This is a genomic window from Micromonospora sp. CPCC 205554 (assembly GCF_036902745.1).
GTDB lineage: Bacteria > Actinomycetota > Actinomycetes > Mycobacteriales > Micromonosporaceae > Micromonospora > Micromonospora tulbaghiae.
Genome location: NZ_JBAKHP010000003.1, coordinates 392,037 through 449,116, shown reverse-complemented (window position 1 = coordinate 449,116; position 57,080 = coordinate 392,037). Strand labels below are relative to the sequence as shown.

Genomic DNA, 57,080 nt, shown 5'->3' with positions numbered 1-57,080 from the left:
AGCGCCGCCTCGCCCCAGGTGATGCTCACCATGCCCGAGGCGCTGCGGAAGCGCAGCCGGGCGAGCTGGGCCACCGCGAACGCGGCGGCGGCGATGCCGAAGCGCGCCGGACCGGGCAGTGCCTCGTCGGCCGGCAGGTGTGACGGGACGGTGAGGCCGAGCGCGGCGGCGAGCAGACCGGTCAGCGCGACCGCGACGGTGAGCAGGACGACGCCCACCGGTGTCCCGCGCAGGCCGATCCGGTCGGGGGAACGGTCGGCCGGCTCGGTGGTCACGGGGCCGCCCCGCCGACGGGTCGGGCGGGGGCATGGTCGGGGGCCGGTGCTGTCTTCGACATCGGCGTCCCCCTTCCGCGCAGGGTCCGGGGCCTGACGGTCCCCCCGGCGGAAGGCTAAGCCAAAGCCGGTGGTCGCAACAGGGGGCGACGACCGGCTTCGACGTGATTCACGCGGTGTTCAGCTGTTCCGGTGCTGCTGGGAGCCGTTGGGCGCGTTCGTCGGTGAATCCTGCTCGACGCGCCCGTCTGTCGGATCGGCGACTGCGGAATCGGCCCGGCCCGGGGCGCCCTGCTGCGGGAAGCGGTCGGGCAGCCGGCGCAGCCGGGCGTTCATGTTGCGGATCAGCAGGACGGTGACGGTGGCCAGCGCGACGATGAGGAAGAGGCCCATCGGACCGGCCAGACCACCCGTACGGGTGTCACCGAAGTTGTTCTGCGCGAGCACCTCGACGGTGGTCAGCATGGTGTTCCTCCGATGTGCGACTGGGCACCAGGGTAGACCCCGGCCGGGTCAGTGGGCACGGCACGCCTCTCGCACGCCGGCGAACAGGTCGGACTCGGGCAGCGGGCTGTCGACCAGCGAGCGGGCGAGTTGGAAGTCCTCCGTCGGCCAGGCGCGCTTCTGCAGCTCCATCGGCACCTGGAACCAGAAGCCGTCCGGGTCGATCTGGGTGGCGTGCGCGCGCAGCGCGTCGTCGCGGACCGAGAAGTAGTCGGCGCACTCGACCCGGGTGGTGATCCGGGCGCCCTTGTCGGGGCGCTCGTCCCAGCGCTTCATCCACTCGCCGTACGGCGACTCGAGCCCGGCTTCGAGCACCGCCTCGTGCAGGCTCATGATCTTGGCGCGGGAGAAGCCCACGTCGTAGTAGAGCTTCAGCGGCTGCCACGGCTCGCCCAGCTCGGGGTGGCGCTCCGGGTCACCGGCCGCGTCGAACGCCGCAACGGTGATCTTGTGGGTCATGATGTGGTCGGGGTGCGGGTAGCCGCCCTCCTCGTCGTACGTGGTGACGACGTGCGGGCGGAACTGCCGCATCAGGCGCACCAGCGGCGCGGCGGCGACGTCCACGTCCTGGAGGGCGAAGCAGCCCTCCGGCAGCGGCGGCAGCGGGTCGCCCTCGGGCAGCCCGGAGTCGACGAAGCCGAGCCACGCCTGCTCGACGCCGAGGATCGCCCGGGCGGCGTCCATCTCGGCCCGCCGGATGTCACCGATGTTCGCCCAGACGTCGGGGCGGTCCATCTTGGGGTTGAGCACACTGCCCCGTTCGCCACCGGTGGCGGTGACGACCAGGACGTCCACCCCCTCGGCGACGTATTTCGCCATCATGGCGGCGCCCTTGCTCGACTCGTCGTCGGGATGGGCGTGCACGGCCATGAGACGCAGCTGTTCTGCCACCTTCGGCGCTCCTCGTCTGTGCCCGCCGACCGACCCCCGGGCCGGCCGGCTGACCTGCCGGAATCTCCCCCCGCGCCCGCGAAAGCCCCCGTGACGGCCGGCCGGGCCCACCACCGGAGTGGCCAGGGCCACGCCCGCCGGTCCAGGCCGACCTGCCATCCTTGACTCAGCGCCGGGCTGGGAAGATGGACCTAGCCATTCTTGCCGATGCCGCCGACAACAACGCCAGGAGATACCCGCCGGTGAGCGAGACGCACGCCACAGTCGCCGCGGAGGCGCCGGTCTTCCCGGCGGGCCGCTACGGCCGCCGCCGGGAGCCGGGACGCCGCCGGCCCCTCCTGCTCGCCCTCACCGTGACGATCCTGCTCGCCGTCCTCGGGCTGGGCGCGGCGAAGCTCTACTACCAGTACGGCGACCCGGAGTACCAGGGCGAGATGATCAGCTACACCGACATCACCGACTCCCGGGTGGTGGTCGATTTCCGGGTCACCGTGCCGCCGGGCGGCTCCGCCACCTGCCTGCTGCGGGCCCGCTCCCACGACGGGGCCCAGGTGGGCAGCGCCGAGGCCACCGTGACCGCGGAGCCCGGCCAGCGCCACATCCGCGCCCGCCAGGAGGTGCCCACGAGCGCCCGCCCGTTCATCGGCGAGGTCCTGCGCTGCCGGCCCGCCGGCTGAGCCGGACCGCCGGCGAGTCGCCGGCCACCGCACCCCGGTCCCGTCACCGGCACCCGGGGTGATTGATCGCACCTCGACGCGACCCGCACTGGTAACCTTGCAAGTTCACCTGTCAGCCAGTCCGCACCAATCGAGGAGACCGCCTGTGTCCACAAATGGAAACGAGGCGCCCGCCACCTGGCTGTCCCAGGACGCCTACGACCGTCTGCAGGCCGAGCTCGACGAGCTGATCGCCAACCGGCCGGTCATCGCCGCCGAGATCAACGCCCGGCGCGAGGAGGGCGACCTGCGGGAGAACGGTGGCTACCACGCCGCCCGTGAGGAGCAGGGCAAGGCCGAGGGCCGCATCCTCTACCTCAAGGAGCTGCTGCGCACCGCCAAGGTCGGTGAGGCGCCGGACGCCGACGCGGTGTCGCCGGGCATGGTCGTGAAGATCTACTTCGACGACGACGCCGACGACAGCGAGACCTTCCTGCTCGGCTCCCGGGAGATCGCCTCCACCACCGACCTCACGGTCTACAGCCCCGAGTCCGCGCTCGGCAAGGCGATCCTCGGTGGCAAGGCGGGTCAGACCTGCACCTACACCGCGCCCAGCGGCGCCGATATCAAGGTGACCATCGTCTCCTTCGAGCCGTACAGCGGCTGACCCCTTCCGGACCCGCGCCGGATGGCTCGGGTCCCGGACCCGACCGAGGCTGACAGGCCCTCCTCGGACCCGAGCCGCACACCCGAACGCCCCGACCGGATCACCCGGCCGGGGCGTTCGCGTTCCGCGGTGTTCCCGTTCCGCTCGGGCGTTCGCGATTCCGCCGAGGGCTCAGCCCTCGCCGGTGAAGACCACCTGGTAGCCGCTGGCCCGCAACGCGCTGATCAGTGTGTCCGAGTGCTCCACCCCGCGGGTCTCCACGGACAGCGCCACCTCCACCTCGCCGAGGCGCAGGTGCGGGTTGGCGCGTTGGTGCACCACGTCCACCACGTTGGCCCGGTGCTCGGCGATCTCGCCGAGCAGGGAGGCGAGCTGGCCGGGCCGGTCCGTGCAGCGCACGGTGATCCGCAGGAACCGGCCGGCCGCCGCCAGGCCGTGCTCGATCACCCGGAGCATGAGCAGCGGGTCGATGTTGCCGCCGGACAGCACCGCGACGACCGGCGCGGTCACCTCCACCGCGCCGGCCAGCAGCGCCGCCACGCCGACCGCGCCGGCCGGCTCGACGACCTGCTTGCCGCGTTCCAGCAGCATCAGCAGCGCCCGGGAGATGTCCTCCTCGGAGACCGTGACGACCTCGTCGACGAGCTTGCGGACATGGGTGAAGGTCAGCTCGCCCGGACGGCCGACGGCGATTCCGTCGGCGATCGTCGCGAACGAGGGCAGCCGCAACGGCTCGCCGGCCCGCAGGGAGGGCGGGAACGCGGCGGCGCTCGCCGCCTGGACCCCGATCACGCGTACGTCGGGACGCAGCGCCTTGGCCGCCACCGCCATGCCGGAGACCAGCCCGCCGCCGCCCACCCCGGTCACGATGGTGCGCACGTCCGGGCACTGTTCGAGGATCTCCAGCGCCACGGTGCCCTGCCCGGCGATGACGTCCGCGTGGTCGAACGGGTGGATGAACACCGCTCCGGTCCGCTCGGCGAAGGTCTGCGCCGCGACGAGCGACTCGTCCACCGTGTTGCCGACCAGCTCGATCTGCGCGCCGTACCCCTTCGTGGCGGCGACCTTCGGCAGCGGCGCGTTGACCGGCATGAAGACGGTGGCGTGCGCGCCGACCAGCCCGGCGGCGAGCGCCACCCCCTGGGCGTGGTTGCCGGCGCTCGCCGCGACCACGCCGCGGGCCCGCTCCTCGGCCGAGAGCCGGGAGATGCGCACGTACGCGCCGCGCACCTTGTACGACCCGGCGCGCTGGAGGTTCTCGCACTTGAGCCAGACCGGCCCGCCGAGCGCGGCGCTGAGCGGCCGGGACGGCTCCAGCGGGGTGGTACGGGTGACACCGGCGAGCAGTTCCCGCGCGGCCTGTACGTCGGCGAGACCGACCAGTTCCGTCATGCCCCGATCGTGCCACCCGGGGCGGGCGGAACCTGCGGCGACGTCGCCGAGGCACCGTCCGCGCCGTCCCGGGGAGCAGCCGCGCCGAAGGCGGGCGCGGCAGGCGCGAAGCCGGCAGGCGCGGCAGGCGTCGGCGCAACCGGCGGCGGCGCGGCGGGCGCGGGCCGGCCCGGGTGTCCGGGCCGGACCGGCTGATCGGGCTGGACCGGATGTCCGGGCCAGACCGGCTGTCCCGGCCAGGCGGGGACGGCCCGGGAGAGCCGGTCCTGCTGGGCGGCGGAGATCCGGCGGATCAGCACGACGAACGCGATCCCGGCGACCAGGCAGGCCGCCGCCGGCACCAGCCGGGGCCCGAGCGCGTCCTCGTAGTGGCGCACGTACGTGCCGAACTCCGCGTCGTTGCGGGGCAGCTCGGTCAGCCGGTCGTAGCGCTGCTGCTCGGCCCGGGCGACGCACCGGTCACCGATCAGGAACACCAGCCAGCTCGCCCACCACACCCCGACGAGCCACGACTGGCGGCGCCGCCAGACGCTGTTGCGGAGCAGGTCGGCGAGCACCCGGGCCGGTACGACGAGGTTGGCCAGCGGCACCAGCCAGCCGGCGATCGCCCACGCCGGGCCGAGGTTGGGCACGGCACCCGGGAACGCGTCCAGGTTCTTGCGGGCCCGCCAGGTCCAGATCACCACGAGCGTCGCCGCGGTCAGCAGGGCGAGCAGGTAGGGCACCGAGAACAGCACCTCGGCCAGCACCGCGCCGAGCAGCACGTCCCGGTCGAGCTGCTCGGCGGCCGAGCGGGCCATCCGCACACCCACCAGCGGGAACAGGGCGGTGAGCAGATAGCACAGGGTGGCGGCGCCGACCGCTGCCGCACCGGCCACGGCCAGCCCACGCACCCCGTACGTGGGCACGCCGGGGCTCACGGCGGGCTGACCGACTCGGGTGCCGCAGCGCCGGCACTCCTCAAAGGCGGGGGACGTGGGGTCCCCGCAGGTCTGGCAGTGCATCGGGGACCGTCCGAGGTGGTGTGCGACAGGGGTGCGCACACGCTAGACGATCACGCGGTGGCCGGCGACCCCGTTCCGACGCGGGGATAGCCGGGTGCGTGCCGGGCCCACGGCGCCTGCATCTCGAACTGGCCGGCCACCCCGAGCAGCAGCAGTTCCGAGCCGGGCGGGCCGACGAACTGCACGCCCACCGGCAGGCCGTCCGGGCGGCGCCCGACCGGCACCACGATCGACGGCAGCCCGGCGATGTTCCACGGCGCCGCGTACGGGGCGTACCGGATGTTGGTCGACATGTTCGCGAGCCAGGAGCGGCCCGACCAGCCGGCGGCCTCCGGCGGCGGCCCGGCCAGCGCCGGGGTGAGCAGCAGGTCGATCGAGTTGTCCGCGAAGAAGTGCACGGACCGTTCGCGCCAGGCGGCCCGGTCGGCCTCCCGCACGTACCCCCGGCGCTGCGCCCACTCGCCGAGCGTGACGTGCCGGCGGCTGCGTCGCTGGAGTTGACGCGGCGCCACCCCGGCGGCGCGCACGTCGGCGGCGGCGGCCGCGAACCAGGTGGCGATGCCCTGGAGGCCGAGCCGGGTCGGGTAGACCGGATCGGCGGGCACGGTGTCGTGGCCGGCGGCGGCGAGCAGCCGTCCGGCGGCGGCGACCGCGTCCCGGTTCGGCGCGTCCGGCGAGACGCCGCGTACCGGCGAGCGCAGCGAGACGCCCACCCGCAGCCGCTCCGGCGGGACCAGCTTGTCCGGCCGGCGGCCGGCCAGCACCGAGAAGCCGACCACCGCGTCGGCCACGGTGCTGGTCAGCATGCCGTGCTCGGTGAGGCCGAACCAGTCGTCCGCGCCGAGCTGGCAGGGCACCACGCCCCGACCGGGCTTGAGCCCGACCAGGCCGCAGCAGGCTGCCGGAATGCGGATCGACCCCAGACCGTCGTTGCCGTGGGCCATCGGCACCAGCCCGGCGGCCACCGCGGCGGCCGCGCCGCCGGACGAGCCGCCGGGGGTACGCGCCGGATCCCACGGGTTGCGGGTCACGGCGGTGTCGTCGTCGGTGAGGGCCCACAGGCCCAGTTCCGGCATCCGGGTAACGCCGAGGATGACAGCGCCCGCGCCGCGCAGCCGCCGGACCACCTCGTGGTCGGCCTCCGCCACCTCGGTACGCATGGCGGCCGACCCGTTCCAGGTGGGCAGGCCGGCCACCGGCGTGTTCTCCTTGACCGCCACCGGCACCCCGGCCAGCGGCAGGTTCGCCAGTTCCTCCTGCTCGTCGACCTTCTCCGCCTCGGTGATCGCCTCGCCGCCGCGTACCGTGCGGAACGCGCCCAGCTCGGCGTCGACCCGGGCGACGTGGTCCAGGTGGTCGGCGACGACCTGGGTGGCGGAGACGTCGCCACGGCGTACCGCCCGGGCGATCTGTTTCGCGGTCGTCCCGACCCAGGTCGTCGGCAAGATGTCCGGCACTGCCACCCTCCCCAGCCAGCGGTCAGCCCAGGGCCTGCTCCAGATCGGCGAGCAGGTCGTCGACCGTCTCGATGCCGACAGACAGTCGCACGAGATCGCCGGGAACTTCAAGCGGCGAACCCGCAGCGCTCGCGTGTGTCATCCGGCCCGGGTGCTCGATCAGGGACTCCACGCCGCCCAGCGACTCGGCGAGCACGAACAGCCGGGCCCGGTTGCAGATCTGGACGGCGTGCTCCTCGCCGCCCGCCGCGCGGAACGAGATCATGCCGCCGAACCGGCGCATCTGCTTGGCGGCCACCTCGTGACCGGGGTGCGAGGGCAGGCCGGGATAGACGACCTGGGCGACCTTGGCGTGTCCGTCCAGGTAGGCCGCGATCCGCTCGGCGTTGTCGCAGTGCCGGTCCATCCGTACCCCGAGGGTCTTGATGCCGCGCAGGGTGAGCCAGGCGTCGAACGGGCCGTTGACCGCGCCCATCGCGTTCTGGTGGTAGCGCAGCTCCTCGCCGAGCGTGCGGTCCGCCGCGACGAGCGCGCCGCCGACCACGTCGGAGTGTCCGCCGACGTACTTGGTGGTGGAGTGCACCACCACGTCCGCGCCGAACGCGATCGGCTGCTGGAGGTACGGCGAGGCGAACGTGTTGTCGACCACCAGCAGCGCGCCCGCGTCGTGCGCCACCGCTGCGAGCGCGGCGATGTCGGCGATGCCGAGCAGCGGGTTGGTCGGCGTCTCCACCCACACGATCCGGGTGGCGCCGGGGCGGATCGCGGCGCGCACGGCGTCCGGGTCGGAGACCTTCGCCGGGGTGTACGCCAGGCCCCAGCGCTCGGCCACCTTGGCGAACAGCCGGTAGGTGCCGCCGTACGCGTCGTCCGGGATCACCACGTGGTCGCCCGGCTTGCAGACGGTCCGCAGCAGCGTGTCCTCGGCGGCGAGGCCGCTGGCGAAGGCGAGTGCCACCGGGCCGCCCTCCAGCGCGGCCAGGCACTCCTGGAGCGCGTCCCGGGTCGGGTTGCCGGAGCGGCTGTACTCGTAGCCCTCGCGGGGCGCTCCGACGGCGTCCTGGGCGTACGTGCTGGTCTGGTAGATCGGCGGGATCACCGCACCGGTGCGGGCCTCCGGGTCCTGACCGGCGTGGATGGCGAGTGTCTCGAAGCCGTGGCTCATGCCGCAGACGTTAGCCCCCCACCCGGTCCGGCTCCCGGCAACCCGGCGCGAGTCACAACCGCGAGGGTGTCGGAGCGGTCGGCCATACTGGTCCGGTGAGTACGACCGGGGCGCTCCCCTCTCGCCTGCACGGCGTCGCCGACCGGATCCCCACCTCGCTGGGTCTCCTGAGCGGCCCGCGGTCGGGGCGAGTCAGCTTGCCCGTGCGCCTCGCCTGGTCCGGCCCCGGCGACTACGACGTGGGTGACGCGGGTGAGCGGCTGACCCTCTACTGCCTCCTGCTGGACTGCGGCCAGCGGGACGACATCATCAGATACGTCAACGCCGCGCTGCTCCGCCAGGACTGGCCACGTATTCGGCGCTTGACCGCGCGCCGGGTGACCCGGCTCTGGGAGCGGCAACTGCCCGACCTCGTCGCCGGGTGATGGACGCGCTGCACCGTCGCCTGCTGGAGATCGGTTTCGCTGCTGGTGACGACCTGGGGTTGATGCTCGCCGGCGGCTATGCCATGTGCGCCCACGACCTGGTCGACCGGCCCTCCCAGGACATCGACTTCGCCACGGCCGCCGTGATGCCGCTCGACGCCGTGACGGATCGCCTTGCCGCCGCCTACGTCGCGGCCGGGTTCTCCGCTCGGATCATCGAGTCGACGCCGCGCATGGCTCGCCTGCTGATCTCGGACGACACCTCCTCGTGCGAGGTCGACCTGCTCAAAGAGGCGCTCGCGCCGCCCGCCCGCATGGCGTTGGGCCCGGTGCTGGCCTTCGAGGACGCGGTCGGGCTGAAGGTCCGCGCGCTGCACGACCGTGCCGCGCACCGGGACTACATCGACGTCCGCGCGGCCTCCGAGCGGCTCACATGGCCGGAGTTGGAGCACCTCGGCGCCCGTCACACCGCCGGTTTCTCGTTGGACGAACTGGCCGACCGGCTGGTGGTGTGACGGAGCGGGACGGTCGGACCTTTCGTTCGTACGGGCTCACCGAACAGCAGGTCGACGAGTTGCGCGGATGGGCGCTGCGGTGGGAGGCGGACATCCGGGCGCGCCTGGCCAACGGTGAGACAGGCCCGACCGGTATCCCCGAAGACGACTGGGACGCCTACCTCGACCGCTCGTGACCCCGCCCCTGACCCCGCCCGGTTTCGCGCTGATCATGAGGCTAGCGGTGCCTGCCGTCCGATTTGTCGCCGCCAACCTCATGATCGCGCTCGCTGGGAGGTGGGGTGGCCGGGCCGGGCCTAGGGTGGGCGGATGAGCGGGTGTGTGTTCTGCGGGATCGTGGCGGGCGAGGTGCCGGCGTTCCGGGTGACCGACGAGCCGGACGGGGTCGCGTTCCTCGACACCCGGCCGGTGTTCACGGGCCACGTGCTCGTGGTGCCCCGCACCCACCTGGTCACCCTGTCCGACCTGCCCGCCGACGCGCTGCCCGGCTACTTCCGGCTGGTGCAGCGCATCGCCGTGGCGGTGGAGACCGGTCTGGGCTCCGGTGGGACGTTCGTGGCGATGAACAACCGGGTGTCCCAGTCCGTACCGCACCTGCACACCCACGTGGTGCCCCGGACCAAGGGCGACGGACTGCGCGGCTTCTTCTGGCCGCGAACCCGGTACGCAGACGACGCCGAGGCGACGGACTTCGCCGGGCGGATCTCGGCGGCGCTGGCCTGACGGCGGCGTGGGCGGGTAAGGAACCGGGGGCCGACGCTGTTGCACACGCTGGGAAAGCCAAGAGAGGAGTCCCACCGTGTTCCTCCGCCGCATGAAGGCCGAGATGATCTCTCCTGACCAGGCCCTGCCGGGCCGCCCGATCGCGATGCCGATCGCCGACCGGCACGAGGTGCTGCCCTCCTCGCTGAAGGGCCCGTTCCCCGAGGGCGCGCAGGTCGCCGTCTTCGGCATGGGCTGCTTCTGGGGCGCCGAGCGGCTGTTCTGGACCCTCCCCGGCGTGATCACCACGTCCGCCGGCTACGCGGGCGGGTACACCACCAACCCGACGTACGAGGAGGTCTGCTCCGGCATGACCGGGCACGCCGAGGTGGTCCAGGTGGTCTACGACCCGTCGAAGATCGCCTACGAGGACCTGCTCAAGGTCTTCTGGGAGAACCACGACCCGACCCAGGGCATGCGCCAGGGCAACGACGTGGGCACCCAGTACCGCTCGGCCATCTACACCACGACCGACGAGCAGCTCGCCGCCGCCAAGGCGTCGCGGGACGCGTTCGCGCCGATCGTGGAGCGGGCCGGCAAGGGTGAGATCACCACCGAGATCGCCCCGCTCGGCGACTACTACTTCGCCGAGGACTACCACCAGCAGTACCTGGCTCCGACGAAGAACCCGAACGGCTACTGCAACCACGGACCGAACGGGCTGAGCTGCCCGGTCGGCGTGGCCCGCACCGCCGGCTAGCCCGAGATCCGAACCACGAGTCCGGCACGGTGAACGGCGAGGCCGATCACCGTGCCGGCAGCGTCTACGCACGCGCGATCTTGCAGTTTGGGCCCGCAGGTTATCCGGTTCGCGAGGATTGCGGGGCACCAAAGTGCAAGATCGGTGAAAGCCGACGACGCCGGGGCGGCGCCGGTTCGTGCGGTGTTCCTCACACCGAGGGCAGGCCGGGTTTCCGGCATCTGCGGCCTGGAGGGCAGGAACCGAAGGCATGACAGGCGACCACCCTGCGTGACGGCGCATCGTAGCAAGCTGTCACACGTTCGTCATCGTCTCAACAGGCGAACTGCAACAAGCTCTGGCAGCATTGGCTCGTATGTGCGGACTTGCGGGAGAGTTCCGCCGTGACGGTTCACGCGCCGACGTCTCGGCCGTGGAGCGGATGGCGGCCACGATGAGTGACCGAGGGCCCGACGACAGCGGCGTCTGGTCGCAGGGCCCGACCGCGCTGGGACACCGGCGCCTGAAGATCATCGACCTGTCCGCGGCGAGCGGCCAACCCATCGTTGACGCCGCCGCCGGGCTCACCGGTGTCTTCAACGGCTGCATCTACAACTATCGGGAACTGCGCGCCGAGCTCCAGGCCAAGGGCCACCGGTTCTTCTCGTCCGGCGACAGCGAGGTCGTGGTCAAGGCGTACGCCGAGTGGGGGCTCGACTTCGTCGACCACCTGATCGGCATGTTCGCCGTCGCGATCAGCGAGCGCGACACCGGCCGCCTGGTGCTGGCCCGGGACCGCCTCGGCATCAAGCCGCTCTACCTGGCCGAGAGCCCCGGCGTGGTGCGGTTCGCCTCCACCCTGCCGGCGCTGCTCGCCGGTGGCGGCGTCGACACCACCATCGACCGGGTCGCGCTCGCCCACTACCTGAGCTTCCACAGCATCGTGCCGCCGCCGCGCACCATCCTGGCCGGCGTCACCAAGCTCCCCCCGGCCACGGTCCGGGTGTACGAGGCGGACGGCTCCACCCGCGAGCGGGTGTACTGGGATCCGTCCTTCGGCCGCGCTGCCGAGCGGGCCGGCTGGTCCGAGCGGGACTGGCAGGACGCGCTGCTCGACTCGCTGACCACCGCCGTACGCCGCCGCATGGTGGCCGACGTGCCGGTGGGCGTGCTGCTCTCCGGCGGCCTCGACTCCAGCCTGGTCGTCGCGCTGCTCGCCGGCGAGGGGCAGGCGCGGTCCGGCCTGGCCACGTTCTCCATCGGCTTCGACGCGGTCGGCGGCCGGGAGGGCGACGAGTTCGTCTACTCCGACCTGGTGGCGAAGACGTTCGGCACGGACCACCACCAGATCCGGGTGCCCACCGGCGACCTGCTGCCGCCGCTGGAGGCCGCCGTCGCGTCCATGAGCGAACCCATGGTCAGCCACGACTGCGTGGCGTTCTGGCTGCTCAGCCAGGAGGTCGCGAAGCACGTCAAGGTGGTGCAGTCGGGCCAGGGCGCGGACGAGATCCTGGGCGGCTACCACTGGTACCCGCCGCTCGCCGGGGTGGACCGGGAGCAGGCGGTCGAGACGTACGCGAAGGCGTTCTTCGACCGCGACGCGGCCGGACTGGCCCGGGTGCTCAACCCGGCGTGGCTGGCCGACGGCGATCCGGCGCGGGAGTTCGTCGCCGCGCACCTGGGCCGCCCGGGTGCGCAGACCGCCGTCGACGCGGGCCTGCGGATCGACACCCAGGTCATGCTGACCGACGACCCGGTGAAGCGGGTCGACAACATGACCATGGCGCACGGGCTGGAGGCCCGGGTGCCGTTCCTCGACCACGAATTCGTCGAGCTGGCCGCGAGCTGCCCGCCGGAGCTGAAGCTGGCCCAGGGCGGCAAGGGCGTGCTCAAGGAGATCGGCCGCCGGGTCCTGCCGCACGAGGTCATCGATCGGCCCAAGGGCTACTTCCCGGTGCCCGGTCTCACCCACCTGGAGGGCAAGCTCCTCGACCGGGTACGCGACGCGCTCACCTCGCCGGAGGCCCGCCGTCGCGACCTGTTCCGCGCCGACTACGTCGACGCGCTGCTCGCCGACCCGAATGCCGAACTGACCCCGTTGAACGGAAACAAGCTGTGGCAACTGGGACTCCTGGAAATGTGGCTCCAGAGCCACGGAATCGACTGACCGTGACCGACACCCTCGCCACCGGAACGGCGCGTACCGACCGGGAACGGGTGCTGGGGCGCCGCCGGGAACGCATCGGCCCCGGCGGTGACCCGGTCGCACCCGGCACGCCGGAGCCGCGACAGCCGGAGACCGCGTCCACCGACGCCTCGGGCGTGGTGCTGGACTGCGGCTGGGGCCGGCTGGTGTTCGGGCAGACGTTCGACGACCAGGTGCACGTGGCCGACGTGCTGCGCTCCGAGGCGGTCGGCGCCCGGGACATTTGCATCTACCTGCGCGACCCGCACGTGCTGGTGTCCCGGCTGCCGGACGAACTGTTCATCGACCCGTCGCTGACCTACCGGCTGCCGCTGGGTGAGAAGCGGCCCGCCGCCACCGAGGGCGGCGAGGTGCCCGGGCTGACCGTCCGGCCGCTGCGCGACGCCGCCGACGCCGAGGCGGTGAACCGGATCTACGCGCGCAACGGCATGGTCACCGCCCCGGTCGAGGTGCTGGTGGACAACGCCGGCACGGACCGGTTCCTGCACCTGGTGGCCGAGGACGCCACCGGTGAGGTGGTCGGCACCATCACCGGCGTGGACCACGTGGCGGTCTTCGGCGACCCGGAGAACGGCGCCAGCCTGTGGTGCCTGACCGTGGACTTCAACACCGCCCCGCCCGGCACCGGGCAGGCGCTGCTCACCGCGCTCGCCGACCGGCTCGACGAGCGCGGCCGGGCGTTCGTGGACCTGTCCGTGCTGGCCGAGAACTCGGGTGCGATCCGGCTGTACGAGCGCCTCGGCTTCCACCGCACCGGCACGCTCTGCGTGAAGCGGAAGAACCCGATCAACGAGCGCCTGTTCCTGCCCGCCATGCCCGAGGGGTACGACGAGCTGAACCCGTACGCGAAGATCGTCGCGGACGAGGCGATGCGCCGCGGCATCCGGGTGGAGGTGACCGACCCGCACTGGGGTGAGCTGAAGCTGACCACCGGCGGCCGGACCATCCACACCCGCGAGTCGCTGTCGGAGCTGACCTCGGCGGTGGCCATGAGCCGCTGCGACGACAAGCGGGTGACCAGGCGCATCCTCACCGAGGCGGGGTTGTCGGTGCCGCGCGGGCGTACCGCCACCGGTGAGCCCGACGACGTGGCGTTCCTCAACGACGTGGGTCCGGTGGTGGTCAAACCGGCACGGGGTGAGCAGGGCAACGGCATCACCGTCGGCGTGCGTACGCCCGAGGCGCTGACCGCGGCCGTCGAGCTGGCCCGCCGGTTCTGCCCGGACGTGCTGATCGAGGAGCTGCGCGCGGGCGAGGACCTGCGGGTCGTGGTGATCGACCACGAGGTGGTCGCCGCCGCGGTACGCCGCCCGGCGCAGATCACCGGCGACGGGGTGCACGACATCACCGAGCTGATCGAGCGGCAGAGCCGTCGCCGGGCCGCCGCCACCGGGGGCGAGTCCCGCATCCCGATCGACGACATGACCCGCGAGGTGGTGGCCGAGGCCGGGTACCGGATGCACGACGTGCTCCCGGAGGGCGAGGTGCTCGCGGTACGCCGGACGGCCAACCTGCACACCGGCGGCACGATCCACGACGTGACCGCCGAGCTGCACCCGGCGATCGCCGAGGCGTGCGTCACCGCCAGCCGGGCGCTGGACATCCCGGTCACCGGGCTGGACCTGCTGGTCCCCGCCCCGGACCAGCCGGAACACGTGTTCATCGAGGCGAACGAGCGGCCCGGACTGGCCAACCACGAGCCGCAGCCGACCGCCGAGCGCTTCGTCGACCTGCTCTTCCCGGGTACCCGGGCACCGCAGCGACTCTGGTCGCCTGCCGGTGCGGCAAGCTCTGGGGCATGACCGCACGCAAGCCCCAACCGCTCAAGCTCGACCTCGACTACCTCCGCCAGGTGCTGGTGGAGCTGCTGGAGATCCCCAGCCCGTCGGGGCGCACCGACCACATCCAGCAGTACGTGGGCGAGCGGCTCTCCGCGATCGGGATCAGCTCCACGCTGACCCGTCGCGGGGCGCTGAGCGCCTGTCTGCCCGGCCCCCGGTCGACCGGCGCCGACCGGGCGATCGTGGTGCACACCGACACCATCGGCGGCATGGTGAAGCGGCTCAAGGAGAACGGCCGGCTGGAGGTAAACCCGATCGGTACGCACAGCGCCCGCTTCGCCGAGGGCGCCCACGTGCGGATCTTCACCGACGACCTGGAGCGGGTCGTCACCGGCCAGGTGCTGCCGCTGAAGGCGAGTGGCCACCGCTACAACGAGGCGGTCGACCTCCAGGGCGTCGGCTGGGAGCTGGTCGAGGTGCGGGTGGACGAGCCGGTGCACGACGAGGCCGGGTTGCGGGCGCTGGGCATCGACGCCGGGGACTTCGTCGCGTTCCTGCCCAACCCGACCATCACCCCGAACGGGTACGTCAAGTCCCGGCACCTGGACGACAAGGCGGGCGTGGCGGCGGTGCTGACCGCGTTCAAGGCGATGGTCGACGCCGGGGTCACCCCGGCGGTCACCGCGCACCTGCTGGTCACCGTCACCGAGGAGATCGGCCACGGCGCCAGCCACGGGCTGGACCCGGACGTCGCGGAGATCGTCTCGGTGGACGCGGCGGTGGTCGCGCCGGGCCAGCAGTCCCGGGAGACCGCTGCGACGCTCGCGATGGGCGACGGGGTCGGCCCGTTCGACTACCACCTGACCCGCAACCTCGCCTCGATCGCCAAGGAGCACGGCGTCGACCTGGTCCGGGACGTGTTCGACTACTACCGCTCGGACGTGGCCGCGGCGGTCGAGGCCGGGGCGCACGCCCGGGTGGCGCTGCTCGGGTTCGGCGTGGACGCCACGCACGGCCACGAGCGCACCCACCTCGACGGCCTGCACCAGCTCACCCAGTTGCTCTGCCTCTACCTCCAGAGCCCGCTGGTGTTCCCGGAGTGGGACGCCGAGCCGGAGGGCGACCTGGCCGACTTCCCGTCGCTGGCCGTGCAGCCGGCGAACGAGGAGGGCCCGCGCGAGGGCCCGATCGGCCTGGAGCGTCGCCTGTGATCGAAATCCGTTGCCGCGGCGGCCGGGAAGTGGATAGCGTGGCGGTACACGGGAAAGGAGGTGGTCCAGACTTGTATAGCAATCGGACTCGTGAGGTGGCTGTCCGCTAGCCGCTGTCCTCGACAGTGAAATCTCGTCCGCCGCGAGGCGGGCACCTGCATGATCGTCGAGACCGTGTGGCAGCGGTGCGGCGAAACCACGACAGCCACCCGACCCCCGGGGTGCCGGCCCAGTCCAGCCGGCCCGCGCGCGAGCGCGGAAGCCCCGGGGGTCGCTTCATGTGCTCGGGAGGGTGCCGTGTCCATGCGTGAGCTGGTGGTGCTCGGTACGGCCAGCCAGGCCCCGACCCGGCAGCGCAACCACAACGGCTACCTGCTGCGCTGGGACGACGAGGTGATCCTCTTCGACCCGGGCGAGGGCAGCCAGCGGCAGATGCTGCACACCGGGGTCACCGCCACCGACCTGACCCGGATCTGTGTCACCCACTTCCACGGCGATCACTGCCTCGGCCTGCCCGGCATGATCCAGCGGCTCTCGCTGGACCGCGTACCGCGCCCGGTGGCGGTGCACTTCCCGGCCGGCGGCGCCGAGTACTTCGCCCGGCTGCGCCACGCCTCCAGCTTCTACGAGACCGCCGAACTCGCCGTCGAGCCCATCGACACCGACGGGCAGCGGATCACCCTGGGCATCGGCACGCTGGAGGCCCGCCGGCTGCGGCACCCGATCGAGACGTACGGGTACCGCCTGGTCGAGCCGGACGGCTGCCGGATGCTGCCGGAGCGGCTGGCCGCGTACGGCATCGCCGGTCCGGAGGTGGGGCAGCTGCTGCGCGACGGCCACCTGGACCGCGACGGACGCCGCGTGACCCGCGACGAGGTGAGCGTGACCCGGCCGGGGCAGCGGTTCGCGTTCGTGATGGACACCGGGCTCTGCGACGGCGTGTACGCGCTGGCCGAGCACGCCGACCTGCTGGTGATCGAGTCGACGTTCCTGGAGTCGGAGGCGGCACTCGCCGCCGAGGTCGGGCACCTCACCGCCGGCCAGGCCGCGCGGGTGGCGGCCGAGTCGGGGGTACGCACGCTCGTGCTCACCCACTTCTCCCAGCGGTACGCCGACCCGCGCCGCTTCCACGACGAGGCCCGCGAACACTTCACCGGCGATCTGGTGATAGCCGAGGATCTTCAGACGGTTCCGGTGCCGCCCCGGCGGGTACCGTCGCCCGGGTGACGATCTCCCTACGTTCCGCGACCGAGGCCGACCTGATGGCGGTCGGCGCCCTGCACCAGCGCTCCCGGGTGGCGGCGTACTCGTCGTTCCTGCCGCCCGAGGCGCTCGCCAACCCGACACCGGAGGCGATGGGCCGCTACTGGGTGGAACGGCTGACCTGGGAGGGCGCCGACCACCGGATGACAGTGGCCGAACGGGACGGGCGGCTGGTCGGGTTCAGTTACCTCGGGCCGGACGACGAGGGCGACCCGGCGACCGGGCTGCTGAACGCGATCCACCTGGAGCCTTCCGAGCGCGGCCGGGGCACCGGGCGGGCGCTGATGGTGGACGCGCTGGACGCGATGCGGGCCCGGGGGTGGATCCGGGCGGCGCTGTGGGTGCTGCGGGACAACGCCCACGCGCGCCGGTTCTACGAGCGCGGCGGCTGGGTCCTGACCGGTCTGCAGCGGGACGAGCACATCGGCTCGGCGCTGGTACCGCAACTGCGGTACGGCCGCGAGCTGTGAACGGGCGGGGCCCCGGAAGTGCCGGGGCCCCGCCCGGCTCAGCGCGCGCCGAGGTGGGCGAGCAGATCCTGCCGGGTCAGCACGCCCTTGGGCTTGCCGTCGACCAGCACCAGCGCCGCGTCCGCCTTCTCCAGCAGGCCGACCGCCTCGCTCACCGGCTGCCCGCCGCCGATCATCGGCAGCGGCTCGCCCATGTGCCGCTCGATCGTGTCGTGCAGGTGGGCCTGGCCGGTGAACAGCGCGTCGAGCAGATCCTTCTCGGCGATCGAGCCGGCCACCTCGCCGGTCACCACGGGCGGCTCGGCCTTGAGCACCGGGAGCTGGGAGACGCCGTACTCGCGCATGTAGTCGATCGCGTCGCGGACCGTCTCGGTCGGGTGCACGTGCACCAGCTCGGGCAGGCCACCGGGCTTGCCGGCGAGCGCGTCGGCGACTGTCGGCTCGGTGCCCGAGTCGTCCAGGAAGCCGTACCGGGCCATCCACCTGTCGTTGAAGATCTTCGACAGGTAGCCGCGGCCGCCGTCCGGCAGCAGCACCACGATCACGTCGTCCGGGCCGGCCTTGCGGGCCACCTCCAGCGCGCCCACCACCGCCATGCCGCAGGAGCCACCGACCAGCAGCCCCTCCTCGCGGGCCAGCCGGCGGGTCATCTCGAACGACTCCTTGTCCGACACCTCGACGATCTCGTCGGCGACCGACCGGTCGTACGTCTCCGGCCAGAAGTCCTCACCGACGCCCTCGACCAGGTACGGCCGGCCGGTGCCGCCGGAGTAGACCGAGCCCTCCGGGTCCGCGCCGATCACCTTGACCCGGCCCTCGGACGCCTCCTTGAGGTAGCGGCCGATGCCGGAGATGGTGCCGCCGGTGCCGACGCCCGTGACGAAATGGGTGATCCTGCCCTCGGTCTGCCGCCACAGCTCCGGGCCGGTGGTCTCGTAGTGCGAGCGCGGGTTGGCCGGGTTGCTGTACTGGTTGGGCTTCCAGGCGCCGGGGATCTCCCGGGCCAGCCGGTCGGAGACGTTGTAGTAGGAGCGCGGGTCCTCCGGCGCGACGGCGGTCGGGCAGACCACCACCTCGGCGCCGTACGCGCGCAGCACGTCCTGCTTGTCCTGGCTGACCTTGTCCGGGCAGACGAAGACGCAGCGGTAGCCCTTGAGCTGGGCCACCAGGGCCAGCCCGACGCCCGTGTTGCCGCTGGTCGGCTCCACGATCGTGCCGCCCGGCCGGAGGATGCCCGCCTTCTCGGCGTCCTCCACCATGCGCAGCGCGATCCGGTCCTTGACCGAGCCGCCCGGGTTGACGTACTCCACCTTCGCCAGCACGGTGGCCTGGATGCCCTCGGTGACGTTGCGCAGGCGTACCAGCGGGGTGTTGCCGATCAGCTCGACGACGTTGTCGTAGTACTGCACCTCGTTGTGCCCTTCGTCGCGCCGCCGTCGTTCCGGCGGCCGGTCAGCCCTCAGTTCGCCGACCAGCGTACGTGCCGTCAGGGCACCACATGCCCGGGGATGACGGAGCTGCGACGTGCCTCCCACTCCAGGAACCGCTCGGTCTCGGCGAGCACGCTGCCCGCCAGCCAGGTGACCATGACCGCGTCGTCGGCCAGCCCGAAGATCGCCAGCGGGATCTCCGGCAGCAGGTCGATCGGCGAGACGATGTACGCCGTTGCCCCGGCCATCAGCGCCAGGCGCAGGCCGCCGTCGTACTCGCCCCTGGTGGTCGCGCGGATCATCCGCGGCAGCGCCGCCAGCCGGGCCCCGAGCGACGGCCCGCCCCGGGTGCCCGCCGCCAGCGCCCGGGCCAGCGCGGCGAACGCGGCGCTGCGCTTCAACGTCTTCCCCATGATGTCGCCCCTCTCCGCCCGACATGGTGCGGCCCGGTGGCAAGCCCGCGTCCGCTGCCCCCATCGGTACCCAATTCGGGCACCGCCCAGCCATCCGATCACGGACAGCAGTGGTCGTACCGGCGCGATACTGTCGGTTCATGGGGGACGCTGGTTCCGTCGCGCCGGTCCGCCGGCAGCGCGCCCGGCAGATCGCCCGCCTCGCGGCGATCGGCACGGGCGCCACGGTGGCGGCCACCGCCGCCACCGGCGGGGTGCTGCTCGGCCAGGCCCGGCAGGCCCGCCGCACCATCCCGATGGCCCAGGCCCCGCCGCCGCGCTGCGACGGCGTCTACGGCGCGAGACTGCCCGGTCCGCCGGTCACCATGGTCATCCTGGGCGACTCCTCAGCGGCCGGGTACGGCGTGCACAGGCGCCGGGAGACGCCGGGCTCGCTGCTGGCCACCGGGCTGTCCCGCCGCCTGCACCGCCCGGTCCGGCTGCACCGCTTCGCCGTGGTCGGCGCGCTGTCGTCCGGGCTGAAGCCGCAGGTCGAGTCCGCGCTGGAGGTCGAGCCGGACGTCGCAGTGATCCTGGTCGGCGGCAACGACGTCACCAACCGCACGCCGTTCCCGGTGGCGGTGCGCTACCTGGTCGACGCGGTCCGCACGCTGCGGGCGGCCGGCTGTGAGGTGGTCGTCGGCACCTGTCCCGACCTGGGCACCATCCGGCCGATCCAGCCGCCGCTGCGCTGGCTGGCCCGGCGCTGGAGCCGCCAGCTCGCCGCCTTGCAGACGGTCGCGGTGGTGGAGGCCGGCGGCCGTACCGTCTCGCTGGGCGACATGCTCGGGCCGCGCTTCGCCGCCGAGCCCGGCCGGATGTTCGCCTGGGACCGGTTCCACCCCTCCGCCGAGGGGTACGCGATAGCCGCGGCGGCCTTGCTGCCCACCGTGCTGTCCGCGCTGGGCGCCGCCCCGGAACGCAGGCCTGTCCTGCCCGGCGTGGAAGGCGTACGGTCGCTCCCGGAGGCCGCCCACCAGGCGGCCCGGCACGCCGGCACGGAGGTCAGCGGCGCCCAGCTCCGGGGTCGCGACCGCGGGCCGGGCGGGCGGTGGGCGCAGCTTCGCCGGCGGGCCTTCTTCGGCGTCGGCGCGGTGCCCCCGACCGGCAGCGCCGCCGACTCGGCAACGCTGGAGGGAACGGCATGAGCGAGCGAAGCGGAGTGCTGGCATGAGCGAGCGGAACGAGGTGGCCCGGTGGGGCCGGGCCGCGGCCCTGTCGCTGCTGGCCGGCACGGTGGGCGGCGCGGCGGTCCTCGCCGGCCAGGCCATCGCCGCCCGCACCCGCGTGTACGCCCAGCCCGAGCTGGGTCTGGTGCTGCGCGCGACGGTCGGCCGTGCGGACGCGCCGCCGCTGCGGCTGGTGCTGCTGGGTGACTCGTCGGCGCTCGGCGTGGGGGTCGACCGGTTCGAGGACACCATCGGCGGTCAGCTGGCCAACCTGCTCGCCGAGGGGCCGGCCGGCCGCCGGGTGCAGCTGTCCAGCGTCGGGGTCTCCGGCTCACGCGCCACCGACCTGGCCACCCAGGTGGCCCGGGCGCTGCTCGGCGAGCGGCCGGACGTGGCGGTGGTGCTGATCGGGGCGAACGACGCCACCGCGATGGCCCGGCCGGGTGACGCGGCGGCCTATCTCGGCTCGGCGGTACGCCGGCTGCGGGAGGCGCACGTCGAGGTGGTGGTGGGCACCTGTCCGGACCTCGGCGCGGTACGCGCGGTCGCCGCACCGCTGCGCCAGGTGCTCGGCTGGTCCGGGCGGCGGATGGCGCGGGCCCAGACGGCGGCCGTGCTGGACGCCGGCGGCACCGTTGTCGACCTGGGCACCGAGACCGGTCCGGTGTTCCGCGCGGACGCGGGGACGCTCTGCCACGACGGCTTCCACCCGTCGGCCGACGGCTACCGGGTCTGGGCGCACGCCCTGCTCCCGGCGGTCGAGGCCGCGGCGGCCGTCGCGTTCCGCCACCACCGGCAGCCGCCCACGGGGTGACATTTCCCGCCCGCCTCGCGGCTTCCCGGGCATGTTACTCGCGCGTTAACGTTGGTTCATGCCGATTGAGTCGCCCCGCGACGCCGTCATCGTCGCCACCGCCCGGTCCCCCATCGGCCGCGCGTTCAAGGGTTCCCTCCGCGAGGTCCGCCCGGACGACCTCGCCGCCACCATCGTCCAGGCCGCCCTAGACAAGGTTCCGGCGCTCGATCCCACCACCATCGACGACCTCTACCTCGGGTGCGGTCTGCCCGGCGGTGAGCAGGGCTTCAACATGGCCCGGGTGGTCGCCACCCTGATGGGCCTCGACGGCCTGCCGGGCGCCACGCTGACCCGGTACTGCGCGTCCTCGCTCCAGACCACCCGGATGGCGATGCACGCGATCCGGGCCGGTGAGGGTGACGTGTTCATCTCCGCCGGTGTGGAGATGGTCTCCCGGTACGCCCGGGGCAACTCGGACACGCTGCCGCCGGAGGCGCAGGCCCTCGTCGGCGGCGGCTGGGAGAACCCCCGCTTCGCCGAGGCGCGGGAGCGTTCCGCGGCCCGCGCCCAGGGCGGCGCCGAGGTGTGGACCGACCCGCGCGAGGCCGGGCAGCTCCCCGACATCTACCTCGCCATGGGGCAGACCGCGGAGAACCTGGCCCAGGTGTACGACGTGACCCGCGAGGACATGGACGCGTTCGGCGTCCGCAGCCAGAACCTCGCCGAGAAGGCGATCGCGGACGGGTTCTGGGCCCGCGAGATCACCCCGGTCACCACGCCGGACGGCACCGTCGTCAGCACCGACGACGGCCCGCGTGCCGGGGTGACCCTGGAGGCGGTGGCCGGTCTGAAGCCGGTGTTCCGCCCGGACGGCCGGATCACCGCGGGCAACTGCTGCCCGCTCAACGACGGCGCCGCCGCCGTCGTGATCATGAGCGCCGAGCGCGCGTCCGAGCTGGGGCTCACCCCGCTGGCCCGGATCGTCTCCACCGGCGTCACCGCGCTCTCCCCCGAGATCATGGGCCTGGGTCCGGTCGAGGCGTCGAAGCAGGCGCTCAAGCGGGCCGGCATGACCATCGACGACGTCGACCTGGTCGAGATCAACGAGGCGTTCGCCGCCCAGGTGATCCCCTCGTACCGGCAGCTCGGCATCCCGGAGGAGAAGCTGAACGTCGCCGGTGGCGCGATCGCTGTCGGCCACCCGTTCGGCATGACCGGCGCCCGGATCACCGGCACGCTGCTCAACGCGCTGGAGTGGCACGACAAGACCATCGGCCTGGAGACCATGTGCGTCGGCGGCGGCCAGGGCATGGCTATGGTGCTCGAACGACTGAGCTGAGACCGGTTCGCCGGAGCGCGGGCCGGGTACGGGAGGCCGCATGGCGACCGTCGTGGAACGTGAGCGCAAGTACTCCGGCGACGAGGGTTTCCGGCTGCCCGACCTGAGCGGGTGCGGTGGCGTCGTGACCATGTCCGACGCCACCGTCTCGGATCTGGACGCCGTCTACTGGGACACCGACGACCTGCTCCTGCTGCGCAGCGGGCACGCGCTGCGCCGGCGTACCGGCGGGCACGACGCGGGCTGGCATCTCAAGGTCGGCGCGGTCGGTGGTGCCCGGGTCGAGCACCAGTTCCCGGCCGGGGCGTCCGACGACGACCCGCCGCCCGAGCTGGTCGCGCTGATCCGGGCCGCGTCGCGCGGTCGCCCGGTGGCCCCGGCGGCCCGGGTCGTCAACCGCCGCCGGGAACACCGGCTGCGGGACGCGGACGGCCGGGTGCTGGCCGAGGTGGCCGAGGACGACGTCCGGTCCGAGGATCTGGTGGACGGCACCGCGCGGACCTGGCACGAGATCGAGATCGAACTGGTCGAGGGCGACGAAGGGCTGCTCGACGCGCTCGGTGAGCGGCTGCGCGCGGCCGGCGCCCGCGAGGTGGCGGTCAGCAAGTCGCACCGGGCCGTCGCCGGCCGGATCGAACGCTCCGACGACCGGGAACCGGACGGCCCGGCGGGCCCGGTCCTCGCATACGTCAGGGCACAGCGGGACGCGATCGTCGGCAACCACGCGGCCGCGTACCAGGGCGACGAGGACGCGGTCCACGACATGCGCGTCGCGACCCGCCGGCTGCGGGCGACGTTGCGTACCTTCCGGGGCCTGTGGGACCGCCGGGCGGCCGAGGCGGTCCGGGGCGAGCTGCGCCGCCTCGGCGGGGAGCTGGGCCGGGTCCGCGACACGCAGGTGATGGCCGTCCGGCTCACCGAGGCGGTGCACGAGCTGCCGGACGAGCTGGTGCTCGGCCCGGTGGCCGCGCGGACCGGCGAACGCTTCGCCGCCGAGCTGGCCGAGGCGACCACCGCGCTGCGGTCCGCGCTGGACTCCGACCACTATCCCGAACTGCTGATCCGCCTGGACCGGCTGGCCGACGCCCCGCCCGCCGACGTCGGCCGGCGCTGGGTCGACCGCCGGATCCGCAAGGCGGTACGCCGCGCCGACACCCGGCTGGACCGGGCGCTCGCCGCCACCGGGCCGGACGGGGACACCGCGCTGCACGAGGCGCGCAAGAAGCTCAAGGCCGCCCGCTACGCGGTGGAGGTGCGCGAGCCGGCCGCCGGCAGGCGGGCCGCCCGCCTGGTGAAGCGGTTCAAGGCGCTCCAGGACCTGCTCGGCACCCACCAGGACTCGGTGGTCACCCGGGAGGTGCTGCGGCGGCAGGCGCTCCAGGCGTACGCCGACGGCGAGAACGCGTTCACCTACGGCCTGCTGCACGCGAGGCAGGCCGAGGCCGCCGGCCACGACCGACCGGCGGTCCTGCGGGCACGGGACCGCTCAAGACACCGCAAGGTACGCCGCTGGCTGAAGCCCTGACCCGCGCCCTCCCGCCCCTCACCCGCCCCTCACCCGCCCCTCACCCGGTCGATCATGAAGTTGACGGCGACAAAACGGACGCGGATTACCGCCAACCTCATGATCAACTCAAGGGGGGTTAGAGGGCGGTGCGGGTTCGGGTTACGGCTTCGGCAGCGCCGGCCAGGACCGGGTCCGGGGGCGCGGCGAGGGTCAGGTCGGCGGTCACCACGCGGAGCTGGTCGGGCAGGGCCAGGTCGCTGGGGAGGCGGGGCACCTCGCGGCGCGGCTCACCGGCCGCGTCGGCGGCCAGGTTGGCGATCTCCTGGACCAGCTTGTGCACCAGGTCGGCACGCGACACGTTGCCGCCGTCGGCCTTGGCCGACCAGCGCGGCTGCTGCCAGTGCCCGACCTGTCGGACCAGCAGGGTCACCGCCCGGTCCAGTTCCGCTGCGCTCATCGCCGCCGAGTCTACGGCGACGCCAGGGCGCGGCGCGGCGACCGGCGCGCCCGGCCGGAACCGTCAGCGGCGCACGTAGCTGAGCAGGCGGAGGATCTGCCAGTACAGGAAGATCAGCCCGACCAGCAGGCCGAAGGCGCAGTACCAGGCGTAGCGGCGGGGCAGCCGGTTCGCGGCCGACCGCTCGACCAGGTCGAAGTCGAGGATGAAGCTGAGCGCGCCCGCGATGATCGCCACCACCGAGAACAGGTACGGCAGCCAGCCCACCCGGTCGCTGAGGCTGTAGACGACCACCCCCTGCCGCCCGGTGAACAGGTACGCGAACAGGTTGACCAGGCCGAGCGCCACGATCCCGACGAGCGTGCCGACGACCAGCCGGGCCAGGCGCGGGGTGGCGCGTACCAGCCGGGTCCGGTAGAGCACCGCCATGCCGAGGAAGACGCCGAACGTGCCGACCACCGCCTGCGCCACGATGCCCGGATAGACCATCTCGAAGGCGCGGCTGGCCACCCCGAGCAGCAGCCCCTGGAGCACCGCGTACCCGATGATCACCGGCGGGCTGGTGATCTGCTTCAGCGAGATGACGAGCACCAGGGCCAGGCCGGCCAGCGCGCTCCCGGCGAGCGCGGCGGAGATCCACGCGGCCTGCGGCACCACCACCCACGACACCGCCGCCGTGACGCCGGTGACCAGCAGCAGGCCCACGGTCCGGCTGACCACGTCGGCCACCGTCATCGTGTCGGCGGTACCGACGCCGAGCACCTGCCGCTCGGCGCGGCCGACGTCGTCCAGCCGGTCCAGCACCGGGTTGGCACTGCGCACCGCGACCCCCTCCCGCCCACGTACCCGGATCCCACTCTGCCCCGGGCGGCCCGGCGGGGGCGGGGAAACGGCGACGCCCGCCGCCGCGGATGCGGCAGGCGGGCGTCGTCGGGGAGGGCGTGATGTCAGTCGTCGCCCTGGAAGTAGCTGAGCAGCCGCAGGATCTCGATGTAGAGCCAGACCAGACCGACCACGATGCCGAAGGCAGCCGTCCAGGAGTAGCGCTGCGGGAGGCCCATCCGGACCCCCTCCTCGATGTCGGCGAAGTTGAGCACGAAGCTCAGCGACGCCACCACGATGCAGACCAGGCTGAAGCCGATCGCCAGCGGGCTGCCGTCACGCAGGCCGGTGTTGATGCCGAACAGCGCCAGCACCAGGTTGACCAGCATCACGCCGAACAGGCCGGCCATGATCGCCACCATGATCCGGGCGAACTTCGGGGTGGCCCGGATGATCCGCGCCTTGTAGATCATCGCCATCAGGAAGAAGACGCCGAACGTGGCCACGACCGCCTGGAGCACGATGCCGTCGTAGAGCGACTCGAACGCCTTGCTGACCATGCCGACGAAGACGCCCTCGATGATCGAGTACGCCACGACGAGCGCCGGGTTGGCCATCCGCGAGACCGAGATGATCAGGCCGAGCACCAGGCCGACCACAGCGGCGCCGATCCACGCGACGCCGACGAGCGAGTCCGGCACGAGCACCCAGGCCGCAGCGGCCGAGGCGCCGAGGATGGCGAGCATGAGGACCGTCTTGACGACCACGTCGTCGAGGGTCATCGGGGTCACGGTGGGCGGGGCCACCGGCTGGCCGTAGCCGCCCGGGTAGGGCTGGGCGTAGGGCTGCTGGGGGTACTGCTGCTGGGGGTACTGCTGGGGGTATCCGGGCTGTCCATACGGCCCGGGCTGGGCGTACCCGGCCGCCCGCTCACGCTCTGCCGCCTGGCCGAGCCGGGCGAGCACCGGGTTCGAGGTCTTCACTTCTCAGGCCTCCCTCAGGGGGTCGATCGCACGTAGACGTGCTACTCCAGGGTAGACGTGGGCGCAATCGCGCGTGCTACGGCTAGCTGTGGGAAAGCTGAGAGTTCACGTGCCCGGGGCGGGGGTCGAACCCGCACGCCTTGCGGCAGCCGCTTTTAAGGCGGCCGTGTCTGCCGTTCCACCACCCGGGCGGGTGACACCGGCGCGTCGACACGCGGCGGTGCAGATCTCACCGTAGCGGCTCCGCCGCGACGCGGCGTACCCCGACGGGTGCGGCCGTTATGGTCGAGGCCGTGACCAGCGCCGCCCGCACGGCACCCGGGCCCGATCACGCCCGGGCGGCCCGCCCGGCGGCGCTGACGCGGCGGGTGACGGCCGCCCTCCGGCGGCACCGCGCGGACCTGCTCGTCGGGGTGGCGTTCGTCGCGCTCGCCGGCTGGCTCACCCACGGCCTCTGGCCGGCGCCGGGCACGCGGGTGCTCGCCCTCAACCCGGCCGACCAGACGCTGTACGAGTGGTTCCTGGCGCTGGACGCGCGTGCCCTGCGCGGCGAGCTGAGCCTGGTCACCGGCCGGCTGAACGCGCCGGACGGCGTCAACCTGATGGCGAACACCTCGGTCGTCGCGCTCGGTGTGCTGCTCGCCCCGGTCACCCTGGCGTTCGGGGCGCCTGTGACGTTCGCCCTGCTCGTCGCCGCGAACATGGCCGGTACGGCACTCGCCTGGTACCTGCTGTTCACCCGCGTCCTGCGGGCCCGCCGGCTCGCGGCCGCACTCGGCGCGGCGCTCTGCGGCTTCGGGCCGGGCATGGTCTCGCAGAGCAACGGCCACCTGCACATGACCGCGCAGTGGCTGGTCCCGGTGCTGGTGTGGCTCGTGGTCCGGCTGCTGCGCGCCGCCGACCCGGCCGGTCGCCCGGGCGGCCCGGACCGCCGCCGGACGGCCTCCTCCGCGGTCGGGCTCGCCGCTGTCGTCACCGTGCAGGTCTTCGTCGGCGAGGAGGTGCTCTTCCTCACCGCGCTCACCCTGGCGGTGACCGCCGTCGCGTACGGGCTGGCCGACCGGGACCTGCTGCGCCGGGCCGGTTCCGGCTTCGCCGCCGGGTTGCTCGCCGCCGCGGGGCTGGCGCTGCCGGTGCTGGCGTACCCGCTGTGGGTGCAGTTCGCCGGCCCGCAGGGCGTAGCCGACGGGATGTTCCCGCCCGCCTACTTCTCCGCCGACCTGATCGCCTGGACCCGCCTGTCCGCGCTGTCGGTGTTCGGCAGTCCGGAGGCGGTGCGGCTCACCACCGGCCCGGCCGAGTTCACCACGTTCCTGGGCTGGCCGCTGCTGCTGGTCGCCGTGGGCTGCGCGGTCTGGCTGGGCCGGCGCGCCCCGGTGCCGGCGCTCGTGGCCGCCGCGCTGGTGATGGCCGCGCTCGCGCTCGGCCCGGAGGTGGTGGCCGGTGGTGAGCGGACCGGGATCCCCGGCCCGTACGCGCTGCTGGCCGGGCTGCCGGTGGTGGACGGCGCGCTGCCGACGCGTTTCGCGCTGGCGGTGCTGCCGCTCGCCGGCACCGTGCTCACACTCGCCGTGCACCGGGCGCTCGGCGAGTCCGGCCGGGCCCGGCGGGTCGTCCCGGTCACGGTCGGCGCGGCGCTGCTCAGCGTCTTCCCCACACCGCTGCCCACGATGGACCGGCCGCCGCTGCCCGAGTTCGTCACCGGCGGCCACTGGCGGCAGTGCGTACGCCCCGGCGGGGTGCTGGTGCCGGTGCCCACCGCCACCCCGGAGGAGCCCTGGCCGATGCGCTGGGCCACCGCCACCGGCGTCGCATTCGCCATGCCGGAGGGCTTCTTCATCGGCCCGTACGGCCCGGGCGGCTCGGCCACCATGGGCACCTGGCAGCGGCCCACCTCGGCCCTGCTCGCCGACGTGGCCCGCCGCGGTGTGGCGCCGGCGGTCGGTGACCGGCAACGCCGCCAGGCCGCCCGGGACGTCGAGTTCTGGCACGCCTCGTGCGTCGCGGTGACCGACGGCACGCCGCACGCGGAGACGCTGCGCCGCACCCTGGAGCAGCTCTACGGGCGGCCGGGGGTGCGGCTCGCCGACGCCTGGACCTGGCGGTTCTGACGCCGGTTACGGCGAAAGGCCCCTCCCGCGTACGGGAGGGGCCTTTCGTCCGGCAGGCGTCAGACGCGCGCGGCGACCGGCGGGGCGGACGCCTCGGCGAACTCCTCGCGCGGGTCGTGCAGCTGGCCCAGCGCGACCACCTCACGCTTGAGGAAGAACGCCAGCGTCCAGTCGACAACCACGCGCACCTTGCGGTTGAACGAGGGGATCCGCGACATGTGGTACGTCCGGTGCATGAACCAGGCCGGCCAGCCGGTCATCTTGATGCCGTAGACCTGCGCCACGCCCTTGTGCAGGCCGAGGCTCGCCACGCTGCCGGCGTGCTTGTGCTTGTAGTCGACCGGCTCGCGCCCGCGGATCACGTTCGCGATGTTGTCGGCCATCCGCGCCGCCTGCCGCACGGCGTGCTGGGCGCTCGGGGAGCAGAAGTTGCCCGGCTCCTTGGTCAGGTCCGGCACGGCGGCGCAGTCGCCGGCGCTCCACGCGCCGTCGACCACCCGGTCGCCGTCCACGATCTGCAGCGTCGGCCGGCAGGTGACCCGGCGACGCTCGTCGCGCGGGAAGTCAGTCGCGTCGAGCATCGGCGACGGCTTCACACCGGCGGTCCAGACGATGGTGTCGGACGGGAAGCTGTCGCCGTCGGAGAGCTTCACCACACCGTCGACGCACGACTCCAGCCGGGTGTCCAGGCGGATGTCCATGTCCCGCTTCATCAGCTGCTGCACCGTGTAGGCGCCCATGTCCCGGTCGACCTCGGGCAGCACCCGCTGGGTCGCCTCGACGAGCACCCAGCGCATGTCCTCCGGCTTCAGCTCCGGGTAGTAGCGCAGCGCGTCACGGGCCATGTCCTCCATCTCGGCGAGCGCCTCGATGCCGGCGTAGCCACCGCCGACGAAGACGAACGTCAGCGCGCGGCTGCGGACCGCCGGGTCGGTGGTGGAGGCCGCCACGTCGAGCCGGTCCAGCACGTGGTTGCGCAGGAAGATGGCCTCGCCGATGGTCTTGAACCCGATGCCGTTCTCGTGCAGGCCGGGGATCGGCAGGGTGCGGGAGACCGAACCGGGGGCGACGACCACGTGGTCGTACTGGATCTCCCGGGCCGGGCCGCTGATCGGCTGCACCACGGCGGTCATGCGGTCGTGGTCGATCCGGGTGACGGTGCCCGCCACCACGGTGCACTTGCGCAACTCCCGCCGCAGCGGCACCACGGCGTGCCGAGGGGAGATGTTGCCCGCCGATGCCTCCGGGAGGAACGGCTGGTACGTCATGTGCGGCTGCGGGTCGACGACGATGACCTCGGCCTCACGCCTGCTCAGCTTCTTGGACAGGCGCAGAGCGGCGTACAGGCCCACGTGACCGGCACCCACGACAAGGATCCGCTTCGGGTTCACGTCATCTATCTTTCCCCGGGTGCTTCGGGTAATCCCGCGCGAGACCCCCTTCTGTGACGGAGCACAACCCGTGTGACCTGCGCAACGTCTCCGGAGTGCCGCGTCACCTGCGCCGGAGCAGCCAGCCCAGCAGCGCGCTCAGCCCCACCGCCACCAGCAGTCCCACGACTGTCGCGGCCTGTGAGCCGTCCGTACCGCCCACTCCCCCGAGCCACGCCAGCACCACGCCGAGCACGGCACTGGCGAGCACCACGGCACCCACGCGGCCCAGCCACCGCAGCACCACGTCCGGGTCGATCAGCCCGTCGTAGGGCAGCAGCGCGGCGAGCGCGCACAGCGAGTGCGCCAGGTAGAGCAGCGTCGCCACGGCGAGCAGCCGCCACAGCGCCGGTGGCCGGTCGAAGCCGAGCGTGGCCAGCAGCCAGCCGCCGACGGTCACCAGCGCGGTGAACGTCGGCCAGATCCGGCGCGGCCCGGCCGCCGGCAGCACCGCGGCCACCGTCAGGGCCAGCAGCGAGCGCGCGGTCAGGGCCTGCACCGGGTACGCGAGCAGGAAACCCGCCAGCACGACGAGGAAGATGCCGCCGCGTACGAGCAGCGGCAGCGGGCTGACCCGGGCGGCGGCGTACCGCAGCGCCCGCACCCGCTCCACAACCGCATTCACCGGGCCGGCCTTTCGTTCGCGACTGCGGGACTCCGCTTCGCTGCGTTCCTCGCGCTCACCGGGCTGCCTCTTCGTTCACGACTGCGGGACTCCGCTTCGCTGCGTTCCTCGCGCTCACCGCAACCCCGCCTTCGGGGCGGTCGCCAGCCGGGCCACGTCGCGCAGCACCTCGTCGAGGCTGCCGGCGCCGGCCCAGCGCACAACCGGCACCCCGTGCTCGCGGAGCTGGCCGATCATCGTGTCCCGGTCCAGCCGCCACAGCCGGTACGCGAGCTCGGCCCAGCCCCGCTCCTTCGGCATCGGCAGCTCGGCCGGCAGCGTGTCCACCGCCACCACGAACCGGCCGCCACGGGCCAGCCGGGCCAGCATCTGCGCGGACCGCTCGTCGAGCAGCGGGGTGAGCACCACCACGAGCGCGTCGGAGGAGAGCACCTGCGGGCCGAAGACCTGATCGTACGGTTCGTGCGGGGACGACTCGGCCTGCACGTCGAGCAGCCACTCCAGGACGGTCAGGTACTGCCGCCGCCCGGTGGCCGGACGCAGCCGCCGGGCGGCCGGTCCGTACTCCAGCATCGACACCCGGTCGCCGCGGTGCAGGTAGTGCTCGGCGATCGCGGCGGCGGCCCGCACCGTGGTGTCCAGCACCGACGCGGTCCCGTTCACGCCACCGGAGCGGCCCGCCTCGGCCAGCACGTCCAGCAGCACCACCACCTCGGCGTCCCGGTCCGAGAGCGTCGCCGCGACGTGCAGTTGACGGGCCCGCAGCGACACCCGCCAGTCGATCCGGCGCAGCCGGTCGCCGGGCGCGAACACGCGTACACCGGCCAGCTCGCCGCCCTCGCCCGGCCGCCGCGAGCGGTGCGCGCCGACCAGCCCGGCGGCCCGGGGCATCGCCTCGACCGCGTCGAACGGCTCGGTACGCGGATAGACCCGGGCCCGGATCGGCTCGGTGATCACCGCGCGGGAGACCAGCAGCCCGTCGGCGGCGGCGACCCGCACCCCGGCCGGGCCGATCGGGTGCCGTCCCCACCGCAGTGCGGTGCCGGTCAGTTCCAGGTCGACGGCGCTGCCCCGGGGTACGGAGGTGACGAACGGGCGGTCCGCGCCGCCGGAGCGGCTCACGTCCAGTCCCGCGCCGCCGAAGCCGACCTGCTCCACCCGGAGCCAGCGCGACATCCGGGTCCGGACCACCGCCAGGTCGTACCCGACCAGGTCGGGGTTGGCTACCGCGACGGTTGCGGCCAGCGGCGAGCCCTCGACCAGGTGGGTGTCCCCGACACCGAGTTCCAGCTCGGGCAGCGCGGCGGGGCGGCGGCGCAGCGCGTACGCGGTCCCGAGCGCGAACGGTGTGGCGAGCACCACCAGGTCGATACGGCCGAGCAGGACGGCGGCGACGAGCAGCACGCCGGTGAGCAGCACGGCCCGGCCGAGCGCCCAGGTGGGCGCCCAGCCGCTCGCCGCGTCGGCCCGGTCCATCAGCGTCCGGCGGCGTAGCTGGGCAGCGCGCCGCTGGCCGGGGCGGGCGTCGAGTCCAGCACCTCGCCGACCACGAACGACGGGTCGACCCGGCGCAGCCACATCTCCGGCCGCAGCGTGATCCGGTGCGCCAGCGCGGGCGCCGCCACCGCCTTGACGTCCTCCGGAACGACGTAGTCCCGGTTGGCGAGCACCGCCCGCACCCGGGACAGCAGCAGCAGCGCCAGCGAGCCGCGCGGCGACGCGCCGACCAGCACCGACGGGTGCTCCCGGGTGGCCGCGGTGAGCGCCACGATGTACCGGCCGACCGAGTCCTCGACCACCACGTCCTCCAGCGCGGCCTGCATGGCGCGCAGCGTGGCGGCGTCCACCACCGGCTTGATCTCCGCCTCCTCGCGGCGGCGGGCGATCCGGCGGCGCAGCACGTCCCACTCCTCGTCGTGGGTGGGGTAGCCGAACGACACCCGCAGCAGGAACCGGTCGAGCTGCGCCTCCGGCAGCGGGTACGTGCCCTCGTACTCGATCGGGTTGGCGGTGGCGAGCACGTGGAACGGCTCGTCCAGCCGGTAGGTCACGCCCTCCACCGACACCTGCTTCTCCTGCATCGCCTCCAGCAGCGCCGACTGGGTCTTCGGCGGCGTCCGGTTGATCTCGTCGGCGAGCAGCAGGTTCGTGAACACCGGCCCGGCCCGGAAGGCGAAGTCGCCGCTGCTCTGGTCGTAGAGGAACGAGCCGGTCACGTCGGCGGGCAGCAGGTCCGGCGTGAACTGGAGCCGCCGGAAGTCCAGCCCGAGCGCCTGCGCGAAGGAGCGCGCGGTGAGCGTCTTGCCCAGGCCGGGCAGATCCTCCAGCAGCACGTGACCACCGGCGAGGATGCCGGCCAGCACCAGCTCCAGCGCGTCCCGCTTGCCGACCACGACGGTGCCGACCGCGTCCAGGACGGTCCGGGCGAGCCGGCCCACCTCGGCGGGGGGCATGCTCCGGTCCACGTCGTTCATCAGATCTTCTCCAGTTCGGCGACGATCGCCGCGAGGTCGCGCGGCGACGGAGGGCGGCGGACGGGGGTGGCGAGAAACGTCCACAGTGGTTCGCCGAGCACCGCCCGGGCGCGGGCCGGGTCGGACTCACGGGTGACGCCGTGGCGCTGGCGCAGCCGTTCGTCGGCCAGCTCGCCGAGGCGGGGCAGGATGCGCTCGGTGAACCGCTCCCGGTTGCCGGCGCACCAGTCCAGCGGGCGCTCCCAGCCGTTGATCGCGGTACGCAGCGCGTCCCGCGCGGACCAGTTCCAGGTGCCCGGCTCCTCACCGGCGGGCGCCCGGGCACCGGCGCGGGGCGGTGGCGGGGGTGACAGCGCCGTGGTGACCCGGCGTACGGCGAGCACGGCGAGTACCCCGGCCACGATGATCCAGATCGGCACCTTCAGGCCCACCGCGCGCAGCCCGACCACGACCACCACGACGACGGCGGCGGTGACCGCGGCGGTCCGCAGCAGCAGGCGCGCCCGCCCGTCGCCCGAGGGCCGCACGTCCTCCCCGGCGGGCTCCTCGCCGAACGAGAGCAGGTCGTCGATGCTGGTGCTCACGACGGCTCCCCCGCCAGGCTGGTCAGCTCGCCGCGCAGCCGCCGCAACGCGGCGCGGGCCTGATCCCGGGTGCGCTCGTCGACCGGGTGCGTGGCGTACCGGGCCTCCCGGTAGACGTGCGCGAAACCGTCGAGCACGTCGGCGCTGGCGATCGCCGGGATGCCGGCCTCCGGGTCGCCGCGCAGCAGCCGGGCGACCAGGTCGGTCGGGGTGTCGCCGGTGTGCCGGGGCACGCCCGCGTCCTCGGCGGCCTCCTCCAGGCGTACCCAGCAGGCGATCACGGCGGTCCGCGGGTCGGTGGAGCGGTCGTCCAGTTCGACGAGTCCGGCGTCGAGCGCGGCCACCACCTCGCGGGCGGTCCCCTCGGCGGTACGCCTGGTGCGCCGCACCGGCACCGCCCGGGTCGTGCGCCGCAGCGCGCCCCGGACCACGTTCCACAGGACGTACCCGACGGCGCCCAGCACCGCCGCGAACAGCAACGCCACGGCGGCGGTGGCCAGCCAGTCGGGCACACCGCCCGACGTGGACTCACCCACGTCGCGGGGTTCCACCGGGTACGACGGCACCGCCTCGGGCGACGGGTACTCCGGCACGTACGGGATGGTGTCGGCGGCGGGCGGGATCCGGCTGGCCCCGATGGCGGAGTGACCGGCGGCGAACGCGGCGAGCGCGAGCAGCACCGTCACCGCGGCGACCGGCCACCACCTGCGCAGTACGCCGAAATCCATCCCACCGCCCCAGGTGCTCCTCAGTCCACCCCGGCCAGGTGCTTCGCCCGGGTGAACACGTCGTCCAGCATCGCCGGTGTGAGCCGTCCGGTGAACGTGTTCTGCTGGCTGACGTGATAGCAGCCCAGCAACGCCGGCACCGACTCGCCGGACCAGTGTGCCCCATGACCGAACACCGGCCGCGGCGTGGGCGGTCGCTGCCCGTACACCTGGCGCAGCACCGGCCACCACGCGGCCCACGCGAAGGCACCCAGCGCGACCACGACGCGCAGCGTGGGCCGGATCAACTCGACCTCGCGGTGCAGCCACGGCGCGCAGGTGTCCCGCTCGCCCGGGGTGGGTTTGTTGTCCGGCGGCGCGCACCGCACGGCCGCGAAGATGCGGGTGTCGCGCAGCGTCAGGCCGTCGTCGGCGGAGACGCTCGTCGGCTGGTTGGCCAGCCCGGCGCGGTGCAGCGCGGCGAACAGGACGTCACCGGACCGGTCCCCGGTGAAGATCCGGCCGGTGCGGTTGCCGCCGTGCGCCGCCGGTGCCAGGCCGAGGACGGCGATGCGAGCGTCCTGCGGACCGAGGCCGGGCACCGGCCGTCCCCAGTAGTCCTGGTCGCGGAACGCGGCCCGCTTGACCCGGGCGACCTCCTCCCGCCACGCCACCAGGCGCGGGCAGGCGAAGCAGTCGCTGACCGCGCCGTCGAGGTCGGCCAGGTCGGCCGCCCGCGCGGCGCGGGCGGCCACGTCCTGCGGGGTACGCGACTCAGCCAAGCTTCGCCCGGAACAGTTCCAGCGTGCGGGCCCAGGCGGTCGCGGCGGCCCGCTGGTCGAAGTGCTCCGGCCGGTCCTCGTTGAAGAACGCGTGCGCGGTGCCCGGGTAGTCGAACGTCTGGCAGGTGCCACCGGCGGACTCGATGGACCGGCGTACGCTCTGCACCCCGTCGGCGGCGGACAGGCCGTCCGCCTCGGAGCAGTGGATGAGCGCTGCCTTCCCCGCGTAGTCGGCCCAGTCGGTGGCCATGCCCTCCCAGGGCAGACGCGGGTAGAACCCGGCGGTGGCCACGATGCGCTCGGAGAACGTGCCGGACCACAGTGCCAGGCTGGCGCCCGCGCAGAACCCGGCGCAGCCCACCTTGCCGGCGACCTCCGACCGGCTCGCCAGGTATTCGGCGGCGGCCGCGATGTCGCTCGCCGCCTCGTCCATCTGGGAGCTGTTCAGCATCAGTCGCGGCTCGGTCGGCTTCACGGCCGGCCCGCCGTGCCGGAAGTCGGGCGCGAGGGCGACGAAGCCGGCCTCGGCGAAGCGGTCGACCACGGCCCGGACGTGGGGCACCAGTCCCCACCAGTCCTGGATGACGATGACCGCCGGGCTGGCCGCACCGCCGGAGGGTATCGCGAGATACCCCTCGCTCGTCCCCCCGTTGCCGGTGAAGCTCACCATCTCGCCCATGGGCCCGTCCTCCTAGCGGTCAGTCATCATTGGCTGGTCGCCCAGTTGGCTGCTACGTGCCGGTAGCGTGCCACGCGGTCACCGGCCCGGGGAAGACGGAACAACAGTGGCATTCACCTCCTGTCGACCTCACAGACGACCGACGGGCGTCCCGTGGCGCAGCCCAGCGAGATCTTGGAGGATTCCGGCCCCTGTCGGGGCCGCTTCCTACCAAGATCTCGCAGGGTCGCCGCGCTCAGGGAGTCGACGTGGGTTGCGCGGAAGCGCTGGGGGTGGACGCAGAGGGCGCGGCGGGCGTCGGGGGCGCGGATGGCGTGACGCTGTCCGTGGGCGCGGGTGCGGGCGGGGCGATCGACGGCGAGGCCGGCGGGCCGAACGGGGCCAACTCCGGGCAGTACGGATAGGCGTTGCGGGGTGCGGGCACCGCGCCGGACGGGTCCAGGCAGTTCGGCCAGCCGAGCCGGATCGGCACGCCGTTCTGGTCGAAGAGCTGCGCGTCGCGGATCAGCCGCCCCTGCTGGTCGTAGACGAAGACGTCCTCGATGCGCTCGTACCGCCGGTCCACCGACGTCTGCTCGTAGCCGCTGTAGACGTCGGAGCTGGCGTTGCGGTCGACGTCCACGAGCACCGCGAAGCCGAACAGCAGCAGCACGGCCGTACCCAGCAGGTGCAGGCGGCGCGGCCAACCGGTGAAGCCCGCGGAACGGCGGCCGAGCCACAGCGACGCGACCACCGCGCCGATGAGCAGCAGCAGCCCGGCCGACGCGTTGTCGTTCGGCCGGGGCAGCAGACCGGGCCGGTCACCGTCCACCATGACGCTGACCAGCAGCGCGGCCAGCCAGCCGCGGAGCAGCCACCAGGCCGGGCGCAGCGGACGCAGGAAGTCGCTCACCGTCTCGTGCCCGAGCAGCGGGCCGAGCTGGCGGTCCAGCAGTCGCACCTGCGTGGCCGCCTGAGCCCGCGCCTCGGCCAGGCGGTGGAAGCGCGCCGGTCGCCGCCCCTCCTCGGCGCCGGCGGCGGCGCGCAGCTCGGCCGCGTACGCCTCGGGGGTGCCCAGCCGGCCCACGAGCGCGCCCTCACCCTCGGCGGCCACCTCGGCGAGGTGTTCCGCCAGGTCCTCGGTCAGCTCGTCGCGGACCTCCGGCGGCAGGTCGGCGAGCGCCGCGCGCACCCGGTCGACGTAGTCCGTGATCTCCTGCCCAGTGACGGTCATGCCGCCATCCCCCGATCGTCGAGCAGTGCGTCCATGGTGGTGGCGAACGAGCGCCAGGTCTTGCCGGAGCGGGTGAGCTGGTCACGCCCGGCGGCGTTCAGCGAGTAGTACTTGCGGTGCGGCCCGGACTCGCTCGGCACCACGTAGGTGGTGAGCAGACCCGCGGCGAACAGCCGGCGCAGCGTGCCGTAGACCGAGGCGTCGCCCACCTCGGCGAGGCCGGCCTCGCGCAGCCGCCGCAGGATGTCGTAGCCGTATCCGTCCTCGTCCTTGAGCACGGCGAGCACCGCCAGGTCGAGCACGCCCTTGAGGAGCTGCGTGGTATCCACGCTCAGCACACTAGTGCGCATTGCGTACTACCGTCAACGACACAGCACCTGTGCGAGCGGTCCACCCGATGAAACGGTCGAACAGGTAGGCCGGATTCGGGTTGGTGCGCAGCAGGCCGGCGACGGCCGACCCAGCGGCGGGCTGACGCCCGGCCCACCTCGTCGACCAAGGAGTTGGCGTCCTCACGGACGCCCCGACCAGGCACAAACTCCTTGATCACCGCCGCGAGAAGCGGCCAGAGGCTAGGCGAGACTCCAGGCGATGCCGTCGAGGATGTCGTGCTCGGAGGCGACCACCGAGGGCATACCGGCCCGCTCCATGATCACTCGCAGCACCAGCGCGCCCGCGCCGATCACGTCGGCCCGTCCCGGGTGCATCACCGGGTACGCCAGCCGCTGCTCGCTGCTCTTGCCGAGCAGGTCGGCGGTCACCTCGGCCACCTGCTCGTACGAGATCCGGGCGTGGTGGATGCGGCTCGGGTCGTACTCCCGGAGCCCTTCCGCCAGGGCGACCACTGTGGTGACCGAACCGGCGAGCCCGACCAGCGTGGCGGCCTCGCGGCCGGGCACGGCGGCGAGCGCGCGGTCGACGGCCGCGGCGATGTCGGCCTCGGCGGCGGCGATCTGCGCCGGGGTCGGCGGGTCGCCGTGCAGGTGCCGTTCGGTCATCCGGACGCAGCCGATGTCCACCGAGATCGCGCCCCGCACGCCGTCGGCGCGGGTGCCGACGACGAACTCGGTCGAGCCGCCGCCGATGTCGACCACCAGGTACGGCGGTTCGGCGTCGACGGGCAGGCCGCGCACCGCGCCGGTGAACGACAGCCGTGCCTCCTCGTCGCCGGTCACCACCTCGGGCGGCACGCCGAGCGTGCGCTCGACCATGGCGCGGAAGTCGGCGGCGTTGGAGGCGTCGCGGGAGGCCGAGGTGGCGCACATGCGTACCCGCTCGACGCCGGACTTCTCGATCTCCGCCGCGTAGTCGGCGAGCGCCACCCGGGTCCGCTCGATCGCCTCCGGGGCGAGCATGCCGGTCTGGTCGACGCCCTGCCCCAGCCGGACGATCTCCATCCGCCGGCTGACGTCCACCAGCGGCGCCGTCTCCCCGGCCGACGCCTCCGGCAGGTCGGCGATCAGCAGTCGGATCGAGTTGGTCCCGCAGTCGATGGCGGCCACACGCGCACTCACGGCGCCCACCCTACGGCAGCCCGCCCCCACCCCCCGCGCGATCATGAGGTTGGCGGCGACAAACCGGACGCCGGACGCCGCCAACCTCATGATCGACGAGGCAGGGCAGGCAGGGCAGGCAGGGTCAGAGGCGCAGCAGCATTCGGGTGTTGCCCAGGGTGTTGGGCTTGACCCGTTCCAGGTCCAGGAACTCCGCGACGCCCTCGTCGTACGAGCGCAGGAGCTGCTCGTAGACGGGCTGCGGGACGGGTGCGCCGTCGATCTCGCGGAAGCCGAACGAGCCGAAGAAGCCGGTCTCGAACGTGAGCACGAAGATCCGGGCGATGCCCAGCTCCCGCGCCGCGTCGATCAGCTCACCGACGATCCGGTGCCCGATCCGGTGACCCCGGCAGGACGGGTCGACCGCCACCGTGCGGATCTCGGCCAGGTCCTCCCACATGACGTGCAGCGCGCCGCAGCCGACCACCGTGCCGTCCGACGTCACCGCGACCCGGAACTCCTGCACGTCCTCGTACAGCGTCACGGTCGCCTTGCTGAGCAGCCGCCGGTCGTCGGTGTAGGTGTCCACCAGCCGCCGGATCCCGCGTACGTCGGTGGTGCGGGCCCGGCGGACCGTGATCTCGTCGGCGCTCATCTCACTCCGCCGCGGGCACGTCCACGCAGGGCCCGGCCGCCCACCACTTCTCGACCAGCGCCAGCGTCTCGTCGCCGAACGGGTTGACCCCCGGCCCGGCCGCGAGCGCGTGCCCGAGGTGTACGTGCAGGCACTTCACCCGCCCCGGCATGCCACCGGCCGAGATGCCCGCGATCTCCGGCACCTCCCCGATCGCCTCCCGGCGGGTCAGGTAGTCCTCGTGCGCCGCCCGGTACCGCGCCGCCAGCTCCGGATCCTCGGCCAGCCGCTCGGCCATCTCCTTCATCAGCCCGGCCGACTCCAGCCGGCTGCACGCCGCGGTGGCGCGCGGGCAGGTCAGGTAGAACAGCGTCGGGAACGGCGTGCCGTCGGCCAGCCGGGGCGTCGTCTCCACCACGTCGGGCAGGCCGCACGGGCACCGGTGGGCCACCGCGCGGGTGCCGCGAGGTGGGCGTCCGAGCTGCGCGGCCACCGCGGCCAGGTCGGCCTCGGTGGCCGGCTGGCGTTCCGGCGGGGGTACGGAGTCCGCCGCCGGCTCCTGCGGTGGTACGACGCTCAAGGAAGTGCCTCTCGAATCAAAGCTCACTTGTCGGGGCGCTCGGCGTTGGCCGCCCGCACGCTCCCCCACAGGGTGTCGTACCAGGGCTCGGGCGGCTTCGGCGCCCCCGGCTTCGCGTCCTTGCCGGCGTCCTTCGCGGCGCCCTCCGGGTCGGAGAGCACCACGAGCAGCGTCTCGCCCGGCTTGCCCATGAAGAACCGCTCCCGGGCCTGCGTCTTGACGTACTCCGGGTCCTTCCACTTGGCCGCCTCGGCGGTGAGCCGGTCGATCTCGGCCCGCTGGGCGGCCTGCGCGGCCTCCATCCGCTCGATGTCGGCCTGCTGGTCCAGGTAGACCCGGACCGGATAGGTGTACGCCAGGGCGAGCGCGATCAGCACCGCGAACAGCACTGTGGCGCGCCCGGTGAAGCGCCGGGGTTGGGGTGCGGTGAGCCGCTTGACCGGGCCACCGGCGGCGGTACGCCGGGCCGCGGCGGGGCGGCTCGCGGAGCGTACGCCGTCGGTGGCACGAGACGCGCCGGGTGACCGGCCGGCGGCGCGCGCCTCCGCGCGGACACCGTTGTCGCGTGCCGTGGACCGGACCCGGGCGCCGCCCGCCCGGCCGGGCTGACCCGGCCGACGGGCGGGCCGCTGGCCACCCGGTGTGCGGCGCTGCTGCATCGTCACACCCCTCCCCCGGAGCGCTCGCTCAGGCCGAACGGTAGCGCGGGAAGGCGCCCGCGCCGGCGTACCGCGCCGCGTCGGCCAGCTCCTCCTCGATCCGCAGGAGCTGGTTGTACTTGGCCACCCGGTCCGAGCGGGCCGGCGCGCCGGTCTTGATCTGCCCGCAGCCGGTGGCGACGGCCAGGTCGGCGATGGTGGTGTCCTCGGTCTCGCCGGAGCGGTGGCTCATCATGCACTTGAAGCCGGCCCGGTGGGCCAGGTCGACGGCGTCGAGCGTCTCGGTGAGCGAGCCGATCTGGTTGACCTTGACGAGCACCGCGTTGGCGGCCCGCTCGGCGATGCCCCGGGCGATGCGCTGCGGGTTGGTCACGAACAGGTCGTCGCCGACGATCTGGATGCGGTCGCCGAGCGCGGCGGTGAGGGTGGCCCAGCCGCTCCAGTCGTCCTCGGCCAGCGGGTCCTCGATCGACACGATCGGGTAGTCGCCGGCGAGCTTGGTGTAGTAGTTGCTCATCTCCTCGGCGCTCTTGGCGCTGCCCTCGAACGTGTAGGTGCCGTTGTCGAAGAACTCGGTGGCGGCCACGTCGAGCGCGAAGACGATGTCGGTGCCGAGCCGGTAGCCGGCCTTCTCGACCGCCTCGGCGATCAGGTCCAGCGCGGCGGCGTTGGTGGGCAGGTTCGGGGCGAAGCCGCCCTCGTCACCCAGGCCGGTCGACAGGTCCTTCTTCTTCAGCACCGACTTCAGCGCGTGGTAGACCTCGGCGCCCGAGCGCAGCGCGTCCCGGAACGTCGGCGCGCCGATCGGCGCGATCATGAACTCCTGGATGTCGACGTTCGAGTCGGCGTGCGCGCCGCCGTTGAGGATGTTCATCATCGGCACCGGGAGCAGGTGCGCGTTCGGGCCGCCCAGATAGCGGAACAGGCTCAGCTCGGCGCTGCCGGCGGCGGCCTTGGCCACGGCCAGGGAGACGCCGAGGATGGCGTTCGCGCCCAGCTCGCCCTTGTTGTCCGAGCCGTCGATGTCGATCATCTTCTGGTCGATCAGCCGCTGCTCGCTGGCCTCGTAGCCGATGAGCTGGTCGACGATCCGGTCCTCGATGTTCGCGACCGCCTTCTCGACACCCTTGCCCAGGTAGCGATCCTTGTCACCGTCGCGCAGCTCGACCGCCTCGAAGGCGCCGGTGGAGGCGCCGGACGGCACCGCGGCGCGGGCGATCGTGCCGTCGTCGAGCCCGACCTCGACCTCGACCGTCGGGTTGCCCCGCGAGTCCAGGATCTCCCGGGCGACGATTCCCTCGATGGTTGCCACTGAGTCGCTCCTCGTTTGTGTGGTTCCGGTCCGGTATGGGCCGCGACGGTGCGGCTGAGGCAGGTGTTGAACGCAGCGTATCGGTCCCCGCTCTGCCGCACCCCGCTCGGGGCGGCCCCCGAGGCGCTTGCTGAGACGGACATTCCCGGATTACCGGTCGTCAACCGGCAACCGGTTTGCGAGACGTTGCGTCGATCGACAAGGCTGGGCATCATGCCTGCCGCCTCGACGACTCTCCGCGTGCTCGCCGCCTCGGTCATCGCGTCGCTCTCGGTCACCGGCTGTCAGGCCCTGGACGACGCGAACGTCGCGCTCGGTCGCGCCGACCTGGTCAACGACCTCGCCGCGCGGATGGACCGGGCGCTGGAGCAGACCTGGGCCGCCGACTACCAGATCGACGGCGGCCGGACCGCCTCGATCGCGCAGACCAAGAAGCCGCTGCGGTCCACGTACACCTGGCCCGGCGGCAAGATCACGGTGACCCAGGAGTCGGTGACCCGGTGCGCCAGCACCGCCGCCCGTACGTCCTGCACCGTCTCGCCGCCCGTGCTCACCGCCGGGAAGCCGTCGGTGATCGTCTACGACGAGGCGCGCAAGCAGGGCCTGGTCACGCCGCCCGCGGTGATCCGGCTGCTCACCGACGCGGCGCTGGCGCCGGAGGCGGCCATCGAGCAGAGCGACACCACGCTCGCCGGCCGCCACGCCACCTGCGTCGACGTCACCCACGACGGGGAGCGCTTCAACGCCTGCGTGACGAACGAGGGCGTGCTGGCCAGCTTCTCCGGCACACTCGACGGCAAACCCGCCGAGGTGACGCTGAGCCGCTACACCGAGAGCGTCGAGGCCGCCGCATTCGCGGTGCTGGACGGCGCCGGCGTGGTGGACCGCCGCCCGTCCACATCGTGACCCAGCCCGGCGGTTCCGCGTCCGGCGCCGGGACTCGGGCCGTTGTCGCTCGCCCGTCGGGCCCCGGATTCCTGCCCGCAGCCGATCACGGGCGGCCGCCGCGGCCCGACGACCTGGCGTTGCCGGTGGCCGGCCGGAAGCTGCTGACCGGCCCGGACGAGCAGCCGCTGCGGGTCGGCGCGCTGCCCGGCGACCTCGCCTGGACCCCGGTCGGCACGCTCGACGGCATCCCGGCCTGGGCGGCCGAGGTGACCGATCCGGAGTCGCTGCCCGGCCGCTGGCGGAGCTGGCGGGGCCTCGCCGCCGAACTGCCCGCACCCCGCGCCGACCTGGCCGGGCGGGCGCTCGCCGTGGTCACCTGGCGGCGTACCCACAGGTGGTGCGGCGCGTGCCGGGCCGCGCTGGCCGACGTGCCGGGCGAGACCGCGCGGCGCTGCCCGGAGTGCGGCCTCACCGTCTTCCTGCCGCTGTCGGTCGCGGTGCTGACCGCGATCACCCGCCCCGGCCCGGCCGGTGGCCCCGGCGAACTGCTGCTGGTCCGCCACGCCCAGGGGCCGACCGAGTTGTGGGCGCTCGTCGCCGGATTCGTCGAGGCCGGCGAGTCGCTGGAGGCGGCGGTGCACCGCGAGGTCGCCGAGGAGGTCGGCCTGACGCTGCGGCGACCGGTGTACGTGGACAGCCAGCCGTGGGCGCTGTCCGGACCGGGCACGCTGCTCGCCGGTTTCACCGCCGAGGTGACCGGCCCGGCCACCGAACCGGTTGTCGACGGCACCGAGCTGACCGAGGCGCGATGGTTCCCAGTGGACGCGCTGCCCACCGAGCTGCCGCCCGCGTACTCCCTGTCGCGCTGGCTGATCGACGCGGTCGCCGCCCGGCGGTGACCGCAGGTCGGGTCGCCGCCCGGCGGTGAGCCTCACACCCCCAGCAGCGTCCGCAGGTGGCGCGGCGGCGGGCAGTCGTGCGCCAGCATGGCGTCGTGCCAGTCGCGCAGCGGCACCCCGTCCGGCCGGGCGGCCGCGATGTCGGCCATCTCGCTGTAGCCGACGAAGTACGTGGAGAGCTGCGTCGAGGTGAGCAACGCCCGCCGCCACTTGCCGGCCGCCTCGCCCTCCTCCTGGAAGCCGCGCCCGGTCATCAGCGCCATCGCCTCGGACTCGGGCAGGTCGTCGCAGTGCACGAGCTGGTCCAGCAGCGCGTTGATGGTCATCCGGAGCTGCATCTTGAGCTGCTGCAACCGCACCGGCAGCCCGCCGAAGCCGAGCCCGGCCATCAGCTCCTCCGCGTAGACCGCCCAGCCCTCGATGAACACGCCCGACTCGGTGAGCGCGCGTACCCGCGTCGGGCCCTCGTAGCGGCGGGCATGGGCGAGCTGGAGGAAGTGCCCGGGCATCGCCTCGTGCACGGTCAGGTTGCGGATCATGTGGTCGTTGTACTCGCGGTAGAACGACTCGACCCGCTGCGCCGGCCAGTCCGCCGGGGTGGGCGAGATGCAGTAGAACGTCGGCACGTCGGCCGTCTCCAGCGGACCCGGCGAGTCGCAGTAGGCCACCGCCACGCCCCGCGCGAACTCCGGCATCTCCTGGATGACGCACGGGTCGCTGACCATGCTGACCAGGTCGTGGTGGCGGACGAAGTCACTCGCCTCGTCCAGCGTGACCGAGGCGAGGTCGACGATCGTGGCGTCGTCCGGGTGTTCGGCGGCCAGCAGGTCCAGCGCCCGGCGTACCGTCTCGTCGTCGGCCGGACCACCGACCAGCTCGACCGCCGCCGCGCGGATCTCCTCGGTGACCCGGTCGAGGTTGGCCCAGGCGCGGCGCTGCACCTCGGCGGCGCTCAGCTCGGTGTCGAGCGTGTGCCACAGCCGCGCCTCCCACCGCCGCCGGCCCAGCCGCGGGTCACGCCCCGGGCCGGCGTCGGCGGCCAGGCCCTGCCGCAGCCAGGCCACGAACTCCTCCAGCGCGGCGATCGCCTCGGTGGCCGCCGGGCCGACCCGGTCGCGCAACGCCGGCGCCTCGGCGAGCAGCCCGGGCACCTCGTCGCGGATCAGCGCCGCCGTACCGGTGAACTGCCCGACCGCCGTCTCCGCGTGGACCCGCGGCATGTCCCGCAGCGTCGCGCGCGCCGTCGACAGCGCATCGGGTACGGCCGACAGACGCCCGGCCAGGCTGGTCAGGCGCTCCTCGGCCGGGGCGAAGGGACGGGCCAGCAGGGCGTGCAGCAGCGGCCCCGGATTGTGGCGCAGCGGATCCCACTCGTGGGTGCGGATCTCGGTGGCCTCGAACAGACCCCGGTCGACGAGGCTGGTGAGCAGCGCGTGGTCGACGCTCTCCGCCGGGTCGAGCGCATCCGGGTCGATCTCCGCGAGCGCGTCGGCCGCGTCCTTCAGCATCGCCTGGTCGGCGGCGAGGGCGTCGGCGGAGAGATCGGGCAGCCGGTCGTCGTACCGGTGGTCCCCGGCGGAGGTCGCCAGCCCGGGCCGGCTCTCCAGCAACGCCTCCACGATCCGCTCCGCCAGCGGCCCGAACGACTCCATCCCCCGACCCTACCGACCGCCCCGCCCCTCCCCCTCCCTCCCTCCCTCCTCCCTCCTCCCTCCCCGTCGCGTTGATCAAGGAGTTTGTGTCCTCGTCACCGTCCAATCCCGACACAAACTCCTTGATCACCGCCCGGAGGCACTCGGAGGCGGTTGTCTCGACCGGGCCACCCCCGTCCAGGACGGCGGGCGAGCACCACTCCCCGGACGGGCTGTAGATCTTGGTACGAAAAGGCCCCCATGAGGGCACTTTCCTACCAAGATCTACAGCAGCGTCCGGAATGTGGACGACATGTCCCGCGTGACGGGAGGCGGGGCGACCGTCTGCGGCGATCTTGCACTTTGTGCCCGGGCGAATGGGGCTATTCGCGACATCCACGGCGCAGCAAGTGCAAGATCGCGGGCGCCGGGCGGGCCGGGGAAGCCGAGCCGAGGCGGCGGGGCGCGCCGGGCGGGGAGGGCCTGGGTCAGGTGGGGTGGTTCGGGGTGGAGCGTTCGGCGGCCCGAACCGCTTCGGCGTACGCCAGGGTGGCCCGCCGCAGCGCGGCCTCCGGGTCGATGCCGGCCTGACGGGCAGCGGCGACGGTGGTCAGCAGGCTCGCGCCGAGCCGGGCCTCCGGGTCCACCTGCGACTCGGCCAGCGGGGGCGGTACGGCGAGGCCGACCCGGCCGGCCCGGTCCAGGATCTTCGCGGCCAGCGAGAGCGCGGGCTGGCTCAGCGCGATGCCGTCCAGCACCGATTCGCGGGTCTTCTCGGCCCGCTTGATGCGTTCCCAGTTCGCCTCGATCTCCTCGATCGAGCCGGCCGGTTCACCGGAGAACACGTGCGGGTTGCGCCGCACCATCTTGTCGACCAGGGTGCCCGCGACGTCGTCGACGGTCCAGCTCTTGCCGTCCGGCAGGTTCTCCGCCAGCCGGGCGTGCAGCAGCACCTGGAGCAGCACGTCGCCCAGTTCCTCGCGGAGCGCGTCGGTGTCGTCGGTGCTGATCGCGTCGTACGCCTCGTAGCACTCCTCCAGCAGGAAACCGGCCAGGGTGCGGTGGGTCTGCGCCCGCTTCCACGGATCGCCGCCCGGGGAGGCCAGCCGGTCCATCACCTCGACCGCGTCGAGCAGCCGGGCGCCGGGCGGATCCCACGAGCCGTACATGAGCTCCAGCTCGGCCAGGCCGGGCTCGCGGGCCAGCCGCAGCCCCAGCTCACGGGCCAGCGTCTCGTCGCCGGCCGGGCCGGCGAGCCACACCGCGCCGCCCTGCGCGGCGGCGGCGCCGAGCAGCGCCTGGGTCGCACCCTCGGTCACCACGCTGACGTCGGCGCCGGCCGTCCGGACCGCGCGGGTCAGCTCGCTCTCCGCACCGGCGAGGACCGGCGCGGAGCGTACGGCGTCCCAGGCGGCCGAGGTCAGCAGACCGGCGGGCAGCCGGGGTGAGGTGACGAGCAGGACGATACGCGCGGTCATACGGCTCCGGGAGCCGGCGAGTCACCGGCCGGCGCCTCCGGCGTCGAGATGTCGGTGACCGGGCCGTCCTGGTCGACGTACGGGAGGGAGTAGAAGACGAACGACTGGCCGGTGTTGACCAGCGACGGTACGCCGGTGACGCCGAACCGGGGGTTGACCCGGACGTTCGACTTCTCGGCCTGCTCCTGCAGCGCGCTGCTGAGCGCGGTGGCGGTGCGGACGAACCCGGCCTCGCCGAACGCCTGCCGGACCTGGTCGACGCTCAGGCCCGGCTGGATCGCCCCGGTCTTCTCGAGGGCGTGGTAGACGGCCATCAGGGACTCGTCGCTGAGGTCGGCCGGGGGCAGGCTCTGCTGGAGCGTGCCGGAGAGGTCGACCCACTCGCCCCACAGCTTCGTGTACTCGGTGGCCGCCGGCATGCGCAGCGCCTGCTGGATCTGCTCCGGGGAGATCTGGTCGGTGACCTGGAGGCCCTTCTCGGCCGCCACACGCTTACCCAGGTCGATCGCGACCAGCAGGTTCAGCACGTCCTGCCGGGTCACCGAGGACCGCAGCTCGGCCGGCGACGGCGTCTGCGGCGCCTGGCTACGGACCGCGTCCGCGTACTGCCGCTGCGCGTCCTCGTAGATCGCGTCGACCCGGTCGACGGAGTACCGGGTGTCGCCGACATAGGCGGCGACGTCCGGGGCGGAGCGGCCACAGGCGGCGAGGGAGAGCGCGGCGAGGGCCGCGACGCTGACAGCGACGAGGGAACGGCGAGCACGCATGAGGGTCACTCTCTCACGCCCCGTACCGGCCTGTGACTCCGCCCACCTCATCGCGCACCCACCGCCGACCGGGCAACACCGGGAACTCCTCGGGCTTGCTGTGTCATCGTCCGCTCGCCACTGCGGGGCTGGCAACACCGGCCAGCTCCTCGGGCTTGCCGAGGACGTCGGCCAGGAGCTGACCGCACCACTCCAGCAGCGCCTGGTCGCGCAACGGCTCGCCGCCGATCCGCCGGGTGCTCGGCCGGGGCACGCTGACCTGGTCGAGCGCCTGCTTGTAGACCGAGTCCGGGTGGTAGCGCTTGAGGCGCATCTGCTTCGAGTCGGGCAGCGGCAGCGGGCCGAACCGGATGTGCTTGCCCTGCATCGACACGTCGGTGAGCCCGTAGCGGCGGGCGAGCAGCCGGAACCGCGCCACCGCGACCAGGTTCTGCACCGGCGCGGGCGGCTCGCCGTACCGGTCGGTCATCTCGGCGACCACCTCGCGCAGCCGCTCCTCGTCGCGGGCCTCGGCGAGCTTGCGGTACATCTCCAGGCGCAGCCGCTCCACCGCCACGTAGTCGTGCGGCAGGTGCGCGTCGATCGGCAGGTCGACCTTGACCTCCGTCTCCTCCTCAATGCTCTCGCCCTTGAAGGCGGACACGGCCTCGCCGACCATCCGCACGTACAGGTCGAAGCCGACGCCCTCGATGTGGCCGGACTGCTCGCCGCCGAGCAGGTTGCCGGCGCCGCGGATCTCCAGGTCCTTCATCGCCACGTACATGCCGGCGCCGAGTTCGGTGTGCTGGGCGATGGTGGCCAGCCGCTCGTGCGCGTTCTCGGTGAGCGGCTTCTCCGGCGGGTAGAGGAAGTACGCGTACGCCCGCTCCCGACCCCGGCCGACCCGGCCGCGGATCTGGTGCAGCTGGGCCAGGCCGAGCAGGTCGGCCCGCTCGACGATGAGCGTGTTGGCGTTCGGGATGTCGATGCCGGACTCGACGATGGTGGTGCAGACGAGGACGTCGAACTCCTTCTCCCAGAAGCCGACCATCACCTTTTCCAGCGCCTCCTCGCCCATCTGGCCGTGCGCCACCGCGACCCGGGCCTCCGGCACCAACTCCCGGAGCTTGCGGGCCGTCTTCTCGATCGACTCGACCCGGTTGTGCAGGTAGAAGACCTGACCGTCGCGCAGCAGCTCACGGTGGATGGACGCGGCCACCTGCCGGTCGTCGTACGCGCCGACGAACGTGAGCACGGGGTGTCGCTCCTCCGGCGGGGTGGCGATGGTGGACATCTCCCGGATGCCGGTGATCGCCATCTCCAGCGTGCGGGGGATCGGGGTGGCCGACATGGCGAGCACGTCGACCGAGGCGCGCAGCGTCTTCAGGTGCTCCTTGTGCTCGACGCCGAACCGCTGCTCCTCGTCGATGATGACCAGCCCCAACTGCTTGAACCGGGTGGACGCCTGGAGCAGCCGGTGGGTGCCGATGACGATGTCGACGGTGCCGGCGGCGACCATCTCCAGCGTCTGCTCGGTCTCCTTCGGCGTCTGGAACCGGGACAGCTGCCGGATCGACACCGGGAACTGGCTCATCCGCTCGGCGAACGTGTTGTAGTGCTGCTGCACCAGCAGCGTGGTCGGTACCAGCACGGCCACCTGCTTGCCGTCCTGCACCGCCTTGAACGCCGCCCGTACCGCGATCTCGGTCTTGCCGTAGCCGACGTCGCCGCAGATCAGCCGGTCCATCGGGACGGTCTGCTCCATGTCCCGCTTGACCTCCTCGATGGCGGCCAGCTGGTCGGGCGTCTCCTGCCAGGGGAACGCGTCCTCCAGCTCCCGCTGCCACGGGGTGTCGGGGCCGAAGTTGTGCCCCTTGGACGCCTTGCGCGCGGCGTAGAGCTGGATGAGCTGCGCGGCGATCTCGCGGACCGCCTTGCGCGCCCGCGCCTTGGACTTCTGCCAGTCCGAGCCGCCCATCTTGTGCAGCGTGGGCTGCTCGCCGCCGACGTAGCGGGACAGCTGGTCGAGCTGGTCGGTGGGGACGAACAGGCGGTCGCCGGGCTGGCCGCGCTTGCTCGGCGCGTACTCGATGACCAGGTATTCGCGGCTGGCGCCGTTGACAGTGCGCTGCACCAGCTCGACGTAGCGGCCGATGCCGTGCTGCTCGTGCACGACGAAGTCGCCGGCCTTCAGCTCCAGCGGGTCGATGGTGTTGCGCCGCCGGCTGGGCATCTTGCGCATGTCGCGGGTGGAGGTGCCCCGGCCGCCGGTGACGTCGTTGCCGGTGAGCAGCACGAACTTCGACGCCTCGTCGACGAACCCGGCGGTCAGGCAGCCGCAGGACACGAGCAGCTCGCCCGGTGCGGGCGCGGCGGGCACCTCCTCGGTGAGCCGGGCGCCGAGACCGGCGTCGCGCAGCACCTCGACGGCCCGCTGGGCGGGACCGTGCCCCTCGAAGACGAGCGCGATCGACCAGCCCTCGCCGGCCCAGCGCTTCAGGTCGTCGACCACCCGGGCGGTCTCGCCGTGGTAGAGCGGTGCCGGCTGGGCGGCCAGGCTCACCGCGATGGCGTCGTCGGGGGTGACGTCGACCTCGGCCGGCTCGTCCTCCCAGGGCTGCCGGGCCGGTGCCGCGTCCGCCTCGACCAGGCCGAACGGCGCGAGCGTCCACCAGGGCTGGCGCAGGGCGCGGGCTGCCGTGCGTACCTCGGCCAGGGTCTTGAAGGCGGCGGCGCCGAGGTCGACCGGGGCCTGGCCGCCGACGGCGGCCGCGGCCCAGCTGGCCTGGAGGAACTCCTCCGAGGTACGGACCAGGTCGTGCGCGCGGGTGCGGATGCGCTCGGGGTCGCAGAGGAGGACGTGGGTGCCGGCCGGCATGCAGTCGACCAGCAGTTCCAGCGCGTCGGCGCCGATCAGGGCCGGGGCGAGCGACTCCATGCCCTCGACCGGGATGCCCTCGGCCAGCTTGTCCAGGATCTCGGCCAGCTCGGGGTGCTCGGCGGCGAGCGCGGCGGCCCGCTTCCGCACGCCCGGGGTGAGCAGCAGTTCGCGGCACGGCGGCGCCCACATCTGCGCGACGCCCTCGATGGTGCGCTGGTCGGCGACCGCGAACGTGCGGATCTCCTCCACCTCGTCGCCCCAGAACTCGACCCGGGACGGGTGCTCGTCGGTGGGCGGGAAGACGTCCAGGATGCCGCCGCGTACCGCGAACTCGCCGCGCTTGGTGACCAGGTCGACCCGGGCGTACGCCATGTCGGTGAGCCGGCGGGCGACCTCCTCCAGGTCGGCCTCGTCACCGGCGGCGAGCTGGACGGGCTCCAGGTCGCCGAGGCCCTTGAGCTGCGGCTGGAGCAGCGACCGGACCGGCGCGACGACGACCCGCAGCGGCCCGGTGCGGCCGTGCGCGTCGGCGGCGTCCGGGTGGGCGAGGCGGCGCAGCACGGCGAGGCGCCGCCCGACCGTGTCGGAGCGGGGGGACAGGCGCTCGTGCGGCAGCGTCTCCCAGGAGGGGAAGACCGCCACCTGCTCCGGCGGCAGCAGGCTGCCCAGCGCGGAGGCCAGGTCGTCGGCCTCCCGGGTGGTGGCGGTGACCGCGAGCACGGGGCGGCCCGCGCCGCCGGCCGGCTCGTCGGCGGCGACCGCTGCCACCGCGAACGGGCGCAGCGCGGCGGGGGCGGTGAGGTCGAGCCCGTCGACCTGCGCGGCACCGGAGCGCGCCAGGTCACGCGCCCGGGCCAGCCCCGGGTCGGCCAGGGCGGCGGAGAAGAGTCCGGTGAGCATCAGTGATCACTTCCAGCGGATCGACACACGACGACGACCCCGCGTCCAGCCGGACGGGGGGTGCACCGTCCGAGCCTATCCCCCTCCACCGACGATCCGGGCCAGCCCGATGTTGGATCTTGACCGGCCGTGACCGGGCGTGGTGCGGTGGGCGGATGGTCGAGTATCGGGCGGTCTTCGACGCCGAGGTAATTTTCTCCAACGGTGGCGGTCTGCGCACCGACGGGTTCCGGCTGGACGTGCCGCACCCGGACGTCACCGACGACGAGGTGGGCGCGCTGCTGGTCCGGCACCTGGGGCTGCTCATGGTCGGCGAGGTGCGGATCACCAACCGGACCGTCGTCGAGGAGCCGCACAAGGGCGGGCGGGGCCTCGATGTCCCGGCCTCCGGTGGGCGGAGGCTCGTCGAACTGAGTCACGTGGTTACCGACGGCATGGTCACGCTGCCCGGCTGGCCCGGACCGGCGATCACCGACTGGCTGACCCGGGAGGACTCCCGGGGGCGGTACGCGCCCGGTGTCGAGTTCCACGTCGCGCGGATCGACATGATCGCCAACACCGGCACGTACGTGGACACGCCGTCGCACCGCTTCGCCGACGGCCCGGACCTGACCGGGGTGCCGCTGGACCGCCTCGCCGACCTGCCCGGCCTGGTGGTACGCGTGCCGGCCGGCACCCGGGCGGTGGACAAGCTGATGCTGGCCCCGTACGACGTCGCCGGGTGCGCGGTGCTGTTGCACACCGGTTGGGACGCGCACTTCGGCACCGACGCGTACGCCGCTCCGGAGGCGCCCTACCTGACCGGTGACGGCGCGCAGTGGCTGGCCGAGGCGGGCGCGGCACTCGTCGGCATCGACTCGATCAACATCGACGACATGACGGCGGCGGCAGCGGGACAGCGCCCGGCGCACACCGGTCTGCTGGCCGCCGGGGTGCCGATCGTGGAGCACCTGACCGGCCTGGACGCGCTGCCGCCGACCGGTTTCCGGTTCACCGCGGCGCCGCCGCGGGTGGCCGGCATGGGCACGTTCCCGGTCCGCGCGTTCGCCGTCGTGGCCGCCTGACCCACGCCGCCAAGCGCCGCCAAGCGCCGGGTGGAACGCCATGGGTGTCAAAAGGGCGCTGAGACACCCATAGCGTTCCACTGACCGCCCCTTCGATGCGTGAGTGGAACGGCATGGGTGCCAAACGGGGACGTAGACACCCATGCCGTTCCACCGAGCCGACGAGCGCCGGGCTCAGTAGCGCACGGCGATCTGGCGCTCCACCGCGTCCACGCGGATCTCGCCGCCGTACGGGATGATCAGCTGCGGGTCGGTGTGGCCCAGGTCGACGTCGAAGACCACCACCGGGTCGTCGGCGTACGGCCCGATCGCCCGCAGGATCGCCGCCCGCTGCTCCTCACCCCAGGCCAGCCGCTCCGTGACCGAGTGCGGCCGGGCGAAGTCCCATGCCTTGGGGCGGCCGACCACGATCGCCGGGAAGCCGGCGAGCAACCCGCGCTCGCCCAGGTTCCGCACGATCCGGAAGACCTCCTCGGCCGGTGGCATCTCCTCCGAGGTCTCCACCACGAGCACCGAGCCGGCCAACTCGGCGGCCGACGGCACCCGGTCGGCGGCGGCCAGCCAGTGCACGATCTCCAGGTTGCCGCCCCACGTCCGGCCCTGCACCACCCGGGCCGGGCCGTGCCAGCGCCAGCCGTCGGACGGATACATCGGCGGCTCCTCGGCCAGCGTGGCCGGGTCACGCCAGTCGCACGGCTCGTCCCCCCACTCGGGGGCGGGAGTCAGCTCGTACCAGCCGGAGGTGAACAGCGCGGCGCGCAGCGAGTCGAGCGTGAGCGGGTGCGGCTTGCCGGAGCGCCCGAGGTGCACCAGCACCGAACCGCCGTGGTAGCCGACGACACCCAGCCGGTAGAGGTGGTTGAGCACGTTGGTGTTGTCCGAGTAGCCGAAGTACGGCTTCGGGTTGGCCCGCAGCACCTCGTCGTCCAGGTGCGGGGTGACGGTGATCAGGTCGTCTCCGCCGACTGTGGCCAGCACGGCGGTGATCGTCGGGTCGGCGAACGCGGCGGTCAGGTCACGCGCCCGGTCGCGCGGGTCGGCGCCCATGACCCGGGTGGTCGGATACTCCACCGGTTCCAGCCCCAGCTCGTCGCGGAGCCGGCGCAGGCCCAGCTCGTACACGTGGGGGAAGAGACCCGGCAGGCCGGCGGAGGGTGAGACGACCGCGACCCGGTCGCCCGGCTGCGGTTTGGCGGGATAGACAGGCACCGTCATGGCCCGACGCTATCGGCCTGGGCCAGCGGTTTTCACCCGACAAACCCCACGAGCCGGGCATATGACCGCAATAGGCTGTGGCCGTGGACGACGAGCCGGAGCTGCGTACCCGGGACTGGCTGCCCCGCACGGCGGCGCTGATCCTCGGCACCCTGGCGCTGGCGAGCGCGTTCATCGCCGCCTACGTCGGCGCGCTGCACAAACCGGACCCGCGCGACGTGCCGGTCGCCGTCGTCACGAGCGACCAGCAGGCCCAGGCCGTGATGTCCGCCGTCCGCGCCCGCACCGACGTGATCAAACCCGTCGGGTACGACAGCCGCGGCGCCGCCGGGGACGGCCTCACCGACCGGTCGGTGTACGCGGTGCTCAGCTCCGCCCCGGAGGGCGGCCTGACGCTCGCCACCGCCAGCGCGGGCGCGCCCGCCGCCACCGAACTCGTCACCGACGTGTTCACCGAGGCGGCCCGGCAGGCCGGGGTGCCGCTCCAGGTCACCGACGACGTGCCGGTCTCCGCCGACGACCCGCGCGGCCTGGTCCCGTTCTACCTGGCCGTCGGCGTGGTGCTCGGCGGCTACCTGGCGTCCACGGCGCTCGGCATCTCGCTCGGCACCAGCCCGCGCGACCTGCGCCGGGCCGGGCTGCGGATCGCCACGCTCGCGGTGCACGCGATCCTGCTCGGCGTCATCGGCGCGATCCTGGTCGGGCCGGTTCTCGGCGTGTTCGAAGACCGCGTGGCGACGGTCGCGGTGGTCGGCGCGCTCGCCGCGTTCGCGGCCGGGATGGTGGCCGCCGCCGTGCAGGGCTGGCTCGGGCTGCTCGGCACCGGCATCGTGATCCTGCTGCTCGTCGTGCTCGGCAACCCCGGCTCCGGCGGCATCTACGCGCCCGAGTTCCTGCCGCCGTTCCTGCGCGGGATGCACCGCTGGAACGTGCCCGGCCTGGCCACCGACCTGTTCAAGTCGGCCATCTACTTCGACTGGCGCGGCGGCGGCTGGGCACTGACCGGCCTGCTGGTCTGGGTGGTCGCCGGCCTGGCCGGTCTGCTCACCGCGACCATGTTCCGCGCCCGCCGCCGCCCGGAGCGAGATCGGCACGCCGTCGAGCGGGGCTGACCGGCGGGCCGTCCCAGAGTGCAGATCATCACGCCGTCCCCCTCCTGTCCGCCGGGGCCGCGCGGATACCATCCAGAGGAGTCGGACAGCGCTGTCCTTCGTCCTCGCGTAAGGAGCGCAACCGTGACCGACCAGCACGACCACGACGGCCCCGACGCCGCTCTCCGGGCCGACATCCGCCGCCTCGGCACGCTGCTCGGGCAGACCCTCGCCCGGCAGGAGGGCCGCCCGCTGCTCGACCTGGTCGAGGAGATCCGCGCCCAGGTCCGCTCCGACGCGCCGGCCGCCGCCCAGCGCCTCGCCGGGCTCGACGTCACCACCGGCACGAAGCTGGCCCGCGCCTTCTCCACCTACTTCCACCTGGCGAACATCACCGAGCAGGTGCACCGCGCCCGGGACCTGCGCCGCCGCCGCGCCACCCACGGCGGCTGGCTGGACCAGGCGGCCAAGATGATCGCCGAGCGGGGCGTACCGGCCGAGGAGATCGCCGCCGCGGCCCGGCGGCTGGCCGTACGCCCGGTCTTCACCGCCCACCCCACCGAGGCGGCCCGCCGGTCCATCCTGTCCAAGCTGCGCGCGGTGGCCGACGAACTGGACGCCGAGACCGCGAACGCGATCCTCTACGGCGCCAGCGACGAGGGCCCGGCGAACCGCCGCCTGGCCGAGCTGCTCGATCTCATGTGGCAGACCGACGAGTTGCGGCTGGACCGGCCGGACCCGACCGACGAGGCGCGCAACGCGATCTACTACCTGCGGGACCTGTACGCCGAGGCCGCGCCGCAGGTCCTCGACGACCTCGCCGACACGCTGCGCACGCTCGGCGTGGAGACGTCGCCGACGTCCCGCCCGCTGAGCTTCGGCACCTGGATCGGCGGCGACCGCGACGGCAACCCGTTCGTCACGCCGGTGGTCACCCGCGAGGTGCTGCGCATCCAGCACGAGCACGGCATCGCCGCCACCGAGAAGGCGATGGACGAGCTGATCACCGAGGTCAGCGTCTCCCGGCGGCTGCGCGCGGTGTCGCTCGACCTGTCCGCCAGCCTCGCCAAGGACCTGGACGCGCTGCCCGAGGTGGCGCCCCGGTTCCGCCGGGTCAACGCGGAGGAGCCGTACCGGCTCAAGGCGCGGTGCGTGAAGGCGAAGCTCGCCAACACCCGGGAGCGGCTGCGCGCCGGCACCCCGCACGTGCCGGGGCGGGACTACCGGGGCTCGACCGAGCTGATCGCCGACCTGGAGCTGCTGCGCGCGTCGCTGGCCCGCAACTCCGGCCAGCTCACCGCCGTGGGTCGGCTCGCCTCGGCCATCCGTACGGTGTCCGCGTTCGGCCTGCACCTGGCCACCATGGACATCCGCGAGCACGCGGAGAAGCACCACGAGGTGCTGGCCCAGCTCTACGAGGCGGTCGGTGAGGTCTCCGACTACCCGGCGCTGTCCCGGCTGGAGCGCACCAAGCTGCTCGCCGACGAGCTGACCGGCCGCCGCCCGCTCTCCACCCAGGACAGCCCGCTCACCGAGTCGGCCCGCAAGACGTTCGACGTGTTCGCTGCCGTCCGCGAGGCGCAGGACCGGTTCGGCCCCGAGGTCATCGAGTCGTACATCATCTCGATGACGCTCGGCGTGGACGACGTGCTCGCCGCCGTGGTGCTGGCCCGTGAGGCCGGCCTGGTGGACGTGCACTCGGGGCGCGCCCGCATCGGCATCGTGCCGCTGCTGGAGACGCCGGCCGAGCTGAACTCCGGTGGCGAGCTGCTCGACGAGCTGCTGTCGCTGCCCGCGTACCGGGCGCTGGTGGCGGCGCGGGGCGACGTGCAGGAGGTGATGCTCGGGTACTCCGACTCCAACAAGGAGGCGGGCATCACCACCAGCCAGTGGTCCATCCACCGGGCGCAGCGCGCGCTGCGTGACGTGGCCGCGCGGCACGGCGTACACCTGCGGTTGTTCCACGGCCGGGGCGGCACCGTCGGCCGGGGTGGCGGCCCCACGCACGACGCGATCCTGGCCCAGCCGTACGGCACGCTCGACGGCGCGATCAAGGTGACCGAGCAGGGCGAGGTCATCTCCGACAAGTACACGCTGCCGGCGCTGGCCCGGGAGAACCTGGAACTGACGGTGGCGGCGGTGCTCCAGGCCACGCTGCTGCACACCGCGCCCCGGCAGCCGGCCGAGATGCTGGAACGCTGGGACGCGGCGATGGACGTGGTGTCGGAGTCGGCGTTCCGGTCGTACCGGTCGCTGGTCGAGGACCCGGACCTGCCCGCGTACTTCTGGGCCTCCACCCCGACCGAGCTGCTCGGCGCGCTGAACATCGGCTCCCGGCCGGCGAAGCGCCCGAACACCGGCGCCGGCCTGTCCGGGCTGCGCGCCATCCCGTGGGTGTTCGGCTGGACGCAGACCCGGCAGATCGTGCCGGGCTGGTTCGGCGTGGGTTCCGGGCTGGCCGCCGCGCGGGCGGCCGGGCTGGCCGACGTGCTCGCCGAGATGAACCGGAACTGGCACTTCTTCCGCACGTTCCTGTCGAACGTCGAGATGATGCTGACCAAGACCGACCTGACCATCGCCCGGCGGTACGTGGAGACGCTGGTGCCGAAGAAGCTGCACCCGATCTTCGACAAGATCGAGCAGGAGTACGAGCTGACCAAGCAGGAGGTGCTGGCGGTCACCGCCGCACCGGCGCTGCTGGACAACTCGCCGGTGCTCCAGCGCAC

At 73.3% G+C, this 57,080-nt stretch carries 54 protein-coding genes and 1 tRNA gene (2 of these 55 cut by a window edge); 22 read left to right on the top strand and 33 right to left on the bottom strand.

Annotated elements, in window-relative coordinates; all coding sequences use genetic code 11:
- The 3 genes from V6U82_RS08100 to mca form a co-directional block, all read right to left on the bottom strand.
- Window positions 1-239, bottom strand: partial view of a putative bifunctional diguanylate cyclase/phosphodiesterase gene (locus V6U82_RS08100; protein WP_334460329.1) — the 5' end (the start) only. The gene continues 2,257 nt to the left of window position 1, outside the view; the window shows 239 of its 2,496 coding nt (coding positions 1-239); its start codon is at window positions 237-239; its stop codon lies beyond the left edge, outside the window.
- Window positions 240-455: 216 nt separating this feature from the next.
- Window positions 456-740 carry a hypothetical protein gene (locus V6U82_RS08095; RefSeq protein ID WP_128137028.1) on the bottom strand — a complete coding sequence of 95 codons (285 nt, stop codon included), beginning with the start codon at window positions 738-740 and terminating at the stop codon, window positions 456-458.
- 48 nt (window positions 741-788) lie between these two features.
- A complete protein-coding gene (gene mca, locus V6U82_RS08090; RefSeq protein ID WP_334460164.1) occupies window positions 789-1,670 on the bottom strand; it encodes a mycothiol conjugate amidase Mca in 882 nt (293 codons plus the stop codon).
- A 242-nt stretch (window positions 1,671-1,912) separates the two neighbouring features.
- Here mca and V6U82_RS08085 point away from each other — a divergent pair, with 242 nt between their 5' ends.
- Window positions 1,913-2,347 (top strand): DUF4307 domain-containing protein, encoded by a 435-nt coding sequence (locus V6U82_RS08085; protein WP_334460162.1) that lies wholly within the window; start codon window positions 1,913-1,915, stop codon window positions 2,345-2,347.
- A 145-nt stretch (window positions 2,348-2,492) separates the two neighbouring features.
- On the top strand, window positions 2,493-2,993 hold the full coding sequence (gene greA, locus V6U82_RS08080) for a transcription elongation factor GreA (protein ID WP_018787521.1): 501 nt from the start codon (window positions 2,493-2,495) through the stop codon (window positions 2,991-2,993).
- A 171-nt stretch (window positions 2,994-3,164) separates the two neighbouring features.
- Here greA and ilvA read toward each other — a convergent pair whose 3' ends face one another.
- The 4 genes from ilvA to V6U82_RS08060 form a co-directional block, all read right to left on the bottom strand.
- The gene (gene ilvA / locus V6U82_RS08075; RefSeq protein WP_334460161.1) at window positions 3,165-4,385 is read right to left on the bottom strand and encodes a threonine ammonia-lyase; all 1,221 of its coding nucleotides are present in this window, start codon (window positions 4,383-4,385) and stop codon (window positions 3,165-3,167) included.
- Window positions 4,382-5,293, bottom strand: a complete 912-nt coding sequence (locus V6U82_RS08070; protein WP_334460159.1) for a DUF4328 domain-containing protein — start codon at window positions 5,291-5,293, stop codon at window positions 4,382-4,384. Before V6U82_RS08070 ends, ilvA begins: the two co-directional genes overlap by 4 nt.
- 146 nt (window positions 5,294-5,439) lie before the next feature.
- Window positions 5,440-6,852 (bottom strand): amidase, encoded by a 1,413-nt coding sequence (locus V6U82_RS08065; RefSeq protein WP_334460158.1) that lies wholly within the window; start codon window positions 6,850-6,852, stop codon window positions 5,440-5,442.
- 16 nt (window positions 6,853-6,868) lie between these two features.
- Window positions 6,869-8,011: a cystathionine gamma-synthase gene (locus V6U82_RS08060; protein ID WP_128137451.1), complete on the bottom strand. Its 1,143-nt coding sequence runs from the start codon at window positions 8,009-8,011 to the stop codon at window positions 6,869-6,871.
- Between the two features lie 95 nt (window positions 8,012-8,106).
- Between V6U82_RS08060 and V6U82_RS08055 the strand changes: the two genes are divergently transcribed.
- The 10 genes from V6U82_RS08055 to V6U82_RS08010 all read left to right on the top strand — a co-directional run bounded on the left by V6U82_RS08055 (window position 8,107) and on the right by V6U82_RS08010 (window position 17,323).
- On the top strand, window positions 8,107-8,436 hold the full coding sequence (locus V6U82_RS08055) for a hypothetical protein (protein WP_334460157.1): 330 nt from the start codon (window positions 8,107-8,109) through the stop codon (window positions 8,434-8,436).
- A complete protein-coding gene (locus tag V6U82_RS08050) occupies window positions 8,436-8,951 on the top strand; it encodes a nucleotidyl transferase AbiEii/AbiGii toxin family protein (protein WP_334460327.1) in 516 nt (171 codons plus the stop codon). Before V6U82_RS08055 ends, V6U82_RS08050 begins: the two co-directional genes overlap by 1 nt.
- On the top strand, window positions 8,948-9,127 hold the full coding sequence (locus V6U82_RS08045) for a hypothetical protein (RefSeq protein ID WP_334460156.1): 180 nt from the start codon (window positions 8,948-8,950) through the stop codon (window positions 9,125-9,127). The genes V6U82_RS08050 and V6U82_RS08045 overlap by 4 nt, the downstream gene beginning before the upstream one ends.
- A gap of 133 nt (window positions 9,128-9,260) precedes the next feature.
- On the top strand, window positions 9,261-9,674 hold the full coding sequence (locus tag V6U82_RS08040) for an HIT family protein (protein WP_334460154.1): 414 nt from the start codon (window positions 9,261-9,263) through the stop codon (window positions 9,672-9,674).
- Between the two features lie 76 nt (window positions 9,675-9,750).
- A complete protein-coding gene (gene msrA, locus V6U82_RS08035) occupies window positions 9,751-10,413 on the top strand; it encodes a peptide-methionine (S)-S-oxide reductase MsrA (protein WP_334460152.1) in 663 nt (220 codons plus the stop codon).
- Window positions 10,414-10,768: 355 nt separating this feature from the next.
- Complete coding sequence (locus V6U82_RS08030) at window positions 10,769-12,559, top strand: N-acetylglutaminylglutamine amidotransferase (RefSeq protein ID WP_334460150.1); 1,791 nt, start codon at window positions 10,769-10,771, stop codon at window positions 12,557-12,559.
- 2 nt (window positions 12,560-12,561) lie between these two features.
- A complete protein-coding gene (ngg, locus tag V6U82_RS08025; protein ID WP_128138799.1) occupies window positions 12,562-14,400 on the top strand; it encodes an N-acetylglutaminylglutamine synthetase in 1,839 nt (612 codons plus the stop codon).
- Window positions 14,397-15,590, top strand: coding sequence for an osmoprotectant NAGGN system M42 family peptidase (locus tag V6U82_RS08020; RefSeq protein ID WP_334460148.1), 1,194 nt, complete (start codon window positions 14,397-14,399; stop codon window positions 15,588-15,590). Before ngg ends, V6U82_RS08020 begins: the two co-directional genes overlap by 4 nt.
- A 297-nt stretch (window positions 15,591-15,887) precedes the next feature.
- Window positions 15,888-16,817 carry a ribonuclease Z gene (locus tag V6U82_RS08015; RefSeq protein WP_334460145.1) on the top strand — a complete coding sequence of 310 codons (930 nt, stop codon included), beginning with the start codon at window positions 15,888-15,890 and terminating at the stop codon, window positions 16,815-16,817.
- Window positions 16,814-17,323, top strand: coding sequence for a GNAT family N-acetyltransferase (locus tag V6U82_RS08010; RefSeq protein WP_334460143.1), 510 nt, complete (start codon window positions 16,814-16,816; stop codon window positions 17,321-17,323). The genes V6U82_RS08015 and V6U82_RS08010 overlap by 4 nt, the downstream gene beginning before the upstream one ends.
- A 38-nt stretch (window positions 17,324-17,361) precedes the next feature.
- Here the strand turns inward: V6U82_RS08010 and V6U82_RS08005 are convergent, their stop codons facing one another.
- Complete coding sequence (locus tag V6U82_RS08005) at window positions 17,362-18,732, bottom strand: cystathionine beta-synthase (RefSeq protein WP_334460141.1); 1,371 nt, start codon at window positions 18,730-18,732, stop codon at window positions 17,362-17,364.
- Window positions 18,733-18,809: 77 nt separating this feature from the next.
- Window positions 18,810-19,166, bottom strand: coding sequence for a YkvA family protein (locus V6U82_RS08000; protein ID WP_013474058.1), 357 nt, complete (start codon window positions 19,164-19,166; stop codon window positions 18,810-18,812).
- Between the two features lie 140 nt (window positions 19,167-19,306).
- On the opposite strand from V6U82_RS08000, the gene V6U82_RS07995 reads away from it, so the two are divergent.
- From V6U82_RS07995 to V6U82_RS07980, 4 genes are read left to right on the top strand one after another with little or no spacing between them, the layout of a single operon-like run.
- Window positions 19,307-20,353: an SGNH/GDSL hydrolase family protein gene (locus tag V6U82_RS07995; protein WP_334460136.1), complete on the top strand. Its 1,047-nt coding sequence runs from the start codon at window positions 19,307-19,309 to the stop codon at window positions 20,351-20,353.
- Window positions 20,354-20,375: 22 nt separating this feature from the next.
- On the top strand, window positions 20,376-21,188 hold the full coding sequence (locus V6U82_RS07990; protein WP_334460135.1) for an SGNH/GDSL hydrolase family protein: 813 nt from the start codon (window positions 20,376-20,378) through the stop codon (window positions 21,186-21,188).
- A 58-nt stretch (window positions 21,189-21,246) separates the two neighbouring features.
- Complete coding sequence (locus tag V6U82_RS07985; protein ID WP_128138121.1) at window positions 21,247-22,509, top strand: acetyl-CoA C-acetyltransferase; 1,263 nt, start codon at window positions 21,247-21,249, stop codon at window positions 22,507-22,509.
- A 40-nt stretch (window positions 22,510-22,549) separates the two neighbouring features.
- Window positions 22,550-24,034, top strand: a complete 1,485-nt coding sequence (locus tag V6U82_RS07980) for a CYTH and CHAD domain-containing protein (protein WP_334460133.1) — start codon at window positions 22,550-22,552, stop codon at window positions 24,032-24,034.
- A gap of 118 nt (window positions 24,035-24,152) precedes the next feature.
- Here V6U82_RS07980 and V6U82_RS07975 read toward each other — a convergent pair whose 3' ends face one another.
- The 4 genes from V6U82_RS07975 to V6U82_RS07960 all read right to left on the bottom strand — a co-directional run bounded on the left by V6U82_RS07975 (window position 24,153) and on the right by V6U82_RS07960 (window position 26,469).
- Window positions 24,153-24,473 (bottom strand): hypothetical protein, encoded by a 321-nt coding sequence (locus tag V6U82_RS07975; protein WP_334460132.1) that lies wholly within the window; start codon window positions 24,471-24,473, stop codon window positions 24,153-24,155.
- A gap of 63 nt (window positions 24,474-24,536) precedes the next feature.
- Complete coding sequence (locus tag V6U82_RS07970) at window positions 24,537-25,295, bottom strand: Bax inhibitor-1/YccA family protein (RefSeq protein WP_334460131.1); 759 nt, start codon at window positions 25,293-25,295, stop codon at window positions 24,537-24,539.
- A 125-nt stretch (window positions 25,296-25,420) separates the two neighbouring features.
- Complete coding sequence (locus V6U82_RS07965) at window positions 25,421-26,278, bottom strand: Bax inhibitor-1/YccA family protein (RefSeq protein WP_334460130.1); 858 nt, start codon at window positions 26,276-26,278, stop codon at window positions 25,421-25,423.
- Window positions 26,279-26,388: 110 nt separating this feature from the next.
- Window positions 26,389-26,469 (bottom strand) — tRNA-Leu (locus tag V6U82_RS07960).
- Window positions 26,470-26,559: 90 nt separating this feature from the next.
- Here V6U82_RS07960 and V6U82_RS07955 point away from each other — a divergent pair.
- On the top strand, window positions 26,560-28,389 hold the full coding sequence (locus V6U82_RS07955) for a hypothetical protein (RefSeq protein WP_334460128.1): 1,830 nt from the start codon (window positions 26,560-26,562) through the stop codon (window positions 28,387-28,389).
- Window positions 28,390-28,448: 59 nt separating this feature from the next.
- Here the strand turns inward: V6U82_RS07955 and V6U82_RS07950 are convergent, their stop codons facing one another.
- The 15 genes from V6U82_RS07950 to eno all read right to left on the bottom strand — a co-directional run bounded on the left by V6U82_RS07950 (window position 28,449) and on the right by eno (window position 41,561).
- Window positions 28,449-29,780 carry an NAD(P)/FAD-dependent oxidoreductase gene (locus tag V6U82_RS07950; protein ID WP_128137755.1) on the bottom strand — a complete coding sequence of 444 codons (1,332 nt, stop codon included), beginning with the start codon at window positions 29,778-29,780 and terminating at the stop codon, window positions 28,449-28,451.
- 103 nt (window positions 29,781-29,883) lie between these two features.
- Entirely contained in the window at window positions 29,884-30,444 is a 561-nt protein-coding gene (locus V6U82_RS07945) for a hypothetical protein (protein WP_128137754.1), read from the bottom strand.
- A gap of 114 nt (window positions 30,445-30,558) precedes the next feature.
- On the bottom strand, window positions 30,559-31,920 hold the full coding sequence (locus tag V6U82_RS07940; RefSeq protein ID WP_334460127.1) for a DUF58 domain-containing protein: 1,362 nt from the start codon (window positions 31,918-31,920) through the stop codon (window positions 30,559-30,561).
- Window positions 31,920-32,918: an AAA family ATPase gene (locus tag V6U82_RS07935; RefSeq protein ID WP_128137753.1), complete on the bottom strand. Its 999-nt coding sequence runs from the start codon at window positions 32,916-32,918 to the stop codon at window positions 31,920-31,922. The genes V6U82_RS07940 and V6U82_RS07935 overlap by 1 nt, the downstream gene beginning before the upstream one ends.
- Window positions 32,918-33,502, bottom strand: a complete 585-nt coding sequence (locus tag V6U82_RS07930) for a hypothetical protein (protein ID WP_128137752.1) — start codon at window positions 33,500-33,502, stop codon at window positions 32,918-32,920. Before V6U82_RS07930 ends, V6U82_RS07935 begins: the two co-directional genes overlap by 1 nt.
- The gene (locus V6U82_RS07925) at window positions 33,499-34,230 is read right to left on the bottom strand and encodes a DUF4129 domain-containing protein (protein WP_334460125.1); all 732 of its coding nucleotides are present in this window, start codon (window positions 34,228-34,230) and stop codon (window positions 33,499-33,501) included. Before V6U82_RS07925 ends, V6U82_RS07930 begins: the two co-directional genes overlap by 4 nt.
- A 20-nt stretch (window positions 34,231-34,250) precedes the next feature.
- The gene (locus tag V6U82_RS07920) at window positions 34,251-34,964 is read right to left on the bottom strand and encodes a uracil-DNA glycosylase (RefSeq protein ID WP_334460323.1); all 714 of its coding nucleotides are present in this window, start codon (window positions 34,962-34,964) and stop codon (window positions 34,251-34,253) included.
- Window positions 34,965-34,983: 19 nt separating this feature from the next.
- Window positions 34,984-35,670 (bottom strand): dienelactone hydrolase family protein, encoded by a 687-nt coding sequence (locus tag V6U82_RS07915; protein WP_120571597.1) that lies wholly within the window; start codon window positions 35,668-35,670, stop codon window positions 34,984-34,986.
- A 235-nt stretch (window positions 35,671-35,905) separates the two neighbouring features.
- Window positions 35,906-36,883, bottom strand: coding sequence for an HAAS signaling domain-containing protein (locus V6U82_RS07910; RefSeq protein WP_334460123.1), 978 nt, complete (start codon window positions 36,881-36,883; stop codon window positions 35,906-35,908).
- Window positions 36,880-37,212: a PadR family transcriptional regulator gene (locus V6U82_RS07905; protein ID WP_026268078.1), complete on the bottom strand. Its 333-nt coding sequence runs from the start codon at window positions 37,210-37,212 to the stop codon at window positions 36,880-36,882. Before V6U82_RS07905 ends, V6U82_RS07910 begins: the two co-directional genes overlap by 4 nt.
- A 243-nt stretch (window positions 37,213-37,455) precedes the next feature.
- Entirely contained in the window at window positions 37,456-38,385 is a 930-nt protein-coding gene (locus tag V6U82_RS07900) for a Ppx/GppA phosphatase family protein (RefSeq protein ID WP_334460322.1), read from the bottom strand.
- Between the two features lie 136 nt (window positions 38,386-38,521).
- Window positions 38,522-39,031, bottom strand: a complete 510-nt coding sequence (locus V6U82_RS07895; protein ID WP_120571601.1) for an amino-acid N-acetyltransferase — start codon at window positions 39,029-39,031, stop codon at window positions 38,522-38,524.
- 1 nt (window position 39,032) lies between these two features.
- Window positions 39,033-39,590, bottom strand: a complete 558-nt coding sequence (locus V6U82_RS07890) for a DUF501 domain-containing protein (protein ID WP_128138795.1) — start codon at window positions 39,588-39,590, stop codon at window positions 39,033-39,035.
- Between the two features lie 23 nt (window positions 39,591-39,613).
- On the bottom strand, window positions 39,614-40,249 hold the full coding sequence (locus tag V6U82_RS07885) for an FtsB family cell division protein (protein ID WP_334460121.1): 636 nt from the start codon (window positions 40,247-40,249) through the stop codon (window positions 39,614-39,616).
- A gap of 28 nt (window positions 40,250-40,277) precedes the next feature.
- Window positions 40,278-41,561 (bottom strand): phosphopyruvate hydratase, encoded by a 1,284-nt coding sequence (gene eno / locus V6U82_RS07880; RefSeq protein WP_128138784.1) that lies wholly within the window; start codon window positions 41,559-41,561, stop codon window positions 40,278-40,280.
- Window positions 41,562-41,774: 213 nt separating this feature from the next.
- Between eno and V6U82_RS07875 the strand changes: the two genes are divergently transcribed.
- Together V6U82_RS07875 and V6U82_RS07870 are read left to right on the top strand one after the other, a co-directional pair.
- A complete protein-coding gene (locus V6U82_RS07875; protein WP_334460120.1) occupies window positions 41,775-42,467 on the top strand; it encodes a hypothetical protein in 693 nt (230 codons plus the stop codon).
- A 125-nt stretch (window positions 42,468-42,592) separates the two neighbouring features.
- On the top strand, window positions 42,593-43,348 hold the full coding sequence (locus tag V6U82_RS07870) for an NAD(+) diphosphatase (protein WP_334460119.1): 756 nt from the start codon (window positions 42,593-42,595) through the stop codon (window positions 43,346-43,348).
- A 32-nt stretch (window positions 43,349-43,380) separates the two neighbouring features.
- Here V6U82_RS07870 and V6U82_RS07865 read toward each other — a convergent pair whose 3' ends face one another.
- The 4 genes from V6U82_RS07865 to mfd all read right to left on the bottom strand — a co-directional run bounded on the left by V6U82_RS07865 (window position 43,381) and on the right by mfd (window position 50,984).
- Window positions 43,381-45,000 (bottom strand): DUF885 domain-containing protein, encoded by a 1,620-nt coding sequence (locus tag V6U82_RS07865; protein ID WP_334460118.1) that lies wholly within the window; start codon window positions 44,998-45,000, stop codon window positions 43,381-43,383.
- A 467-nt stretch (window positions 45,001-45,467) separates the two neighbouring features.
- Window positions 45,468-46,457, bottom strand: a complete 990-nt coding sequence (locus tag V6U82_RS07860) for a nucleoside triphosphate pyrophosphohydrolase (RefSeq protein WP_334460116.1) — start codon at window positions 46,455-46,457, stop codon at window positions 45,468-45,470.
- On the bottom strand, window positions 46,454-47,224 hold the full coding sequence (locus V6U82_RS07855; RefSeq protein WP_334460115.1) for a hypothetical protein: 771 nt from the start codon (window positions 47,222-47,224) through the stop codon (window positions 46,454-46,456). The genes V6U82_RS07860 and V6U82_RS07855 overlap by 4 nt, the downstream gene beginning before the upstream one ends.
- A 103-nt stretch (window positions 47,225-47,327) precedes the next feature.
- Complete coding sequence (mfd, locus tag V6U82_RS07850; protein ID WP_334460113.1) at window positions 47,328-50,984, bottom strand: transcription-repair coupling factor; 3,657 nt, start codon at window positions 50,982-50,984, stop codon at window positions 47,328-47,330.
- 155 nt (window positions 50,985-51,139) lie between these two features.
- On the opposite strand from mfd, the gene V6U82_RS07845 reads away from it, so the two are divergent.
- The gene (locus V6U82_RS07845) at window positions 51,140-52,048 is read left to right on the top strand and encodes a cyclase family protein (RefSeq protein ID WP_334460111.1); all 909 of its coding nucleotides are present in this window, start codon (window positions 51,140-51,142) and stop codon (window positions 52,046-52,048) included.
- 174 nt (window positions 52,049-52,222) lie between these two features.
- On the opposite strand, the gene V6U82_RS07840 is transcribed toward V6U82_RS07845, so the two are convergent.
- Window positions 52,223-53,263, bottom strand: a complete 1,041-nt coding sequence (locus tag V6U82_RS07840; RefSeq protein WP_334460110.1) for a S66 family peptidase — start codon at window positions 53,261-53,263, stop codon at window positions 52,223-52,225.
- Between the two features lie 83 nt (window positions 53,264-53,346).
- On the opposite strand from V6U82_RS07840, the gene V6U82_RS07835 reads away from it, so the two are divergent.
- Entirely contained in the window at window positions 53,347-54,375 is a 1,029-nt protein-coding gene (locus V6U82_RS07835; protein WP_128136692.1) for a hypothetical protein, read from the top strand.
- Window positions 54,376-54,498: 123 nt separating this feature from the next.
- Window positions 54,499-57,080, top strand: the 5' portion of a protein-coding gene (gene ppc / locus V6U82_RS07830) for a phosphoenolpyruvate carboxylase (protein ID WP_334460109.1). Its footprint extends 205 nt past the window's final position; the window shows 2,582 of its 2,787 coding nt (coding positions 1-2,582); it begins with the start codon at window positions 54,499-54,501; its stop codon lies off the right edge, out of view.

Excerpts from the sequence above, each read along its gene's own strand:
- V6U82_RS08095 (WP_128137028.1), bottom strand. The coding sequence starts at position 740 with ATGCTGACCACCGTCGAGGTGCTCGCGCAGAACAACTTCGGTGACACC.
- ilvA (WP_334460161.1), bottom strand. The coding sequence starts at position 4,385 with ATGACGGAACTGGTCGGTCTCGCCGACGTACAGGCCGCGCGGGAACTG.
- V6U82_RS08060 (WP_128137451.1), bottom strand. The coding sequence starts at position 8,011 with ATGAGCCACGGCTTCGAGACACTCGCCATCCACGCCGGTCAGGACCCG.
- V6U82_RS08050 (WP_334460327.1), top strand. The coding sequence starts at position 8,436 with ATGGACGCGCTGCACCGTCGCCTGCTGGAGATCGGTTTCGCTGCTGGT.
- V6U82_RS08040 (WP_334460154.1), top strand. The coding sequence starts at position 9,261 with ATGAGCGGGTGTGTGTTCTGCGGGATCGTGGCGGGCGAGGTGCCGGCG.
- V6U82_RS08030 (WP_334460150.1), top strand. The coding sequence starts at position 10,769 with ATGTGCGGACTTGCGGGAGAGTTCCGCCGTGACGGTTCACGCGCCGAC.
- V6U82_RS08020 (WP_334460148.1), top strand. The coding sequence starts at position 14,397 with ATGACCGCACGCAAGCCCCAACCGCTCAAGCTCGACCTCGACTACCTC.
- V6U82_RS08000 (WP_013474058.1), bottom strand. The coding sequence starts at position 19,166 with ATGGGGAAGACGTTGAAGCGCAGCGCCGCGTTCGCCGCGCTGGCCCGG.
- V6U82_RS07995 (WP_334460136.1), top strand. The coding sequence starts at position 19,307 with ATGGGGGACGCTGGTTCCGTCGCGCCGGTCCGCCGGCAGCGCGCCCGG.
- V6U82_RS07990 (WP_334460135.1), top strand. The coding sequence starts at position 20,376 with ATGAGCGAGCGGAACGAGGTGGCCCGGTGGGGCCGGGCCGCGGCCCTG.
- V6U82_RS07985 (WP_128138121.1), top strand. The coding sequence starts at position 21,247 with ATGCCGATTGAGTCGCCCCGCGACGCCGTCATCGTCGCCACCGCCCGG.
- V6U82_RS07980 (WP_334460133.1), top strand. The coding sequence starts at position 22,550 with ATGGCGACCGTCGTGGAACGTGAGCGCAAGTACTCCGGCGACGAGGGT.
- V6U82_RS07975 (WP_334460132.1), bottom strand. The coding sequence starts at position 24,473 with ATGAGCGCAGCGGAACTGGACCGGGCGGTGACCCTGCTGGTCCGACAG.
- V6U82_RS07955 (WP_334460128.1), top strand. The coding sequence starts at position 26,560 with ATGGTCGAGGCCGTGACCAGCGCCGCCCGCACGGCACCCGGGCCCGAT.
- V6U82_RS07940 (WP_334460127.1), bottom strand. The coding sequence starts at position 31,920 with ATGGACCGGGCCGACGCGGCGAGCGGCTGGGCGCCCACCTGGGCGCTC.
- V6U82_RS07935 (WP_128137753.1), bottom strand. The coding sequence starts at position 32,918 with ATGAACGACGTGGACCGGAGCATGCCCCCCGCCGAGGTGGGCCGGCTC.
- V6U82_RS07925 (WP_334460125.1), bottom strand. The coding sequence starts at position 34,230 with ATGGATTTCGGCGTACTGCGCAGGTGGTGGCCGGTCGCCGCGGTGACG.
- V6U82_RS07915 (WP_120571597.1), bottom strand. The coding sequence starts at position 35,670 with ATGGGCGAGATGGTGAGCTTCACCGGCAACGGGGGGACGAGCGAGGGG.
- V6U82_RS07910 (WP_334460123.1), bottom strand. The coding sequence starts at position 36,883 with ATGACCGTCACTGGGCAGGAGATCACGGACTACGTCGACCGGGTGCGC.
- V6U82_RS07895 (WP_120571601.1), bottom strand. The coding sequence starts at position 39,031 with ATGAGCGCCGACGAGATCACGGTCCGCCGGGCCCGCACCACCGACGTA.
- V6U82_RS07885 (WP_334460121.1), bottom strand. The coding sequence starts at position 40,249 with ATGCAGCAGCGCCGCACACCGGGTGGCCAGCGGCCCGCCCGTCGGCCG.
- V6U82_RS07875 (WP_334460120.1), top strand. The coding sequence starts at position 41,775 with ATGCCTGCCGCCTCGACGACTCTCCGCGTGCTCGCCGCCTCGGTCATC.
- V6U82_RS07865 (WP_334460118.1), bottom strand. The coding sequence starts at position 45,000 with ATGGAGTCGTTCGGGCCGCTGGCGGAGCGGATCGTGGAGGCGTTGCTG.
- V6U82_RS07860 (WP_334460116.1), bottom strand. The coding sequence starts at position 46,457 with ATGACCGCGCGTATCGTCCTGCTCGTCACCTCACCCCGGCTGCCCGCC.
- V6U82_RS07855 (WP_334460115.1), bottom strand. The coding sequence starts at position 47,224 with ATGCGTGCTCGCCGTTCCCTCGTCGCTGTCAGCGTCGCGGCCCTCGCC.
- mfd (WP_334460113.1), bottom strand. The coding sequence starts at position 50,984 with ATGCTCACCGGACTCTTCTCCGCCGCCCTGGCCGACCCGGGGCTGGCC.
- V6U82_RS07845 (WP_334460111.1), top strand. The coding sequence starts at position 51,140 with ATGGTCGAGTATCGGGCGGTCTTCGACGCCGAGGTAATTTTCTCCAAC.
- V6U82_RS07840 (WP_334460110.1), bottom strand. The coding sequence starts at position 53,263 with ATGACGGTGCCTGTCTATCCCGCCAAACCGCAGCCGGGCGACCGGGTC.